The organism is Halomonas sp. BMC6 (assembly GCF_964204995.1).
In the GTDB taxonomy this organism is placed as follows: domain Bacteria; phylum Pseudomonadota; class Gammaproteobacteria; order Pseudomonadales; family Halomonadaceae; genus Vreelandella.
The window spans coordinates 3415079-3472749 of record NZ_CAXNSH010000001.1 but is presented as its reverse complement, the minus strand read 5'-3'; the positions used below and the strand labels follow the sequence as shown (position 1 = coordinate 3472749).

Genomic DNA, 57671 nt, shown 5'->3' with positions numbered 1-57671 from the left:
GCCGATGGCGAGCGAGCTGGCGGTTTGCTGCTTCAGCGATTGCCGGATGCCTCGCAGAACCAGGATGTCGATGCCTGGGAGCGTAGCGTACATCTGGCGGATACCATCAAGCCCGAGGAACTGTTGGGGTTGGAGCAGCGAGAAGTGCTCTATCGTCTCTACCATGAAGAGACCGTGCGGGTCTTCGAACCGAAAGCACTGCGTTTTGGCTGCACCTGCTCTCGGGAGCGTATGAGCCACGCCCTTTACACGCTGGGCAAAGAGGAACTCCGCGATATTCTGCGCGAACAAGGGGCTATTGATACGCAATGCCACTTTTGTCACACGAAATATCACTACACCGCCGCCGATATTGAAATTTTATTGGAAGACCCGGGCGCGCCGCCGCCGGTGATTCACTAATTGTGTAGTCGGCCCTTAGCACGCAGGCTGTTTGGCCCCTGGGCTGCATCCCCCATGTCGCCCCGCCTAGCGGCCGAATGGCAAACGAGTGTTTGAAAACATACTGCGCTGCAACACAAAATGTAGTGTCATTGTAGTAGTTTAACTACAAGATATTTGGTCAAAGCCCCCGTTTCCCGGGGGTTTTCTTTTTGCCATAATGCGCCGGACTTCAGCGCACCTAGCCGGCTGTGACCGCCATGCCAGCGGCTAGGATGATTTCTCAAGGCGTCGGCGACGCCCGGTAAACATAGAGACCCAGGAATCGACATGACCACGACTCAAGCCGCTCCCCAAGCCCACGTCAATCTCAGCAGCGCCGAACTGATCGAGCGCGCCGTGGCCCGTGGTGAAGGCCGCCTGTCCGCCAATGGTGCTCTGGTAGTAAACACCGGCCTGCGCACTGGGCGTTCGCCGAAAGATCGTTATATTGTCGATGAACCCACGACCCGCGACAGCATCGACTGGGGTAGCGTCAACCGCCCCTTCGACGCGGAAAAGTTTTCAGCCCTGTGGGCGCGCGTGGAAGAGCACCTGGGCGGCGTCGAGCATTTCGTCTCTGAACTGCATGTCGGCAGCGATGCCACTCACTACCTGCCGGTACGCGTGACCACGGAAACCGCCTGGCAGAACCTGTTTGGTCGCACCATGTTCGTCCGCCCGCAGGCCTACAACCAGGCGGCCAAAGAGGAGTGGACGATTCTTAACGCCGCTGGCTTCGAGTGTGACCCGAACCGCGACGGCACCAATTCCGATGGCTGCGTCATCATCAATTTCGCCGAGCGTAAAGTGCTGATCGCTGGTATGCGCTACGCAGGCGAAATGAAGAAAGCCATGTTCTCCGTTCAAAACTTCCTGCTGCCCGCTTCCGACGTGCTGCCGATGCACTGCTCGGCCAACGTGGGCGAAGATGGTGAGACCTGCTTGTTCTTCGGTCTCTCTGGCACCGGTAAAACCACGCTGTCTGCCGACCAGGCGCGCTTCTTGATTGGTGATGACGAACACGCCTGGGGCGACGGTATCGTCTTCAACATGGAAGGCGGCTGCTACGCCAAGTGCATCGACTTGTCTGAGAAGAACGAGCCGGTCATCTGGAACGCGATCAAGTTCGGCACCGTGCTGGAAAACGTCGTACTCGACGACCGCCGCGAGCCGGATTACGCCGACGACAGCCTGACTCAGAACTCCCGCGCGGCTTACCCGCTGGAGCACGTCGAAAAGCGGGTCGCGGAAAATCTGGCAGGCGAGCCGAACGCCATCGTCTTCCTGACCTGCGATATGTCCGGTGTGCTGCCGCCGGTTTCCGTGCTGTCCAAAGAAGCAGCGGCTTACCACTTCCTGTCAGGTTACACGGCCAAAGTCGGTTCCACCGAAATGGGCTCGTCCGAAGGCTTGGCGGCGACGTTCTCCACCTGCTTCGGGGCACCATTCTTCCCGCGCCCGGCCCGTGAGTACGCGGACCTGCTCATCAAGCGCGTCGAGAAAAAAGACGCTCAGGTTTACTTGGTCAATACTGGCTGGACCGGCGGTGCGTACGGTGAAGGCGGCTCGCGTTTCTCCATTCCAACCACCCGCGCGATCATTAGCGCCATCCAGTCGGGCATTCTTCGTGATGTGGACACCAAGCACATCGATGGCCTGAACTTGGATGTGCCAGTCGCCGTACCGGGTGTCGATTCCAGCCTGCTCGACCCTCGCGAGACCTGGGCAGACCGCGACGCCTATGACCGCCACTTGCAAGAGCTGGCCACGAAATTCGTCGATAACTTCAAGAAATTTGAGGGCGTTAACGAAGCGATCATTCAAGCGGGCCCGCAGTTGACGTAATTTTTTACGCCTCGCTGTAAGTTGTCGAACGTACGGACAACTAAGTAGTCAGAAAGGGACGGTGCCACGGCACTGTCCCTTTTTCATATCTGCTTGTTTCTCTTTGCTATTCGACCGTTGTCGATGGGAGTCACGCCAATGAAACGTCGCCACTTTTTAGGCTTGGCAGGGTTGACCGGTTTAGCCGGTGTGCTGCCAGGGGTCTCGTTCGGTTTTCCTCGTCTCGATCTCGAAGCCGCGCCTGGGTTGGAAAAACTGGAACTGAGTGAAGAGGCGTGGCGGGAGCGCCTCTCGGACGACGCCTTTTACGTACTGCGTGAAGAGGGCACCGAAGCGGCGTTCTCGAGCCCTTTGGATAAACAGTACGGTGAGGGCGAGTACCGTTGTGCAGGCTGTGATTTGCTGCTGTTCACCAGTGCTATGAAGTACGACTCGGGCACGGGTTGGCCGAGTTTCTTCGAACATGTCGAAGGTCACTTGCTGACCAAGCTGGATTTCAAACTGGTTTGGCCGCGCACCGAGTACCACTGCGCACGCTGCGGTGGGCACCAAGGCCACGTCTTCGAAGATGGTCCCGAGCCTACCGGCCTGCGCTGGTGCAACAACGGCGTAGCGCTGCGTTTCGTGCCCGCCTAGCGGTATGGGGTGTCGGCCACTCAGTCCATGCGACCCAAGCCATGCCACCCCAGGTGGTTTGTGGTACCTTGTCGGCACCTCGAATGCTGCATGAGTTAGTTGCACGTTATGGATGTCAAACAACGCATTACTGCACGCTTGGCTGAAGAGCTAAGCGTCCGGCCTGAACAGGTCGCCGCTACGGTAGAGCTTCTGGATGGGGGCGCTACCGTGCCTTTTATTGCCCGTTACCGTAAAGAAGTCACCGGCGCGCTGGATGATACGCAGCTTCGCCAGTTGGACGAACGCCTGCGCTACCTGCGCGAGCTGGAAGAGCGTCGTGAGGCGGTGCTAGCCGCCATCGATGAACAGGGCAAACTGGATTCGACCCTCAAAGCGACCATTCAAGCCGCCGATACCAAGCAGCGTTTGGAAGATTTATACCTCCCCTTCAAGAAAAAGCGCCGCACCAAAGCGCAAATTGCCCGTGAAGCGGGGCTGGAGCCGCTGGCGGATGCACTGCTGGCAAATCCAACGCTTGAGCCCGAAAGCGAAGCCGCCCACTACCTGCGGGAAGCCGAAGGGGATATCCCCGCCATTGACGATGCCAAAGCGGCGCTGGATGGTGCCAAGCAGATTCTGATGGAGCGCTTTGCAGAAGACCCCGAGCTGATTGGTCAACTGCGCGAGCGGCTATGGCAAGAGGGCGAACTTAGTGCCCGTGTGCTGGAGGGCAAACAGCAGGACGGCGCGAAGTTCTCCGACTACTTCGAGCACGATGAAAAGCTGGCGAAAGTGCCCTCGCACCGGGCGCTGGCCATGTTCCGTGGTCGCAACGAAGGTATCCTGAGCTTGGCGATCCGCTTGCCGAGTGAAGACGACGCGCCGATTCATCCCGCGCAAGTGGCGATTGCCAAGCAGGTGGGCATTAGCGATGAGGGGCGCGCGGCGGATAAGTGGCTGAGCGAAGTGGTGCGCTGGACCTGGCGTGTGAAACTTTACACTGCGCTGGAAACCGAGCTGCTGGGCCGCCTGCGTGAGCAGGCCGAACAGACTGCCATCGACGTGTTTGCCGCCAACCTCAAAGACCTGCTCCTGGCAGCGCCTGCCGGTCAGAAAGTGACTCTGGCACTCGACCCCGGCCTGCGTACCGGCTGTAAAGTAGCGGTGATCGATGCCACCGGCCAGTTCGTCGACCAAGCCACCATTTATCCCCATGCGCCGCAAAACCGTTGGGACGAGTCGCTCAACGTGCTCGCTAAGCTGGTCAAGCAGCATGGCGTTGAGTTGATCGCCGTGGGTAACGGCACCGCCAGCCGAGAAACCGACAAACTAGCGGGTGAGCTGGTAAAAGCGCTGGCGCCTGCCCACCGGCTGAGCAAGGTGATGGTGTCCGAGGCGGGCGCATCGGTGTACTCGGCATCTGAGTACGCTGCGCGCGAACTGCCGGATCTCGACGTGACCATTCGCGGTGCCGTCTCGATTGCCCGGCGTTTGCAAGACCCCTTGGCCGAGCTGGTGAAGATCGAACCCAAATCCATCGGCGTTGGCCAATATCAGCACGATGTTTCCCAAGTGCAGCTCTCGCGTAGCTTGGAAGCGGTCATCGAAGACTGTGTGAACGCCGTGGGCGTGGATCTCAACACCGCCTCCAGCGCGCTGCTGTCTCGTGTCGCAGGGCTAAGCGCCGCCATCGCCGAAAATATCGTGGCCCAGCGTAACGTGCAGGGGGCATTCAAGAGCCGTAAAGAGCTGCTGGAAGTGAGCCGTCTAGGCCCGAAAACCTTCGAGCAGTGCGCAGGCTTTCTACGCATTAGCAATGCCGAGAACCCGCTGGATGCCAGTGCCGTTCACCCGGAGGCCTATACGCTGGTGGAGCGTATCGCCAAGCAGAATAGCCGTGATGTGAAAGGCCTGATTGGCGACAGCGCCACTCTGAAAGCGCTCAAGCCCGCCGACTTCGCCGACGAGCGTTTTGGTGTGCCCACGGTGAGCGATATTCTCAAAGAGCTGGACAAACCCGGTCGCGACCCGCGCCCCGAATTCAAAGCTGCCGAATTCCGTGAGGGCGTCGAAACCCTCAAAGACCTCAAGCTGGGCATGGTGCTGGAAGGCACCGTCACCAACGTGACCCACTTCGGGGCGTTTGTGGATATTGGCGTTCATCAAGATGGCTTGGTGCATATCTCGGCGCTGTCCGACCGCTTCATCGATGACCCGCGCAGCGTCGTCAAAGCGGGCGATATCGTCACGGTCAAAGTGATGAGCGTGGACATTCCGCGGAAACGGGTAGGGCTATCCATGCGCCTGGATGACGAACCGGAACAGCCCGATGCGCCGGGCACCACGGCCTCGGCAGCGCCGCGTAAACCTGCTCGCAGCCAGCGCCAAGGTGGTCAGCGTCAGGGAGGTCAAGCCAATGAAGCCCCAGCCGCCATGGGCGCGCTGGGGGCTGCGTTACTCAAGGCCAAGCGGGGCAAATAGTCGCGTGTCTTGAATATTTAACCATTGCCGCCATATCCTGCTGTCTATTCTCGATTAGAAAGCAGGGTAATGGTTATGGCAATGCCAGCTGACGTCAACAAGGCCTGCTCGATGCAGGCCTTACTAACAAGGAGTGTTCACCTTGTCTGAACCACTCACTGTGCCACCTTCGCTCACCGCCCAGGTAGAGCGGCTGCTGCCGAGTGCACGGCTAGGGCGTTTAGGGCGCTTGCGTCGCGGGCTAGAGAAAGAGGGGCTGCGTGTCGATGCCAACGGCCATATTGCGCAAACGGCGCATCCCCATGCGCTCGGGTCGAAGCTGACTCACCCGCATATCACCACCGATTACTCCGAGGCGCTACTAGAGTACATCACCCCGGTGTACTCCGAGCCGAAAGAGGCGCTGGCCTTTTTATCCGACCTGCACACCTTTACCTATCACCACTTGGAAAACGAGTGGATTTGGCCGGGTAGCATGCCCTCAAGGCTGTCAGGTAACGATAGCGTTCCCATTGCGGATTACGGCAGCTCCAACGTGGGCACCATGAAGCATGTCTATCGCAAGGGACTGGATGTGCGCTACGGGCGTATCATGCAGGCCATCGCCGGCGTGCATTACAACGTATCGTTGCCGGAGGATATGTGGCACGCCCTGCGGGAAATGGAAAAAGCCACCAATATTCCCTTCAACGACTACCGCTCGACTCGTTATTTCGGAATGATTCGTCACTTCCGCCGCCATAGCTGGCTGTTGCTCTATTTGTTTGGTGCCTCTCCGGCCATCGACAAGAGCTTCCTGCCCCATGGCCAAGTGCCGGATAAGCTCCAGCCGCTGAGTGACGACACCTACTACGCGCCTTATGCCACGACGCTACGCATGTCGGATCTCGGCTACCAAAACAAGGTGCAGTCGCAGCTCAAAATTTGCTTCAACTCGCTGTCGAATTACGTCAATACGCTGCGTCACGCCATCTCCACGCCCTGGCCCGATTACGAGGCGCTGGGCGTTAGAAACGGCGATGAGTGGCAGCAGCTCAATGCCAATATCCTGCAAATCGAAAACGAGTACTACAGCGACATTCGGCCCAAGCGCGTCGCCAAGCACAACGAAACGCCAAGCCAAGCGCTGGAAGCTCGGGGCGTCGAGTACATCGAAGTGCGCTGCCTGGATCTCAACCCGTTCGACCCGCTGGGCGTGACCGAAACCCAGATGCGCTTTGTCGATACGTTCTTGATGTGGTGTTTGCTCAGCGACAGCCCTTGGATCTCCGACGAAGAGTGTGATCGTTTAGACGATAACCGCCGTTTGGTGGTGGAGCGGGGGCGCGACCCGGACCTGCGCCTAATGCGGGATGGTGAGTCGGTCACGCTGCCTGAGTGGAGTGAGCAAATCTTTGCGGAAATGAGGGAAGTGGCGCGATTGCTCGATGCGGTCGAAGAGGGTGCGCCTCATGCCGCTGCGCTCGACGACCTGGCACCGCGTCTCGAAGACCCATCGCTAACGCCGTCAGGAAAGATGCTGGCGCGTTTACAGGAAGGTAATGGCTCGCTTAGCGACACGCTGCTTGAGATGGCCCAGGCACAAGCGGATAAGCTGAAAACTACGCCAATGCTGCGCTCACGCGAAGCGCTGTTGGCGCAGTTGATCGATACCTCGCATCAGCAGCAGCGGGATATCGAAGAGGCCGATCAAGAGAGCTTTAGCGCGTTTCTTGAAAGCTATTTTGCCAAAGCGCGTGAGTCACGGGCGCTGTCTGCACTCCCCTCCGAGGACGCTCAATGATTACACCCGCCATTCGTCCGGCAGCGCTCGCCGGTGTTGCCTTTTGCGTAATGATGATGGCCGTCGCCTTGAGCCTCGAACACATCGTCGGTTTGGAACCTTGCCCGCTGTGTATCTTTCAGCGTGTTGCGGTCATTGCGGCAGGGTTGGTGTTGGCGGTAGCGGCCATTCATAACCCCAAAGGCGGTGTAGGCAAAGGCATCTACGGCGTATTAGGGCTTGCGGCCGTGGGCACTGGCGCGTTCATTGCCGGTCGCCACGTATGGCTACAAAGTCTGCCTGCCGATGAAGTGCCGAGCTGCGGCCCGGGGCTCGATTACATGATGGACATTCTGCCCATGCAGGAGGTCGTGGCGATGGTGCTGACAGGGTCAGGCGAGTGCGCCGAGATCGACTTCATGCTGTTAGGCCTCTCGTTGCCCGCCTGGACGCTGATTGGCTTTTTAGTGCTCGCGCTGGTGCCACTGCGTATTCTATGGCTGGCCATTAAGCGCTAGGATAGGCGTCAGGCGGTCGAGTTAGTCGCGGCTGCCTGACGTAATCGTTGACTATCGAAGGCACACTATCCAGTATCAAGGAAATCATCTCCGCCACGATTGACAGAGGTAGAAGGAAAGGCGAGTCTAGCCCTGTTCAAGGCGGCTATCTGCAAGGAGAAAGCCCCATGCTCGAAGATTGCAAAAATGCCCTGGAGCGCTGGGGGGGCGTGCACAGCCTGATCGACCGCTGGCTGGACCAACGCCGTGCGCTGCTGGTGAGCTTCATTGAGCTAAAAGATGCCTGCGACGTAGAGCTAGAGGCCGTCAGCAAGGCGCGCATCGATACCTTTAGCGAACTGCTGATGGATTACATCAGCGCCGGACACTTCGAGGTGTATCCGCAGCTAGCGGAAGAAGCCAAAGCGTTCGACGACGACAGCGCACTCCAGATCGCCGCTAAACTGCTCGAACGGCTAGAGATGTCCACGGCCATGGTGCTGGAGTTCGACGAGGATTTCGCCTCTCCGGTGCGCTGCCAGCAGAACCTGGCGCGGCTTCCCGCTTGGATCGACCGCCTCGCCAAAGGGCTGACCGAGCGCTTTGCATTGGAAGACCAGCTCATCGCCCGGCTACACGCTGCCCACAGCCCTCAGCAGGCCAAGTCTCCCGCTTGACACCTCCTCCTCAGGCAGCGCACGTCGCTGCCTGAATCACAACGGTTCACCGCCCAGCCTTTACTTGTTACGCCTCAACGCCCCGCCAATCACCAGCATGCAGGGAGTGAGCAGCAGGGTAAGGGCGGTGGCAAAGGTGAGGCCGCCAGCGATCGCGCTGGACATCTGTGTCCACCACTGGGCGGAAGGGGCGTTGAACCCAAGCGCCGGGGCGAAGAGGTTCACGTTCACCCCTAATACCATCGGCATCAAACCTAGCACCGTGGTAATGGCCGTGAGCAACACGGGCCGCAGGCGTAAGCAACCCGCTTCCAACGCCGCCTGCGCAGGTGGCATGCCATCGGCGCGTAGCTCGTTATAGGTATCGATCAGCACGATATTGTTGTTCACCACGATGCCTGCCAGCGCGATGACCCCCATACCCACCATGACGATGCCAAAAGCCTGCCCGGTAATGAGCAGCCCCATCAACACCCCGGCTGTAGAAAACACAATCGCCGAGAGCACCAGCGCTGCCTGGTAGTAGCTATTGAACTGCGTCACCAGAATCAGCGCCATCAAGCCAATTGCAATCAAGAAGGCACCGACCAGAAACTGCATCGACTCCTGCTGATCCTCCTGTTCACCGGCGACGTTGACCATCAAGCCGTCGGGCAATTGACCTTGGCCTGCGTCTAATAGCGCGCGCAGCCGCTCATCGGCTAAGAACCCTGGCGCTAAGTCAGCCTCTACCGTAATGGCACGGCGGCCATCGATACGGTTGAGCGTGCCCACTTTCGGCGCAGGGGTGATCTCTACAAAGTGTGAAATCGGTACCTGACCGCGCGGGGTATTAATCGTCAAACGCTCGAGCTGGTTCAGCGTGCGCCAGTTCTCCGGCAGTCGCACCCGAATATCCACCTCGTCGTTTACCGAGGGCGGGCGGTAAGACGCTACTTGCAGACCGGTCGTGAGTAGCTGCACGGCGCTACCAATCGTGGTGATGTCGGTTCCCATGCGGGCGGCGGCTTCACGATCCACGTTCACCTGCCACTCGACCCCCGGCAAGCTGCGGTTATCCTGAATATCGGTGAAACCGCCCAGTTGGCGCATCATGGCCGTCAGTTGGTCGACCCCCGCATCGGCAACCTCTGGGTCGGTCGCACTGACCTCCAGCACGATGGGTTTGCCACCGCCGGGGCCCATCTCCTGCTCTTGGAACTCCAAGGTAATACCCGGGATATCCTGCGTACGTTCGGCCATATCCGCCAGAATAGTGCGCGCGGGGCGGCGCTGGTGCCAGTCGATGAACTGAAACTGCAGCATGCCAATCACATCGCTGCCCATCTGTTGATCGGGCACGGCATAAGAGCGCGCATAGAGCGCTTCCACTTCGCTCAGTCCGCCCAGCCGCTGCTCCACGCGCTGCAAAATGGCATCGGTTTCCTCCGCCGAAAAATCACCGCGGGCGCGCACCAGTACCTGAGCGCTGTCCGGCTCGACGTTAGGGAAGAAATCCACGCCATGATTGAAGCGCGCATAGCCGGTGTAGAGCAGGGCAATCAGCAGTACCGCAAACAGCAATACCCAGGCAGGATGCTGAAGCAGGCGGCTCAAGATCCGACGATACCCACGCCCAAGCGCTGTACTTTCATCTATCGGCCCGGTGCCACTCGCCTGCGAGGTGCGGGTGAACAGGCGGCCAAGGGTGGGCAGAAATACCAGCGCCATGGCCAGCGAGGCCAGCAAACACAAAATCACCGTGGCGGGTAGGTACTTCATGAATTGGCCTACCACGCCGGGCCAGAACAGCAGCGGGATGAATACGGCGAGTGTCGTTGCCGTGGAAGCAATCACCGGCCAGCTCATGCGCGAGGCCGCGTTGAGCCATGCTTGATGCGGCGCTTGGCCTTCGTGCAGGTAGCGGTCCGCCAGCTCGCTGACCACGATGGCTCCATCCACCAGCATGCCCGCCACGAGAATCAGCGCAAACAGCACCACGATATTGAGCGTAAAACCAAACGCCCACACCAGCAGAATACCGGTGAGAAATGCCCCCGGAATCGTCAGCCCCACCAGCAGCGCCATCCGCCAGCCCATTACCGCTACCACCACGATCAGTACCAGCACCACGGCGGTCAACACGTTATTGAGCAGCTCAGACAGCATGCTCTGGACCGTGACGGACTCGTCCAAGATGGTCGTGACGCGCAGCTGCTCGGGCAGTAAGTCCTCTGCTTGGGCAAAGGTCGCGCGCACTGCCTCGATGGTGGCGATGATATTGGCCCCCGCACGTTTGGAAATTTCCAGCACCACGGCGGGCTGACCATCAATGCGGGCGAACCCTTCGGCCTCTTTGTAGGTAGGGTGAATCCAAGCCACGTCGCCAAAGGTGACGACTTGATCACCCTCGACCTTTACAGGCATGTTCATCACATCGTTCAGCGACTCGATAATGCCGGGCACTTTGAGTGCCAGCCGCCCCGCGCCGGTATCCAGGCTACCGGCTGCCACCAAACGGTTATTGCGGGAAACTTGGTTGAAGAGGGTATCGAAATCGACGCCGTAGCTCTCTAGCACCAGTGGGTCGACGACGATTTCTAAAAGGTCCTCACGCTCCCCGGCGATGTCCACTTCCAGCACGTCGGCGATGCCTTCGATTTCCTCTTTCAGTCGCCGAGCGATGGTCATACGCTCGCGGGTATCCAGGTCGCCGGAGAGGCCGATGCTCAGAACGGGAAACTCGGAGACATTCACCTCCATCACCCTGGGTTCTTCTGCTTCATCAGGCAGGCTGCTGCGGGCAATATCCACGCGCTCGCGTACATCGGCCAGCGCGGTGTCAGGGTCAAAACCGGGGTCGAACTCCAGCGTTACCGATCCATGCCCTTCGCTGGATTGCGCAGTAAATTTACGCAGCCCTTCGATACCCCGAAGCTCTTGCTCCATGGGGCGAACCAGCAGCCGCTCGCCATCTTCGGGGCTGACGCCCTCTAGAGCGAGCGAGACGTAGATGATCGGAATCGTCACGTCCGGGTTCGCCTCCTTGGGAATCATCTGCCATGCAGCAGTGCCCGCCAGCAGAAGCCCTACCAGCAGCAGCAGCGTAGTACGCGTATGGGTGAGGGCGGCATTAATCAGCTGTCGCATGTCCACCTTCCTGGGCAGGCACCGGCGTTACCGCGTCGCCGGGGTTCACCAAACCAGCCCCTAACGTAATGAGGGTGACCGGGTTGGGGAGTCCGCTGACGTAGGCGCGCTCGGTGTCGGCGCTCACCAGCTCGACGGCGGTTTGCACCACACGATCCTCGTCATCCAAGTGCTTGATGGCTAGCTGGCCCCGATCATCCAGGCTAAACAGCGCCGGGGAGAGCGTGTGGACCTGACGAGGCGGCAAAGTAATGGTGAACTCGGCGCTGCCGCCCGCCAGGCGCAGGCGCTCGGGGTTATCGAGCGCTACTTCGATATAGAAGGAGCGGGTAGCTTCTTCTGCCCGGCTGCTGATATAGCTGACTTCGCCGGTGAGCGAGCCGCCGTTGAGCAAGCGCGCCGTCACGGGCAAGCCAACGGCCAATTCGCCTACCTGCTGCTGAGACACCCAGGCGGTGCCGGTCAAGCGGCGGTCATCAATCAAGCGCGCCCACTCTTCGCCAGGCTGGAGCAGATCGCCAAGCTCCACCTGTACGCGGTCTAATACGCCCTCGAACGGGGCCGTGGGGCGAGTGTCTTGTAGTTGCTTCTCGAGCTGAGCTACTTGGGCCGCGCTGGCGCTGAGCGCACTCTGTAAGCGCAGCAGTTCCGGTTGTGAAATTAGCTCGCGACGGCGCAGGTTCTGGGCGCCAGCGTACTCGGCTTCGGCCAGCGCTAGCTCGTCTCTGGCCTGCTGTAAGCGCTCGGGCAGGGCATCGTTATCCAGCACGAGTAGCGTTTCGCCCTGGCGCACGCTTTCTCCTTGCTCAATCGGCTTCTCTGCTACATACCCCCCGACATTGGCACGCAGCACCGTTTCGCGCTCGGCGGTCAGCTGGCCCTGCAGCACCTGCTGGGGAATATAGGGCATGCTCTGCTGAGTGTTTACCTCGACGCGGGGGAGGGGCTCGGCTTCCTCTGCTGCACTTTCAGGAGGTGACGATTGAAACTGATGAAAATCGCCAACGGCCAGCCATACCACTAACGCCAGCACCAGAAGGCTTGCCAGCGCGTATGAGGGGGGAATTCGTCGCATGGGAAGTCACGGTTCCAAATAGGATGACAAAAGATAAAGAGCGCGGTAAGGAAGGTGCCGCAGCCCGTCACACCATAGCGTAACTGGCCGTTTTCAGCGAGTACCAAGCCCGCGGGCAAATGGGTAGTCGTCTCATGTCTGATTGAGTTTTTGAGCATCTGGGCATAACATCGTGGCGCTATTCTTTACCAGGCGAACCTCCATTAGGCGAACCATCAAGGAGCAATGATGAAAGATCCAGTACGTATTGCGATTACCGGCGGTGCCGGCCAGATCAGCTACTCTCTTATTTTCCGTATTGCCGCTGGCGACATGCTGGGGCCGGATCAGCCCGTCATTCTCCAGCTTCTCGAAATTCCTCAAGCGATGGACGCGCTGAACGGCGTCGTGATGGAAGTCAACGACTGTGCGTTCCCGCTGGTACAAGACATCGTTGCCACCGACGACCCGAACGTTGCCTTCAAAGATGCCGATTTCGCCCTGCTGGTAGGTGCGCGTCCGCGTGGCCCGGGTATGGAGCGTAAGGATCTGCTGGAAGCCAACGCCGCGATCTTCTCTGTACAAGGCAAAGCGCTGAACGACCACGCCAGCCGTGACGTCAAAGTGCTGGTCGTCGGTAACCCGGCCAACACCAACGCGCTGATTGCTTCTTGCAACGCGCCAGACCTGGACGCAGGCCAGTTCACTGCCATGACGCGTCTGGACCACAACCGCGCGCTGACGCAGCTGGCTCAGAAAACTGGCAAGCACGTTACTGACGTCGAAAACATGATCATCTGGGGCAACCACAGTGCCACCCAGTACCCGGATCTGGCCCAGTGCAAAGTCGACGGCAAAGCCGCTTTCGATCTGGTCGAGCGTGACTGGTACGAAAACGACTTCATCCCGACCGTTCAACAGCGCGGTGCCGCCATCATCAAAGCGCGCGGTGCGTCCTCTGCCGCTTCTGCTGCGTCTTCTGCCATCGACCACATGCGCGATTGGGCGCTGGGTTGCGACGGCATCGTCAGCATGGCGATTCCTTCCGACGGCAGCTACGGCATCGCCGAAGGCATCATCTACTCCTACCCGGTTCGTTGCCAGGGTGGCAAATACGAAATCGTACAAGGTTTCGAGCTGGATGCATTCAGCAAAGAGAAGATGCAAGCCACCGAGAAAGAACTGCGCGAAGAGCGTGCTGCCGTCGAGCACCTGCTCGGCTAAACGCGCCTGCTAAGCGCTTTTAACAAGCGGTTAGTCACGCAAAACCCCGCAAGATGTCTTGCGGGGTTTTTTGTTAGCCTCATTAATCAATTAATCCCGCAGGCTCATAATCCGCCAGTTTCGCTCTTCAGCCACTTGGCGTAGGGTGTCGTCGGGGTCGACGGCGACGGGGTGTTCGACTTTTTCCAACAGCGGGAGGTCGTTGTGGGAGTCGCTGTAGAACCAAGCGCCGTCCATCGTGAGGTCTTGGGCTTCCAGCCATGCTTGTAAACGAGTGACTTTGCCTTCTCGGTAGCTGGGCACGCCATCGACACGTCCGGTATAGCGGCCGTCGATCATTTCGGGTTCTACGGCGATTAAATCATCTACGCCCAGGCGCTCGGCGATGGGGCCGGTGATGAAACGGTTGGTGGCGGTAATGATCAGCAGCGTATCGCCTTTGGTACGGTGCCGAGCCAGCAGCTCTTCGGCTTTGGGTAGAATGTGCGGCTCGATCTTGCTGGCCATGAACTGCTGGTGCCACGCCGCTAGCTGTTCGGGGCTGTTATCGGCCAACGGCTTGAGCGCCATTTCCAAAAACGCCGCCATGTCCAGCGTGCCCGCATTGTAATCGGCCATGAAACGTTCGTTGGCTTCGCGGTACGCGACGGGGTCCACCGCCCCCTGTTCCAGCAAGAACTCACCCCAGGCATGGTCGCTGTCGATGGATAGCAGCGTATTGTCCAAATCGAAAATGGCCAGACTCACGGCGCTCCCCTTATTGGTTACGGTTGGTGGTGAATAGTGGACGTTGGTCGTGGGACATAAAGCGCCGGATTATCGCAGAGTCACCTAGGTTTAACCACTTAGCGCTATATTGTATTGATACGGTTGTCTCCCTTGTGGAAAAATGGGGACAACTGAAAATTTATGAAGGTGATGTCCGTGATCGACGCTGACGGCTTTCGCCCCAATGTTGGCATCATCATTGCCAATAGCCAGGGGCAGCTGCTTTGGGCGCGTCGTGTAGGGCAAAATGCGTGGCAGTTTCCCCAGGGAGGCATCAAAGCAAGCGAGACTCCACAACAAGCGCTTTTTCGTGAACTTCACGAAGAGATCGGCCTAACCGCCGACGATGTTGATATTGTCGCCTGCACCCGGGGCTGGCTGCGCTACCGTCTGCCACGACGCATGATTCGTACCCACTCACGGCCGGTCTGTATCGGCCAGAAGCAGAAGTGGTTTTTACTCAAAATTCGTTGCCAAGAAAACCGGATCTGTATGACGGCTACGCCCAAGCCGGAATTCGACGGTTGGCGATGGGTGAGCTACTGGTACCCGCTTGGGCAAGTAGTGCCGTTCAAACGCGAGGTTTATCGGCGCGCACTCAGGGAGCTTTCTCCGCGCGTGCAGCGCTTGGCACAAGATGACGAAGGATAACGCGCGTATCACTGCAGGGTAAGTGTAGTGGTAGCCAGCCGGACAATCCCTCAGCGAGGCAGATAATAGTGAATAGTAAAACGTCCATGCTTGAGGTGCTGCGACGCGTTATTCAAGAAGTGAATGGCGCACGAAACCTCGACGCCGCGCTGTCGACCATGGTTCGCCGCATACGCAAAGCCATGCAGACCGATGTGTGCTCCTTTTATCTCTACGATAAAGAGCTGGAGTCGCTCGTACTCATGGAAACCATCGGCTTGCGTACCCAAGCGGTTGGGCGTGTGGTACTTCCTTTGGGCGAGGGTTTGGTGGGCCTGGTTGCCAAGCGAAGCGAACCGCTCAACCTGGAAGATGCCCAATCGCACTCCCATTTCCGTTACTTCGAAGCCACCGGTGAAGAGCGCTACTCCAGCTTTCTAGGCGTGCCCATCATCCACCAGCGCCACATGCTCGGCGTGCTGGTGGTTCAGCAGGCGGAAAAGCGTCGCTACGACGATGAAGACGAAGCCTTTTTGGTGACCATGGCCGCCCAACTGGCGGGTGTGCTGGCACATGCGTTAGCCACGGGCAACCTGTCGCGCCCGGCGCTGCCCGGCGGGCAAGCCATGTTCAAAGGTGTCGCGGCGTCACCCGGTATGGCCATGGGCGAAGCCGTGGTGATCACACCGCCTGCCGACCTTAACAGCGTTCCTGACCTGATTCCCAGCGATCAAGAGTACGAAATTGCCCGCCTAAAAGAGGCCATCGGCAAAACCCGCGATGAAATTCGTGCGGCAGCGGAGCGCTTGGTCAACCGGATCTCTTCTCAAGAGCTGGCGCTGTTTGACGTATACCAGCAAATGCTGGGCGAAGCCGCGCTCTCCGAAGAGGTAGAGAAGCGTATTCGTGAAGGGCAGTGGGCGCCGGGGGCGCTCGCCGATGTCGTCCGCCGCCATGTGCAGTACCTTGAGCGCGTCGATGACGACTACCTGCGCGAGCGGGCGGCAGATATCCGCGACCTGGGCCGTCGCGTGCTGGCGCACCTGCAGGAGGATACGCCCTCCACGCCGGAAACCTACCCGGATAATGCCATCCTGGTCGGTGATGAAATCAGTGTGGCCATGCTGGGGGAAGTGCCTCGCGACAAGCTCAAAGGCCTCGTCTCAGTTCGCGGCTCTAGTACGTCTCACGTGGCGATCGTGGCCCGTGCCATGGGCATTCCCACCGTATTGGGCATGGTCGATTTGCCGCTGCCGCGTCTTAATGGCGCGCCCGTGGTGCTCGATGGGCATCGGGGGCGCTTGTTCGTTCGCCCCGCTGCCGAGCTGCAAACCCGCTACGCCAGCTTGATTGCCGAAGAGAAAGTGCTCAGCGAAGTACTGGAGCACGAGCAAGACCTCCCCAGCGAAACCCCCGACGGCCATGAGATGCCGCTGATGGTGAACACCGGTTTGGCAGTGGACGCCTCTGCTCTGCTCAAGAGCCGGATTGGGGGAGTAGGACTCTACCGCACCGAAGTGCCGTTCATGATCACCGAGCGCTTCCCCGGTGAGAAAGAGCAAATGCGTATGTACCGCGAGCAGTTGGAGGGCTTTGCGCCTCTGCCGGTCGTGATGCGTACGCTGGATATCGGTGGCGACAAAGACTTGCCCTACTTTCCCATCGAGGAAGCCAACCCGTTTCTGGGCTGGCGGGGCATGCGGGTGACCCTGGATCACCCCGAAGTACTGATGGTGCAGCTACGCGCCATGCTCAAAGCCTCGCACGATTTGGGCAATCTCTATGTCCTGTTCCCCATGATCACCAACGTCGAGGAAGTGGATGAAGCCATTCGTCTCCTCGACCGAGCTATCTTGGAGTTGGGCGAGGAGGGCATTAGCGTCGAGCGTCCCAAAGTGGGCGTGATGATCGAGGTCCCGGCCACCATCTACCAGATGGACGCGCTGGCCAAGCGTGTCGATTTCTTCTCGGTGGGGAGTAACGATTTAACGCAGTACCTGCTGGCGGTCGACCGTAACAACCCACGCGTCTCCAGCTTGTACGATGCGCTTCACCCGGCGCTGCTGGGGGCGCTGCAAGAACTCGCCCAAGATGCCAAACGGCTCGACAAACCCATATCGCTGTGTGGTGAACTAGCGGGTGACCCGGCGGGTGCACTGCTCTTGATGGCCATGGGCTTCACCAGCCTCTCCATGAACGCCCCCAGCCTGCCAAAAGTGCGTGCCGCAATTCGTCGGGTCTCCCTGACGGATGCGCAAATGCTGCTGAAAGAGATCATGCAGCTAGATACGCCTGCCCGAGTCCACGAGCATCTGAATAAACGACTGGATGAGTGGCAGCTGTCGCATCTGTTGCCTCCTCGGGATTAGGTCTCGGCTCGTTCGTTCAAGGCCGTCAATGTGGTATCGCCCAGAAAGCGGCCGAGCGGTCCAAAGCGCTGCTCGGTGAGAGTGGCATTGCCCAGGGCGTTCAGCGTCAGCCATGTGGTGGCGCGCGTACCATACTGCTCGCCCACGATGAACGCCGCCGACAGCTGGTGTTCGAGTGCGAGCCCAACGCCGGTATCCGGTAAGAGAGCTGGCTCGGCCAAGGCAGGATCGTGTAGTGCGCGACCGGTGTGACGCCGCCAGTGACGCGCCTCGTTCCCTGCAAGTGCCTGCCGCACGGCCTCGAGCTTGGGCCATGGCGTGTTCAAGCTAGCATTCGAAAGCCCATGAACCCCAGGGGCAACTTGCGACAGCGATACGCCCTCGTAACCTCGATGCAGGTGCCAGCAGTGGCGGGTCGTGGCGACCAGTAAATTGAAGCCTGCGTAGCGCTCGGCATGGTGACCAGCCAGCGCCTTGAGCCACTCTGCCGGACCGTCGGCGGTGAGCACGCCCGCAACTAATTCGCCCCGGCTGGGAGCGCTGTCGGGCGTCTTCAAGCGCGTGTCGCGGACGTTGGTGAGCGCTGCTATCACGCCACGCCGATTGGCTGCCAGCCACGTACCCCCCGCCTCCAAATCGCGGCCTCCGCATAGAGGGAGGTCCTGCCAAGCGCTTAGCGGAGCCGTGGCGCGCGCATGAAACTCATCGCGATTGCCTGCTAAGCGGAGCGGAGTCGCGCTACCGGGCGCCCAATGAAAGGTCATTAAACACATACATAGCCCTTGATCGGCAGTCGTCGTGCCGCCTGGTTGAAGTGGTGGGAGCGCGTGGCATGACAGGGGTGCGGTGTCGACGTACACTTAGCAGTGAAACGCGGGTCATCCACGTGAACCACCTACACGTAAGGGGCATGCTGCCTTCTGCCAACTAGGAAGTCGAGAATGATGCAACGCTATCAGCGAGAGCACTTCTGGAATGCCGTCATTTGGCCGGTGTTATGGCCCCTGCTTCTTGTTCAAGCCGCATTGGTGTTGCTGTGCGTGACGGTGGGGGCCGTGATTTGGCTGATGTCACCGGGTCAAGCGTCATGGACCACCACGCTGTGGCTCACGCTGACGCTGCTATTGGGTAGCTGCCTCAACGTGGGCGCGTTTTTAATGTTAATCAAAGCGCGCGCCAAGTTTAAAGACGCGCTGTTCGTGCAAGGTCTCAACGAGCTGGAGCGCCATATCGATACGCTTCAACAGGGGATGATGCCCCATGCCCCGCTGTTGTTGAACGAAGAGAGCCACGAGCGCCCGCTCAAACGGCTGACTCGCGCCAACGATCAATTGGCGAGCTTGGTGAGCGCGTTAGAGAAAAATGGCCATGTGGCTGGGGAAGCCACTGAGCAGCCCAAGTCCGATCAGGCCCTCTTGGAAGACTTACACCATCAGCAAAAGCAGCTAAAGCACCTCATGGCGGGAAGAGAGCGCGCCCGAGAGGAGTCGCGTCTGAAGTCTGGCTACCTGACACTCATGCAGCGTGAAGCCGACAGCCTGTTCGATCATCTGGGCACCATGCTGACCGACGAGGCGTCCGATGCCTGTCGACAGAACGTCACCCACGTTCGCGAGCGGCTGGCGGATATTCGCTCGCTGTTGGCGAATTTCGTGCAACAGAGCGTGAACGAGGCCAATACCTACGACCTACCCATTTCCGATGAGCAAAGTCCGCGGGTATTGGTGGTCGATGATGGCCCCGTAAACCTGATGCTGGCGCGGCAAATGCTGGAGTCGCAAGGGCTTCAGGTAGAGGGAGTCAGTAGCGGCGAGCAGGCACTGGAGCGTCAGCAGTCGGCTTTCTATGACTTGGTGTTCATGGATATCTTCATGCCCACCCTGGATGGGTTGGAAACCACCCGCCGCTGGCGACAGTACGAAGCGCAGCACTTCTTCAAGCGCAGCGTCATGATCGCCCTGACGGCCAACGCCGATAACGCGGGCAAAGACACCTGTGCGAACGCAGGGCTCGACGATATCCTCGCCAAACCTTATCAGCCCGATACCCTGCACGGCATGATCAAAAAATGGCTGCCTAACGCCCTGGAGAAGCCCAACGAATGACCTTTGCAGCCATTTTGGCCAGTTACTTATTGCTAGGTGCCGCGGCTGGCACCATGGCCGGTTTGTTCGGTGTGGGTGGGGGCATCATCATTGTGCCCGTCTTGGTCTTTGCTTTCGGCTTACAGGGCATTTCCCCCGAGATCACCATGCACCTAGCAGTGGGCACCTCGCTGGCCACCATTGTCGTGACGGGGGCGTCCTCTGCGCTAGGCCACTTTCGTAAAGGCAGCGTACATCGTGCGTGGTTTTTAGCGCTGCTACCCGGGTTGATGTTGGGGGCCATTGCGGGCGTTTTCATCGCCGGTAATTTGTCGGGCACCGTGCTAGGCACCTTATTCGGCGTGTTCGTGCTCCTGCTCGCCACCAAAATGCTCATGGGGCTGACGCCCAAACCGGGCACATTGGCCCCTGGCAAGGTCGCCATGACCGTGGCGGGAGGCGTGGTGGGAGCCATTTCTGCGCTATTTGGTATCGGCGGTGGTGCGATGACCGTGCCCTGGCTCTCACGCTGTGGTGCCACCATGACACAAGCGGTGGGAACCTCTGCCGCCTGTGGCTTACCAATAGCGGCGGTGGGGGCCGTCACGTTCGTCGTGGTGGGTTGGGGCAACCCCTTATTGCCGCCCTGGGCTACCGGGTTCGTGATGTGGCCTGCGTTCATTGGCATCGTCGTCACCAGTGTGCCCTTCGCCCGCCTCGGCGTGCGTTTGGCGCACGTGCTGCCCGCCCATGTGCTTCGTTACTGCTTTGCTGCGCTGCTCGCCGTGGTGGGGTTACGCTTCATACTGGCGTAACCCGCTGTGGCAAGTGGTGGCATTTCTTTTATTCGAATAGAGAAAGTGAATGATCAACTACCCAACGATAGATCCTGTCGCGATTTCCCTCGGCCCGTTGCAGGTGCATTGGTACGGCCTTATGTACGTCGTCGGCTTCGTGGCCGCTTGGTGGCTAGGGTGCAAACGCGCCCCACGGCTCGGGCTGACCAAAGACGATATCGGCGATCTGCTTTTCTACTGTGCCATTGGCGTGGTCGCCGGTGGGCGCTTAGGGTATGCCCTGTTCTACGGCTTAGAGCAGTGGCTGGCCGACCCGCTCTGGATCTTCCGCGTTTGGGACGGTGGCATGAGTTTCCACGGTGGCTTGATGGGCGTACTGCTGGCTGCCTGGCTCTTCGCACGTCGCAAACAGTTGGCATTCATCGCGCTGACCGATTTTATTGCGCCGCTCGTGCCCATTGGCCTGGGGGCAGGACGTATCGGTAACTTCATCAACCATGAGCTGCCGGGGCGCATCACCTCGCTACCCTGGGGTATGCCCTTTCCCGGCATGGGGCCAGAACCGCGACACCCCTCGGCCCTCTATGAAGCGTTGTTAGAGGGGGCGGTGCTATTCGCCATTCTTTGGTGGGTTTCCGCTAAGCCGCGCTCGCGTGGCTTCATCTCCGGCCTCTTCCTGCTGGGGTACGGTGTGTTCCGCTTCTTGGTCGAGTTCGTTCGTATGCCTGATGCCCATATCGGCTTCATCGCCTTCGGCTGGGTCACCATGGGCATGCTGCTTACGTTACCCATGATCGCATTGGGGTTGGTGTTCATGGCGTGGTCGCGTCATCAGCCTGTGGATGCGAAGTGGTAATTGGTAATTGGTGAGTGGTGAATGGTGGGGACGCGCTCTCGTTGGTAGCCAATCAGCGGCGAGCGGCCTAGAATACAGCCCCACATACGCTGTTAATCTGGAATTTCTGTGACTGCAACAACGCCCACGCCTGCCATGACATCAACGTTACCTGCGCTTGAACAGCCTTACCTAGATCTGATGCGTACCGTGCTGGAGCAGGGCGTTGACCGTGGCGACCGCACCGGTACGGGGACGCGTTCGGTGTTTGGGCATCAAATGCGCTTTGACCTTTCACGCGGATTCCCGCTGCTGACGACGAAAAAGCTGCATTTGCGCTCCATCATCCACGAGCTTTTGTGGTTTCTGAAAGGGGATACCAACATTGGGTACCTCAAAGAGAACGGCGTGCGTATTTGGGACGAGTGGGCCGACGAAAATGGCAATCTGGGGCCCGTGTATGGCTATCAGTGGCGTAGCTGGCCAAATCCCAACGGCGGCAGTGTCGATCAAATTACCAATGTGCTCGAACAGATTCGCACGAATCCGCAGTCGCGTCGGTTGATCGTATCCGCATGGAATCCCGGCCAAGTCGATGAAATGAAGCTGCCTCCGTGCCACTGTCTGTTTCAGTTCTACGTCGCCAACGGTCGGCTCTCTTGCCAGCTATACCAGCGCAGTGCCGATATCTTCTTGGGCGTGCCCTTCAATATCGCCAGTTACGCGCTGCTTCTTAGCATGGTGGCCCAGGTCACGGGACTAAAACCGGGTGAATTCGTGCACACGCTAGGGGATGCACATCTGTACAGCAATCATCTCGAACAGGCTCAAGAGCAGCTCAGCCGTACGCCCATGGCGCCACCTACGCTGGCGCTCAATCCCGATATCAAAAACCTCTTCGACTTCACTTTCGATGATATTCAGATCGAAGGCTATGAGTCACATCCGCATATCAAAGCAAAGGTAGCCGTATGAGTCAGCAAGCCACCGCTTATGAATCGCTGGTGCCCGTCGCGATGATCGTCGCCATGGCCAAGAATCGCGTCATCGGCGTCGATGGCAAGCTACCCTGGTACTTGCCCGAAGATTTGAAGTTTTTCAAACGCATGACACAGGCCAAGCCGCTGGTTATGGGGCGCAAAACCTATGCTTCCATCGGTAAGCCGCTGCCTAACCGACTCAATATCGTGGTCACTCGGGATACCCATTTTAGCGCCGAAGGCACGCGCGTATGCCACGAACTGCCCGCTGCGTTAGCGCTGGCCGATCAGCAGGCGACCATCGAGGCGGCGGAAGAAGTCATGGTCATGGGTGGCGGCGAGATTTATCGTCAAGCTTTACCGTTTGCACAACGTCTCTACATCACGGAAGTCGATATCGAGGTCGAGGGCGACGCCCACTTCCCCGAGTTTTCCATGGACGAGTGGCGAGAAGTCCAGCGTATACCCGGCCAGCCAGCGGAAGGGCAGCCGAACTACGACTTCGTTGTGTACGAGCGCGTCAGCGACTGATCAGGTCAAAGGAGGGGGTTATGGCCGCCAGCGTACTGCATCTATTAGAAACGTTAGAAACACGGCTCGAACAAAAAAATGCCGAACTCACTGCGCTGCGCGAGGAGAATCAGCAGTTAAAGCAACAACTCGCGGCACTGACGGCTCACGCTCCAGAAACGCCTGCCCCTATGCCCGCCGCTGAAACAGAGCGCTCGGCAGCGGATAGTCATGCTTCCCAATCACTGCCTGAGCCAGCGCCGAGCGTTACCAGCTCGGCAGAGCCAGATGCGCCTGACACGCCCACCACACCCCCTTCGCCGCAAGCGCTGTTGAAACAGTGGTATCAGCGCTACCCGAATGCTTTCTTTAAAGGGCATACCAAGCCCTTGAAGGTAGGCATTCACCAAGATTTGGCCGAACGCGAACCTTGGTCTGGCAAGTTGATTCGCCGCGCGCTGGCCAACTACGTCAATTTACCGCGCTATATCAAATCCATGCGCGAAGGGGCCGAACGTGTCGATTTAGACGGGCAGCCTGCGGGTCAAGTGGATAAAGAAGCTGCGCAACATGCCAGTGAGCGTCGACACGAGTCGCCCACGAAAAATGCGTCTGACCGCTCGGCCACCCCTGCAAAAAGCAGCGCTAATAAAACGAAGGCCAGGGCTGACAAGCTACATCGACGCGACCAACAGCCTGCTTCAAAACCAGTAACGTCCGAAAAAATCGAGCAGAAAAAGCCGCTTAGCATGGAAGAGAAACTAAAAGGCTTGCAGCAAAAATTCGAAGGCCGCTGAGACCCGAGGCCGTGCTGTGGGTTCCATAAAAAAACACAAATCGTAAAAAAACACTGTTTTTTTCTATTGCGTTCCCTGGAATCCCGGTATAGAGTTTGACCTGCGAGCATTGGACTATAACAAGGCTTTGTTGAGGACATGTCGTATATCGCCGGGAAAAACCGGTGGATGAGAAAAAGAGCATGGCCCGCAAGCCACTTACTGGCTTCTTTGAAGGCCAGTAATAACGATCGAAACAGTAAGCTAGTTAAGGAACCTACATCATGAAAAAGACACTTTTAGCGACTGCTATTGTTGGTGCCCTGGGCGCCTCCGCTGCCGCTCAAGCGGCGACCGTTTATGACCAAGACGGCACCAAACTGGACGTTTATGGCCGTATCGCCATGGGCGTTGCTGGTGGCGGCCCGGAGTATGACTCCAACGGCAACTTCCAAGACAACGGCGAAGAGTTCGTAGACGTTTTTTCTCGTCTGGGCTTCCGCATGAGCCAGGAAGTAACTTCCGACCTGACCGCTTTCGGTCGTCTGGAGTGGCGCTTCACTGGTGACGAGAACGACACCGACGGTGGCTTCAACGAAATTCGCCAGAGCTACATCGGTCTGCAGAGCAAGCAGTACGGTACGTTCCAAGCTGGTAACTTTGACAGCTTCTACAACCAGTTCGTATCTCTGCCGTTCGACGTGTACATCGACCGTGGTCTAGAGTTTGCTGGCCACCGCAAACAGTCACGTGGTGACTCCATCGGTTACTACACGCCTGACCTGCAAGGCTTCACTGCATTCCTGCAGCTGAAACACTACAGCGTACGTGGCGAGTCTGCCCCGAATGCTGAAGGTACCGTCATCGCACCGCAAGGTGGTGTTCGTTACCAGCAAGGTCCGTTCACTGTAGGTCTGGGCTTCGTTGAAGACGTACGTCGCGTTGACCCGAACAACTCCGGTAACGGCGGCGGCAACGGCGAACTGCTGGGCGGCTTGATCGGTTCTTACGACGTGAACGATCAGTTCTCTGTACGTCTGGGCTACGAAGGTCGTGAGCACAGCGATGAAGTTGGCGGTGGTTTCGACAAAGTTGGTCTGGGTGCTACTTACACCACTGGTCCCTGGGCCTTCACTGGTGACATCTACGACGTAGATCCGGATGGCCAAGGTGCTGACAGCCGTACTTCTTGGGCCCTGGGTTCTTACTACAAAGTTTCCAGCAACTTTGACGTATTCCTAGAGCTGCAGCAGCCTGATCAGCAGTCCATCAACGTAACACTGGATGGCACTAACTCTGAAATCAATGCTGACGGCGATGACCTGTACTACCTGACAGGTGCTCGTTACCACTTCTAAGCCTTGGTTAAACCAAGCTTAAAGTTGTAACTCCTGTAGTAGATAATGAACCGGCCCCTCATGGGGCCGGTTTTTTATGCTTAAAAACTAGAAAATTCATCTCGCTGGCGAGATGTCTGTGCCTGACAATCAAGCTGTACCATCACAAAAGTTGGCATAGCATTACAGCGTTGCTGATAAACGGTATGATAGTCAACGTTTATCGCTGCCAGCCGATGTTTGAAAACACCGCGTCCGGCTGTGTTCATTAACGAACTATGTGAGTTGATAGGGAAAGTATGAACGTAACCGTGTTTGGAACAGGCTATGTAGGGCTGGTGCAAGGTGCCGTTCTGGCGGATGTGGGTCACAACGTCGTGTGTGTCGATGTCGATGCTGAAAAAGTCGCGCGTTTAGAGCAGGGTGTCATTCCTATTTATGAGCCAGGGCTCGAAGCTCTCGTCAAAGAGAACTACGCAGCAGGCAGGCTGACGTTTACCACCCAGGCTGAAGAAGGCGTCAAGCACGGAGAGGTACAGTTCATCGCGGTTGGCACGCCATCAGACGAAGATGGCAGCGCCGATTTGAAATACGTTCTGAAGGTAGCCGAGACCATCGCGACGCATATTGAAAAACCGGTGGTCATCGTCAACAAGTCCACGGTGCCCGTCGGCACGGCGGATAAAGTGACTGCCGTGGTAGAAGAAGTGTTAGCCAAACGGCAAACAAATCTGTCGTTCGACGTGGTATCCAACCCCGAGTTTTTGAAAGAAGGAAGTGCGGTAGCCGATTGCAAGAAGCCTGACCGTATCATCATTGGCACTACGAACGATGCAACCATCGATATCATGCGTGAGCTCTACGCACCGTTTAACCGTAACCATGACAAAATCATCACCATGGACGTGCGTAGCGCCGAGCTAACGAAGTACGCGGCTAACTGCATGCTGGCTACGAAGATCAGCTTCATGAACGAGATGGCGAATCTTGCCGAGCGCTTGGACGCCGACATTGAAATGGTGCGCCAAGGTATTGGCAGCGACCCTCGTATTGGCTACCACTTTATATATCCTGGCGCGGGCTACGGAGGCTCCTGTTTTCCAAAAGACGTGCAGGCGCTGATACGCACGGCTGAAAGTATCGCCTTCGATGCTAAAGTGCTAAAAGCGGTCGAAGAGCGCAACCAGCTGCAAAAAAACACCCTATTCGAAAAAATTAACCGCCACTTCGACGGCGCGCTGGAAGGTAAAGTCGTGGCGTTGTGGGGGCTTGCCTTCAAGCCGAATACCGACGATATGCGAGAAGCCCCCAGCCGTGTAGTCATGGAATCTTTATGGCAGGCGGGCGCTAAAGTACAGGCGTACGATCCTGAAGCCATGGAAGAAGCGCAGCGGATTTATGGCCATCGTGATGATTTAACCCTGTGTGGAACGAAAGAAGGCGCGCTAAAAAATGCCGATATTCTAGTGATCGTGACCGACTGGCAATCTTTCAAAGCGCCAGATTTTGAGTTAATCAAAGCAACGCTATCTCAACCGGTGATTGTCGATGGTCGCAATTTGTTCGATCCAAAGCGTATGTTGAAACGAGGCATTACGTATTACGGTGTAGGACGATAAATAATAAAAGATAAATATTTAAAGTTAGGGAGAGGGGGTTAATTCAGCCAGGGACATAACCGCATGGCGGTAAATGGAGGGCTATAATGAAAGAAAGCAATGGAATGGAATCTAGCAAAATCCAAGAGCAAGTGCCGGAGGAGATGACGCTGGTAAGCTTAGTGACGTTATTGCTGAAACAGTGGAGGATCATGCTGGCCTGCATGGCATGCGTCATGCTGCTGACGCTGGCCGCTCTTTGGTTAAAACCGGTCAAATATGGTTTTGCCACCATGTATGCGGTGGCGTCTTATGAAACGTTGGAGGGCGAGCGAGAAGGGCTCGAAACGCCTGAAGAAGTCATCGCCAAATTAGAAAACGTCTTCATCGAGCAGCAACGTAGACAACTACTGGAAGATGAAAGCGTAGAAGGGATTCCATTCGATATCGACGTGACGAACCCCAGTAATACGTTGTTGCTGCGTATCCTCAGCGAATCGGAAGAGGTCCACCAGCCCATGATCGAACAGTTTCACGAAGGGCTGGTAAACGCCATCAAGCAAGATCAGCAGCAACTGGTAGAAGAATTAATGGCGGGGCTCGACGCCCAGCAGCAAGCGTACTCGCAAGCACTAGAGGTTGCTCGGGCCGCCAGCAGCGAAAGCGCACGCGAGCTGGAAGCCTCTTTCTTCGAGAAAACGCTGCAGCTCGAACGTCGTATCGAAAGTATCAATCCTGGTGACTCCACCCAACTCGCCGTGCAAAGTCTCGAACCGGTGGGAATCGGCAAACCCTTTATTCTGGCATTCGGTGTGCTCGTGGCACTGCTATTGGCACCTTTAGCCGCCGTCTTCAGCGTATTCGTCACGCAAGTGGCAGCTGCTTATCGGCGCGCCCAGTAATGAGAGGGCGTTAACGCACTCATTGCCGCCGGAGCCTGCGATGGATATGAAACTAAAACGGTGTATCGACTTGCTGTTGCTATGTTTTCTCATGGCATGGCCGTTGGTCGATACACTCAACGGTTACCTCTATTACCAAAGCGTAACGCTACCCAGCATCTCCGCGCCATACAAAACGCTGGGATTCATTGCGTTATTGGTCGTGCTGATGATCTATCACGTGGAGCAGTTTTTATATCTACTGCTTTGCGCAGCGCTAATGGCCCTGTGTTTGTTCTATCAGGTAATGAACTATGGGCACGCGATAGAAAGCGTCACTTGGGCGGTGCGGGGGTTGCTGACCTTAGCACTGCTGTTCTATCTGGTGGGCGAGGCCAAGCAGTCAGAGGGTTTTTGGAGCCTGCAAAAACTGGCAGGGCTGATGCTGTTTTACTTCATCGTCATGTCAGTGAACGTCTCGCTGGGCGTGTTAGGCGTTGGCGAATCGCAGTATGCCGGTGGGATCGGTGGAAAAGGTTTCATCATCGCAGGCAATGAAATGAGCTATTTGATGCTCGCGTCGGCCAGTATCGTGCTGTTTCGCTTGGCCGAAACGCGTGGCGCTGGAAGCCTGGCGTTGGTGTTTGGTCTATTCCTGCTGTTTTTCCTGATGAAAGCCACCAAAGTAGCCATGCTGGGAATCTGCATGGTGTTCGTATTCGCACTGATCCACAATGGCTACTTCAAAGTAAGGCGCATCCCCACCGTGTACTTGATCACGTTGGTGGGTGGCGCGGCAGTCATCGCCTTCGGCTACCAATTCATTCAAGCCGCCGGGCTGTTGGATCGAATGCTTTTTCTCTACAAGCTGCATGGCGGCTTTTGGGGAGCTTTGCTGAGCGGAAGACTCTCGTTTTTAGGTGAAGCCGTCGAGCTGGTCGTCGTACCCTTTGGGTTTTGGGATGTGCTGTTTGGTGTAGGCGTCGATCACCTGCTGGCAGTGCGAGGCTCTCTGGTAGAGATAGATCTGATCGATGTCTTCATCAGCTTTGGCGTCATGGGTGGCGTACTCTTTTACCTGCCTTGGCTGCTAGGGGGCGTCTGGGCTACACAGCTACTCAAGCGGCAGCCAAGGTACGGCATGAGCTTTTGGCTGCTCATCATCACGGTCATTGGGGTGAGTCTTGCGGCGGGACACGTCGTCAATTCAGGTATTGCCTCAAGCGCAACAGCGCTACTGATCGGCTACCTCTATCAACTCAAAACCCGTCTGCCGACCTTCAAGGAGGAAGCGTGAACATTCTGTTAGTAGGCTCTTTTGGAGGCCATTTCATACAGCTCAAACGGCTGTACGCCCAGCTTGCGCAAGAAGCCGAGCAACATAACGTGGCGTTTAGTTTTGCCAGTACGGAGCCCGGACTCGTCGTGGAGGATACCCCGGCGCATTGTTGCCCAAACATACACAGGGGTAGCGGCATCAAGGCGCTGTGCTCGGCGCTGTGGCAATCCGTCAGAGTGTTGAGAGCGGCCAAGCCAGATGTGGTGATTTCCACTGGAGCACTGCCAGGCCTGCTGCTCTGCTTTCTCGCCAAAGTGATGGGTAAGCAGGTCATTTGGGTCGACAGCATGGCCAATTATCAGCAGCTCTCTTTTTCAGGCAAAATAGCGCGCTTTTTTTGCGATGTTTGCCTGACCCAGTGGGAACATCTGGCGGCCAAGGACAAGCGCGTGCGCTACTGGGGGAAAGTCCTATGATCTTCATTACCGTCGGCACCCAGCTACCTTTCGACCGCTTGCTAAAGCACTTCGCAGAATGGCGCGACCAGCGCGGCTACTCAGGCAAAGTCGTTGCGCAAGTAGGCGAAGATAGCCGTTTTGTTCACCCTGACATGCAGCTTTTCAAAACGCTCTCTAGCGATGAGTACTATCATTGGTTTTGCCAAGCGCAGGGCATCGTCTCGCACGCTGGGATGGGTAGTATTCTGTCTTGCTTGGAGCATGGTAAGCGCGGTGTGTTCATGCCGCGTCAATACTCTCTTGGCGAGCATCGAAATGACCACCAGCTAGACACCGTCAAAGCATTTGCCGGTCAATATTCATCACTATATTTCTGTCTAGATTCTCAAGCTCTCTTTTCGGCACTTGATCAAGTGACGATGGAAAAACACGAGGCTGTTGTGAATGAAAAAAATGGTGATAATACGCTAGGAATGAATATTGCTAAGTATCTAAAGCTTAGAGGGCAGTAGTAATGAAGCAATTGCTTTTATGGACAAATATGTATCCGACAGAAAAAGCACCATATTACGGTACGTTCGTTCGATCGACCGAGCAAGCATGGAGAAAAGTGCTGGGGGAGCGTCACGTATCTCTGGTTGCGATGAGAGAGAAGCCTGTGGGAAAAATTGCAAAAATTTATTTTTACACGGAACTCATGACAAGATGTGTTTTGTCACTATTTTCTAAACCTCGTGGAACGGTTCTTGAAGTTCATTATCCTGTCTATTTTCTGCCCGTTTTGTTGTTATTGAAGCTTTTAGATAAAAAGTTTTACTTAGTGCTGCGTTTTCATGGCTCAGATCTAAAGAAGGTCAAGTCGTCATTTTTTTTTAGCTTTCTGTTCAAAATTTTGAAAAAAGAGGTGCAGATTTATGTGGTGCCGTCTGACTACTACGTAAAGAAAATAGTGGCAGAGCTTGCAGTCCCTGAGAAGCAGGTTGAGAAAGTGTTTCCTGACTGCGTTGGGGGTAGTGAGTTTCTAACTGTTACATCCTCAAGGCCATCAGACTTTTCAGATAACCAGTACCGTATTGGTTACGTTTCTCGTTTAGAAAAAGAAAAAAACTGCGAAGAACTGATCAGAGCCTTTTATAAGCTTGGGATAAAAAATGCATCATTAACAGTTGTAGGTGATGGCAGTGAGCGTGAATACTTAGAGAACTTGGTAAAGCAACTTGCTTTAGAGTCGCGAGTAACTTTTTTAGGTGCGCTGCCACGACATGATTTGCCAGAAGTAATGGCATCATTTGATATATTCGTATTTCCATCAGTGTCAGAGACCGAAAGCTTTGGCCTGGTAGGCCTGGAGGCGTTGTCATGCGGAACGCCTGTTATTGCAAATCGTGTGTTAGAAGGTGCTAAAGAGTACCTTGTTCATGGCGAAAATGGTTTTTTTTATGATAACAACGAGGATGGCTTGGCAGATGCTTTAAAGCAATACTATCTCATGTCAATTGAAGAAAGAGGTGAAATGGCCGTTAATGCATTGCGCGTTCGTGATAAATTTAGCTATGAAAACGTATTTATTAAAGGCGCTGAAATAATTCTGTCTAAATATAGTGCTTCAGCTGTGATGAGGTAACTAAAGTGGCAAAAAAAAGTCAGTCTATTTTTTCAGAACGTTTCCCGCCTCAGGTGGTGTTCCCCTTTTTTGATGTACTTGCGATTTTTGCGGGTGGCTGGTTAGCGCACTGGATGCGGTTTGGCTCATTTCACCTGCACGAGCGCTACGTGCTCGCGCTTATTTGCATCGGTTTACTGGTGCTGGTGATTAATAGCATGTCCGGTAGCTATCGTCGTTGGCGTATTACGCCCGTCGGGCAGATGTTAGGCAAACTGCTGCTGGTATGGGTGGCTGTCGGCATCACGGCTGCGTCACTCATCTACTTTGCTCACGCTGCCAACCGTTACTCTCGGCTCTGGATCGGTTTGACGCTCGCAGTTTCGTTTCTCGTCGCAGGCGGGGCGCGGTTACTGGTACAGCTTGCCTTACAGCACGTGCGTCTGAGAGGCGGTGCACGGCGCCCGGTCTTCCTGATAGGCCCGGCTACTAACGTATTGGGCGTAGCGGAGGGCATTCGTAGTGCCGCTTGGGAAGGGCATACCATTGCTGGCGTCGAGCGTATCAAAGAACAGGTCAACGAGGAGTGCATCGAGCGCATCGTCCGGCGCATCAGCCGTTCGAATGCCCGCGAAGTATGGATTTGTGTGCCCTTCGAGATGGGGCACGTCGTACGGTCGCTGTTTTTTGCGCTGCGTAACCACACCGCCGAAGTGCGTTTTATCCCAGCGTTCGAAGAAATGCATCTGCTCAACCACCGCATGAGCGAAGTAGCCGGGCATTACGCGATCGACCTGAGCGTGTCGCCCATGAGCGGTATGTCGCGCTTTGTCAAACGTGGTGAAGACATCATCATTGGCACCCTCATCTCGATCATGATTCTGCCGGTGTGTCTGGGCATTGCGCTGGCTATCAAGCTCACCTCACCAGGACCGATACTCTTCAAACAGCACCGTGAGGGCTCCAACGGGCGTCGCTTCAAGGTGTATAAATTTCGCTCGATGCGTGTTCACCATGAAGAGGCTGGCCAAGTGACCCAAGCCAAAAAGAACGATAGCCGCATCACGCCGATCGGAGCCTTTTTAAGGCGCACTTCACTGGATGAGTTGCCCCAGTTTTACAACGTGCTGCAAGGGCGCATGTCCATCGTCGGACCACGTCCACACGCACTGGCCCATAACGAGCAGTACAAAGAACTGGTGGAGTCTTACATGCGCCGTCATAAGGTGAAGCCAGGTATTACCGGCTGGGCTCAGGTCAACGGTCTGCGCGGAGAAACCGATACGCTGCAAAAGATGCAGCGGCGGGTCGAGTACGATTTGTGGTACATCGACAACTGGTCGCTTTGGCTGGATTTGAAAATCATCGTACTCACCGTCTTCAAAGGTTTCATCAACAAAAACGCTTATTAGACGGAGTTACAACGTCGTTGAAAATGAAACGAATCCGCGTTTGTGGTAGCGAATCAGCACGTGAGTGGGGAGTGGTAGGGGTGTGATAGTATGGCACTTTTCAGGCGCTTGCCTGACTAACGTGCTTCACTGTTGCCAGGACCCGCATTTCAATGACGTACCCTTCCCACGCTGCCACGAACAAAACCGCCGAGCTGCCCAGTCAGCTCTCGAGTATGGCGGTTTTTCTTCTGACTGCCGTCTGTCTCATCCTTCCTAGTGGCTACTCTATTGGTGCAGTCATTCTCTTTCTGGCTGGTTGCGGGCTACTTATCACCCGCCGCCTGCCAGCGCTGACCAAGCACGATTTTTGGGTCATCGCTGCGCTGGTGGCCTACGCGTTGGTCAGCATGCTGGAGGCCTGGTGGGATGGCCAAGGCAGCCGAGGGTTCGATAAGCCCAGCCGTTTCATCCTGGCCATTCCCGCCCTGCTATGGGTGCTGCGATACCCACCCAAGCTCGCCTATTTATGGAGTGGCATAGCGCTGGGTGGCATCAGCGCGGGAGCTTGGGGTGGCTGGCAAAAGCTCGTCGAAGGCGTTGGGCGCGCCCAGGGCCATACCCATGTTATCCAGTTTGGCAATCTCAGCATGCTGCTAGGCGTATTGTGCATGGCGGGCTTGGGATGGGCCGTCATTCAGCGCCATCGTGGTATCTGGGTAGCGCTGCTCCTAGCGGGGGCGGCAGGGGGTGTATTGGGCTCGCTCTTCTCAGGTAGTCGTGGGGGCTGGGTGGGGTTCCCTATTGTGCTACTGGTGCTCTACCGGGCCTATGGCACCCAGCTTTCGACCAAACTGAAGGCGGCAGCGTTAGCGGCTGTCGTGTTGGGTGGGGTAACGGTGTATGCCGTACCGCAAATCGGTGTGCAAGAGCGTGTTCATCAAGCCTTTAGCGATGTGGCACTGTACGTTTCCGGCGAAAACCGCTCGACCTCGGTAGGCTCACGGTTCGAAATGTGGCGCGGCGCTTCCCAGCTCATTCAAGAAAAACCCCTCACCGGCTGGGGGAGCAATGGTTACGCCCAAGCAATGGCCGACTTCGGCGAGGCGGGGGTCATCAGCGCCGAAGCCGCCCAGTATGGGCATGCTCATAACGAGTTCATCGATGCGTTCGCCAAGCGGGGGGTAGTGGGGCTGGTCGTGCTACTGGCGCTTTATCTCGTGCCTATGCGTCTCTTTGCACGCCACTTGCAGGCTAACCACCTAGCCACGCGAGCCGTAGCCACCGCCGGGGTGCTGCTTCCCGTGACGTTCATGGACTTTGGTTTGACTCAAGTGTTCTTGGAGCACAATAGCGGCGTGATGATGTATGCCTTCATGCTGGCGGTGCTTTGGGGAATTTACTCGGCCCAACCGGCGGATACCATTAACTAATCGTTTTATCGATAGATGAAAAATCGGCCATAGGGCCGATTTTTTTATGTAAGCCGTTGATTGCTTGACGGCTAAATAGAATTAATTATCTGTACAAGCCTTGTCAACGTAGAGCCTTAGCAGTTAATCCCTTACAATGCCGGGTGCTTTTTAATAGCGCAGGTTCATTACATTTCATCCGCACAGCGTAGGGCAAGGGAATGCGCCCGTTATAATCCCTGGGCGGTAGCGTGCCTTTTTATTGGAAATCACCATGTCAAACTCCACCATTTTCATTGCGCGGCCAGCTCGCATGCTGTTGGCCGCATTGAGCGTCGCCGTCGTTAGCGGCTGCGCCTCGTACCCCAGCGGCAACCAACAGCAGGTGCAGTACGTGCTCGGCAACGACTCCGCCAAGCCGCTGCAAGATGAAAACCTCAACGGCTTTCTTGCCCAAGCGCCTGCCGGTGCCGTACTCAACCTAGTGCAAAGTCCCTGGGGCGATAACGTCGAAATTGTGGCAGATGCGCCCTATTTGGCCGCCAGCGGTAGAGAGTGCCGTAAGCTGCGCGTCATCGAGCAGGGCAGCGGTGCCGCCCGTACAGCGCTTACCTGTGCAACGCCCAACGGCTGGGTAAATCAGCGCATGCTGCTGCCAGAAAGCCAGCAGGGCGCGATGTCACTCACCTCGCCAATGACGCATTCCCCAGGAACCACACAAGGGCGCTATTAATGAGCTTGCAACGCGTAATGAAACGGCTTTCTCTCACGCGCCCGGTAGCGGTGTTATCACTGGCCCTGTTGGGCACTACTGCCAGCAGCGTTAGCTTGGCGCAGAGCATAAGCCTACCCAATACCATTCTGCCGGAAGACCAAGCCAGCCAGCAGCGGGTAGAGCCTCCGGTGAACGACACTCCCCGCGCTGACTGGCGTAGCGGCACCTATGGCCCGGTGATGAATCAGCCCCAGCAAAACCCCGATGCGCTGCCCCCCTTTGGGGCCAACCTCTTTACCGGTGGCTTTCGTGGGGCGATGGGGGACGGCCTAAATGCCGATTACCAAGTCAAACCCGGCGACCAAATCACCGTGCGTGCTTGGGGGGCGTTCGAGTTCGACCGCGTGCTACCGGTGGATGCCCAGGGCAACATCTTCATCCCAGGCTCCGGCCCGCTGAATGTAGAAGGCCAAACCAGCCAGCAGGTGGATAGCCGCGTGCGTGGTGCCATCACCTCGGTATACCCCGAAAACGTACAGGTCTATACCAACGTGCAGGGCGTGCAGCCCGTGGCAGTGTTTGTCACTGGCTACGTGCAAAACCCTGGCCGCTTTGCAGGCACGCCAAATGATTCGGTGCTTTACTTCCTCGATCAAGCGGGGGGTATCGACCAAGACTTGGGCAGCTATCGCCAAATCCGCGTAGTACGTAACAATCAAACCGTGGCCAGGGTGGATCTCTACGACTTTCTAATCAATGGCAGCATTGCGCGTCCGCAGTTTCAGGATGGCGACACCATCGTAGTGGAAGAGCGCGGCCCGGCCATTGCCGTGGTGGGCGACGTTCATCGTGAACACCGCTACGAGCTAGTGGGCAATCAGCTAAGCGGTGCCGAGCTGGTGGAACTTGCCCGTTTAAGAAGCGGCGTGTCTCACGTACTGCTGCGCGGCGATCGTGCCGACGGCCCCATGGCGCAATACTTCCCGCTGAACGAGTTTTATAGCCAAACCATTCGCAGCGGCGATGAAGTGGCGTTCAGCGCCGACCAGCGCAGCGAAACCATCGTGGTTGAAATTGAAGGCAGCTACTACGGTCCATCCCGCTTTGCGTTACCCCGCGATGCCCGCTTGAGCGAACTGCTGGACGCCATCCCCGTGCCGGAAAACATGACCGCCGTGGAAAGCATTTCACTACAGCGTGAAAGCGTGAAGCAGCAGCAACAGCAATCCATGGAAGACAGCCTGCGCCGCCTGGAAACCACCTACCTCAGCGCCCAATCCAGTACCAACGAAGAAGCGCAAATTCGTGCCCAAGAAGCCGAGCTGATTCAAAACTTCGTGCAGCGCGCCCGCGAGCTAGAGCCCAGCGGCCGCTTGGTAGTGGCCTACAACGACCGCATTGCGGATATTCGCCTGCAAGATGGCGATGTGATCACCATTCCGGAAATCAGCGACTCCATCCTCATCAGTGGTGAAGTGCTGGTGCCTCAAGCGGCGGTATACCGCCCCGGCATGAGCGTGATCGACTACATCGAAAGCGCTGGAGGCTTCACCCAGCGCGCCGACGACGACCACATCCTACTGGTTCGCCAAAACGGCGCGGTGGAAAACGCCCGCAACACGCCGCTGCGCCCGGGGGATGAAATTCTCGTCATGCCCGAAGCCCCCACCCACAACCTGCAGCTGGCCGCCACGCTCACGCAAATCCTCTACCAAGTGGCCGTCGCTACCCGCGTTGCGGTGGATTTGTGATGGGTGATTAGTGATTGGTGAATAGTAGGTGGTGAGTGGTGTAAGCCGTGTCTCGTAGCGCGGCGTAACGACTGAGCGAGAGCAACGAGCGAAAGAGGCACCCGCGAAGGCGGCGCCAGCCGCCCTGATCAATGCAGCCTAATCATCAACAGTTCCTTCATTTACGTTCTTTTCACAAGAAACAGCCTCATGAATAACACACACAGCGCTCCGAAAGGGGCGCGCACTCCTTGGCAAGTCACTCGTAGTGTGTGGTACGCCATGTTTGTGCGCGAAGCTCTGTCGCGCACCATGGGCGATCGTATGGGCTGGTTCTGGATGGTGTTTGAACCAGTCGCGTTTGTGGGCATCATGATTGGTGTTCGCAGCTTTATTCGTGGCGACCGCTTGGTGGTCAATGCTGAGTTCATCCCTTGGCTCATCGCAGGCCTGCTGGGGTTTGCGTTAGTACGAGAAGGCATGATGCGTGGCATGGGCGCGGTAGATGCCAATAAATCCTTGTTTGCCTACCGTCAAGTTCAGCCAGTAGATCCAGTGCTAGTACGAAATTTTTTAGAAGGCGCGCTGCGTAGCTTTGTATTTCTGATTTTTATTGGCGGTGGCCTGATGCTCGGGTTGGATATGTATCCTGACAACGCCATACGCGTATTGGCGGCATGGCTTTCGCTATGGAGCCTAGGGTTAGGGTTGGGGTTAGTCACTTCGGTAGCAGCAACGCTCGTGCCAGAAATAGGCAAAGTCGTGCGCATGCTCTCGTTGCCGCTGCTTATCCTATCTGGTGTGATTATGCCGTTAAATAGCCTGCCACACTGGTTGCTGGAGTACTTAATGTTAAACCCTATCCCTCATGGGTTAGAGACATTACGCCTAGGTTTTTTTGAAAACTACAAAGTGGTTCATGGCACAAGCATGCTCTACTTCTGGCTATTTACTCTCACGCTAATTTCAGTTGGACTGGTAATGCACCTGCGCTTTGTTGACCGTTTAAAGGCAAAATAATCCATGTACGCTTCTTTAGTTCGTTTCGTAAAAGCATTTCCTCATTGGGCGGTTGCCTTTATTGCGATTGGTTTAGTGTCGTTTTACTGGTTTGTATGGGCAGAAGAGCGCTATGTCTCCCGAGCTACGGTCGTCTTAGAAAGCCCACAGGTAGCTACGCCCGATATTAGCTTCGCGTCGCTACTAGGCGGTGGGGGAAGCGGCAATACCCACGACTTGCTACTGCTACGCGAGCATTTACTCTCCGTCGATATGCTGCGGCTGCTGGATGAGCAATTAGGTATTCGGCAGCACTACAGTGAACACGGTGACTTTTTCGCAAAACTACGCGACCCGAACGTGCCCATTGAAGACCTGCACCAATATTACCTGCGCCGTGTAGAGGTAGAACTAGACGAGTACGCGGGGGTGTTGAATATTCGCGTTCAAGGCTATACGCCAGAATTTGCAAGAGACTTGGCGGCATTGCTGCTCGAGGCTGGCGAAAACCACATGAACGAGATGGGGCACCGTCTTGCAGATGAGCAGGTACGATTTTTAGAGCAGCAAATGGTTCGGCTGGAAGAGCGCTTTGAGCAAACTCGTGCCCGACTGCTCGAGTTCCAAAACGAGTACGGTTTAGTATCGCCGACAGCGACGGTTGAAAGCATCAACCAAGTCGTCGCTACTCTAGAGGGCGACCTCGCCCGCTTACAGGCTCAACGTAATGCCTTAGCCAGCTTCCAAAGCTCGCAATCAGCAGAATTACGCCAAGTTGAAAGAAGTATAGAAGCGCTACGTGACCAAATCGTTGAACAGCGCGACCGTCTAGCTCAAGCTACCGGTAACTCGCTCAACCGCGTCTCTGCCGAGTACGAAACCCTAGAACTGCAAGCCCAGTTCGCTCAGGAAACCTACTCCAGTGCCTTAGCGGCTCTTGAAAACACCCGCTTAGAAGCCGCCCGTCAGCTCAAGCAAGTTAGCGTACTGCAAAGCCCCTTACTACCGGAATACCCCACAGAGCCCAACCGACTTTACAACAGCAGCGTCTTCGCCATCATCACCATTTTCCTAGCGTTCATCCTCAGCATGATCATCATGATCGTCAAAGATCACCGCGATTAGGGTTGTTGGTGAGTGGTGAGTGGTGAGTGGTGAGTGGTGAGTTGTTAATGGTGAGTAGTGAGTGGTGTAGGGAGCCGCCACCCCGTAGCGCGGCGTAACGAAAGAGCGAGAGCAACGAGCGAAAGAGGCACCCGCGGATGGCGGCATCAGCCGCCCCGATAAAGCCACCACACGCCAAAACGCCTCATTGCTAAAAAAGCACGCTCAAAAAGCACGAAAAGGAAGTCAATGCTCAACATCACCCACTACGGCGGAGCCAAGGGCGTAACGGGAAGCTGCCACCAGCTCACCCTCGATAGCGAACATTCACTGCTGATCGACTGCGGGCTATTCCAAGGCGAAGACGCGACAGAAGACGCCTTCGAACAGCTACAAATCGAATTCGATATCAGCACCGTCAAAGCGCTGGTCCTCACCCACGTACACATCGACCATGTAGGCCGCTTACCGTACCTACTGGCCGCCGGGTTCAGAGGGCCGATTCTCTGCTCCATTCCCTCGGCCAAACTGCTGCCCCTGGTGATCGAAGATGCCCTAAAAATCGGCTTTACCCGCAACGCACAGCTCATCGAGCGTTTCCAGCAACAGCTAAAAAGCCAAATTGTCAGCGCGCCCTACGGCAAATGGCACACCGTGGTCGAAAAAACCGAAGAAGCCAATATCACCACGCGGGTAAAGCTCAAGCGGGCAGGGCACATTCTCGGTTCAAGCTACGTAGAAGTCGCCCACCAGTACCCCAATGGTGAAAAGGAACGGGTCATCTTCAGTGGCGATTTAGGCGCCCCCTACGCACCGCTACTCCCAGCGCCTAAATCCCCCTACGGCTGCGACCAGCTAGTGCTCGAAAGCACCTACGGCGACCGACAACACCCCGACCGCCGCCAGCGGCGCGCCACGCTGAAACAAGCCATCGAGCAAGCACTCACAAACGGCGGCACGGTGATGGTGCCCGCGTTCAGCATAGGCCGCACCCAAGAGCTACTCTACGAGCTGGAAGGCATCATTTATGAAGCCGAGCGCAATGCCAAACGCGGGTTACCTAAAAGCCAGTGGCAAGCGTTAGAAATCATTGTCGATTCACCACTCGCCGCCCGCTTTACCCAGGTATACCGCCAGCTAAAACCCTACTGGGATAACGAAGCCCAACGCCGCCTACGCAGCGGCCGCCACCCGCTCAACTTCGATAACCTCTACACCGTAGAAAGCCACGAAGCCCACGAGCAAACGGTAACGTATTTAGCCAACACAGGCCGCCCCGCCGTGGTGATCGCCGCCAGCGGCATGTGCGCAGGCGGGCGCATCATGAACTACCTAAAAGCCATGCTAGGGGATGAACGCCACCAAGTGCTGTTCGTCGGCTACCAAGGTGCAGGCACCCCAGGCCGCGCCATACAGCAGTACGGCCCCCAAGGCGGTTGGGTAGAAATAGACGGCCAGCGAATTAATATCAAAGCAGGCGTCACCTCCATCAGCGGCTACTCCGCCCACGCCGACCAAAAAGACCTGCTCAACTTCGTCAAACGCATGCGCCGCTGGCCCCACACCATTCATCTGGTACACGGCGAACAAACCGCCCGCAGCGCGCTCAAACGTGAGTTGGAAGCGATGTACGCCCGCAAAGGAAGGGGGGTGAGAGTGGTGAATAGTGAGTGGTGAATAGTGAGTGGTGAATGGTGAGTGGTGAATAGTGAGTGGTGAATGGTGAGTGGTGAATAGTGAGTGGTGAATGGTGAGTGGTGAATAGTGAGTGGTGAATAGTGAGTGGTGAGTGGTGGTAGTGAGGGGTATTGGGAGGTGGGATGAGGAAGCATCAGGAGTTGAGGGTGTGGCAGCAGAGCATGGATCTTGTCGAGCAAGTGTACACCCTCACCAAAACCTTCCCAGATGATGAGAAGTTCGGTTTAACAAGCCAAATGCGGCGCAGTGCAGTCTCCGTTCCTAGTAACATCGCCGAAGGTGCCGCTCGGGGCAGCACACAAGAGTTCATCCGTTTTCTCTACATATCCCAAGGCTCACTTAGCGAATTAGAGACGCAGTTGCTCATCGCACAGCGCCTTAACTACTTAACAGATATTTCGTTAGCACTAGCATCTATTAACCAAGCTTCTTCCCAGCTAGGCGGCTTAATCAAACATTTAAAGAATCGGTGAAATCAATGCCCCCCATGAACGCCCCATTCACCCCTTACCATTCACTATTCACCCCTCACCATTCACTATTCACCCCTCACCATTCACAAACAAATGATTGAAATAAAGAACCTCTACAAGCGCTACCACAACCATCACGGTAGCGACTGGGTGCTCAAGGATATCAACGTCACCATTCCCCAAGGGGTCAGCGTAGGCTTGATTGGTGCTAACGGTGCGGGTAAATCTACACTGTTGCGTCTGATCGCCGGTATGGACTCACCAGAGCGCGGTGAAGTGATCCGCCATAGCCGGGTTTCATGGCCAGTCGGGCTATCCGGTGGAATGCAAGGCAACATGACCGGGCGACAAAACGTCAAATTCGTTGCCCGTGTGCAAGGCAGTGGCCCGGAAGAAGTAAAGCGCGTTATTAAGTTTGTAGAAGAGTTTGCCGAAATAGGCCCCGCCTTTGATGAGCCCATTCGCACCTACTCATCGGGCATGAAATCGCGTATTTCATTTGGCCTTTCCCTCGCCTTTGATTTTGACGTCTATATTTCCGACGAAGCCACCGCCGTAGGCGACCGCGCATTTAAAGAAAAAGCCAAAAATCTGTTTCAATCAAAAATAGGTGTGTCATCGCTGATTATGGTGTCTCACTCAGAAGGTATTTTGAGAGACCTTTGCCAAGCAGGGCTCTACATCAAAAAAGGCCAAGCCTTCTGGTACGACGATATTAACGATGCCATCGCCGCTTATCACGTCGATAGTGATCAGAAAAAGCGCAGCGCCGACTTCCCTAAAGATCCCAAAGGCGCACGTCAGTATCTACAGTCCTGCCATGCGGATTTAAAAGCCGCCCAAGAACGCCTAGCGAATGCAAAAGAGCAGGGCGATACAAAAGAGATCGCCGACGCCAAGAAAGCCGTGCAAGAAGCAGGCAGCCGGGCCAAAGAAGCCCGCGCGCATCTTGAAACCCTTCGCTAAGTTTGCCGCTCATCACGCACAAAAGTAGGAAGCAATGCACAGCAAAACGTTTTTAATTACCGGTGGTGCAGGGTTTATTGGTTCAGCCGTCGTACGCGAACTCATCCACAGTACTCAACACCGTGTGATCAACGTCGATAAGCTCACCTATGCTGGCAATTTAGAATCGCTAGCCATGGTAAAAAGCAGTGAGCGCTACACCTTTGTGCAGGCCGATATTTGCGATGCACCCGCCATGCAGCGGCTGTTTGATGAGCACCAGCCCGATATCGTGATGCACCTAGCGGCCGAAAGCCACGTAGACCGTTCCATCGACGGCCCCGCCGAGTTTATCCAAACCAACGTGGTAGGCACCGCGGTACTGCTGGAAGCCGCCCGTGCTTATTGGAAAGCGCTTCAAGCAACGAACGCCACCAAAGCAAACGCCTTCCGCTTTCACCACATCTCCACTGATGAAGTATACGGTGACTTAGAAGGCACCGACGATCTCTTCACAGAGACAACACCCTACGCACCCAGCTCGCCTTACTCCGCCAGCAAGGCAAGCTCAGACCACCTAGTACGCGCTTGGCAGCGCACCTACGGGCTGCCCACGCTGGTCACCAACTGCTCGAACAACTACGGCCCTTACCATTTTCCGGAAAAGCTCATCCCGCTGATGATCTTGAATGCCCTCGCGGGCAAGCCCCTACCGGTATACGGCAACGGGCAACAAATCCGCGACTGGCTCTACGTAGAAGACCACGCCCACGCCCTCATCAAAGTGGCCATCGAAGGCCAAGTAGGCGAAACCTACAACATTGGTGGGCACAACGAAAAAGCCAACCTCACGGTCGTCGAAACCCTCTGCGACCTGCTGCAAGAGCTGGTGCCCAGTGAAAAAGCCTACCGAGACTTGATCACCTTCGTGACCGACCGCCCAGGCCACGACGTGCGCTACGCCATCGACGCCAGCAAGATCGAACGCGAACTCGGCTGGAAGCCCGCCGAAACCTTCGACACCGGCCTGCGCAAAACCGTCGAATGGTACCTCGCCAACGAAACCTGGTGGAAACGCGTCCAGGACGGCAGCTACCAAGGCCAACGCCTCGGCAGCCTGTAGAACCACTGCTTTTTTGCCACGGACACTCACGGAAAGCACGGATAAAACCAAAATACAGGCTTTTTTATCACCCGGTTTAACTTTATCCGTCTTTTCAGTGAGCTTCCGTGGTTAATACCAAGAGATGCACATGCTCAAGGAAGAAGCGCTAACATATCGAATCAGGGGAGCTGTCTTTGAAGTCAGCAGGCAGCTCGGCCCCGGTTTTCTGGAAAGTATCTATCAAAAGCATTGTTCATTGAGCTGCAATCTGCCGGTCTATATGTGGAGGCTGAAAAGCCTGTCAATATCTACTACAAACAGTGCCTGGTAGGGGAGCACCGGCTCGATCTGTTGGTAGAAGGTAAAATTATTCTAGAGTTGAAAGCGCAGAAAAACTTGCCTCCAGCCGCTGAACCGCAACTCATAAATTATCTTCGTGCCACTAACTTACCTGTAGGACTGCTCATTAATTTCACATTTCCAAAAACACTTATCAAACGTGTCGTTGTTTAATGTTTTTATCCGTGTTTTCCGTGAGTGTCCGTGGCAAAAAAGGATTCACCATGAACATTTTTATCACCGGCGGTAATGGCCAAGTAGGTTTTGAACTACAACGCCAGTTTGCCCCATGGGGCACTATCCTCGCCCCCACACGGCAGGCGCTCGATTTAACCAATGCTCAAGCCGTAGACGACTATCTTGCCCAGCACCAACCTGGATTGATTCTGAATGCCGCCGCCTACACCGCGGTAGACAAAGCCGAGAGCGAGCCGGAACAAGCCAAGCGGCTGAACGCTGAGCTACCCGCACAGCTAGCGGCATACGCGGCTAAGCACGGCATCGCGCTGGTGCACTACTCAACCGACTACGTTTACCCCGGCAGCGGTGAAACGCCGTGGCAAGAGGACAGCCCCACTGGCCCCTTAAGCATCTACGGGCAAACCAAGTTAGAAGGGGATGAAGCGGTGACGCAAAGCGGTGCCCACCACCTGATTTTTCGCACCAGTTGGGTATACGCTGCCCGTGGCAACAACTTTATGAAAACCATGCTGCGCCTGGGCCACAAGCGCGAAACGCTCAACATCGTCAACGACCAAATAGGCGCGCCCACGCCAGCACGCCTAATCGCCCAAATCACCGCGTTAGCCTTTACGCCTCACGCCTCACGTCTCACGCCTGGCCATTCACCCCTCACCCCTTACCTGTCATCAGGGGTTTACCACCTAGCCACGCAGGGCGAAACCAGCTGGCACGGCCTCGCCAGTGAAATTTTTAAACAGGCCGCCCAGCGGCAGGTAGAGCTTGCCATTACGCCTGAAAACACCCAAGGCATCGCCACCGCCCAGTACCCAACACCCGCCAAGCGCCCGTTAAACTCACGCTTAGCGCTGAGTAAATTAGAGGGGGCATTAGGCATCACCCTGCCTACTTGGCAAAGCCAGCTAGCGCTAACACTTCAAGAGCATCTGGAGCATTACTAAGCCACGGAAAGCACTGAAAAAACGGAAAAAATTCTGTTAATTTTCTCCTTTAATGTCATCCGTGCTATCAGTGAGTATCCGTGGCTAAAAATGAATAAAGAGACCCCAATGAGTCAAAGCACACCCAGAAAAGGCATCATCCTTGCCGGTGGCTCAGGCACACGCCTGCACCCCATTACTCGGGGCGTTTCAAAGCAACTGCTACCTATTTACGACAAACCGATGATCTACTACCCGATCTCGGTGCTCATGCTGGCTGGCATCCGAGAAATTCTCATTATTTCCACGCCCGAAGATTTGCCCCAATATCAAAACCTACTGGGTAGCGGGGAAGATTTCGGCCTGCACTTTGAATACGCCGAACAGCCCAACCCCGATGGCTTAGCCCAGGCATTCATCATTGGTGAGCACTTCATCGGAGAAAGCCCGGTATGCCTAGTGCTAGGCGACAACATCTTCCACGGCCAGCACTTCTCTGATCAGCTAAAGCGAGCCAGCGCACACACCAGCGGTGCCACCGTATTTGGCTATTTAGTCAAAGACCCTGAACGTTTTGGCGTGGTGGAGTTTGATGAATTAGGCAAAGCCATCTCAATAGAAGAGAAGCCCAAAAAGCCAAAGTCCGCCTACGCGGTCACCGGGCTCTACTTCTACGATAACGACGTGGTCGAGATCGCCAAACAGGTCAAGCCCTCTGAGCGTGGCGAGCTAGAAATTACCAGCGTGAATAACGCCTACCTACAGCGGGGCGATTTACGCGTAGAGCGCCTAGGCCGAGGCTTCGCTTGGTTAGACACCGGCACCCACGATAGCCTCTTGGAAGCCAGCCAATACGTACAAACCATAGAGCACCGCCAAGGCCTGAAAATTGCCTGCCTAGAAGAAATTGCCTGGCAGCAAGGCTGGATCACCAGCGAACAGCTAGCCCACTTGGCCAAACCCCTAGCCAAAACCCAATACGGCCAATACCTCCAGCGCTTGCTCAAGCAGAAATCACAGAAGCTAACGTGATGCCACGGAAGACACGGAAAACGAAACAGTAGAAGGCGATGTTCATCCGTGTTTTCAGTGAGTATCCGTGGCAAAAGGATACAAGATGAAATACGAAAAACTCGCCATTCCTGATGTGGTGCTGCTGACCCCGCAAGTGTTTGGGGATGAGCGCGGTTTCTTCATGGAAACCTTTCGTCAAAGCGAATTTGAAACACACTGCGGCCCCTATCAGTTCGTGCAAGACAACCACAGCAAATCCAAGCAGGGCATACTGCGTGGGCTGCACTACCAACACCAACAGCCCCAAGGCAAGCTTGTGCGCGTTACGCAAGGTGAAGTGTTCGATGTGGCCGTGGATATGCGCAAAAGCTCGGCCACTTTCGGCCAGTGGGTAGGCGCGCACTTAAGTGCAGAAAACAAACAAATGCTATGGGTACCACCGGGCTTTGCCCACGGTTTCTACGTCACCAGTGAAGAAGCAGAGTTCCAATACAAGTGCACCGACTACTACGCCCCAGGCGATGAAGTCTCGGTACGTTGGGATGACCCAGCCCTCGCCATCACATGGCCACTCGTGAACCAACAGCCGCCCATCCTCTCCGCTAAAGATGCGCAAGGCCTTAGCGTGAACGACGCCCCCTATTTTAAGTAAACCAAATGACTACTAAAGAAGTGAATGGAGCTGCCCAGACCATGTCGTTAGCCGTATATATCGGAACAGAACACTTTCGCGATGAGCTAAAGAAAGACGCCCAAGAATCACCCCTTCAAGGCGTTACCTTAAGCGACATAGCCACCGGGCAACCACTGAACGGCACCGAAGGGCAGCCCCAACTACTTCTTTCTACCATGACAGAAGTAGCGCTGGCCGCACTAGAACACTGGCTAAAAGCCGATGCTGAGCGTAGCTGTACGCTGGCATGGCCGCACCCCAGCGCCTGGTTAGCCGCCAGCCTGCAGCAAGGCAGCCGCCCTAAAGAAGCACTCTGGCAGTGGAGCCATCAAGCCGACCTAATTCAAAAGCTCTATAAGCGCAAGCGCCGCCAAGTAACGCTAGAAGGCTATGTTCCCAATGCCACTACCGTGGCTGAGCTACCCCTAGTGGCACAGCTCACGCTGAACGGCATTGCGCCCATTTACCGCTTAATGGCCCACCAGCTCACCCAAGAAGACAGCCTGCTGCAGCAAGCCTACTGCTATTTAAAAGCCAGCAGTGCCCATGCAGCGGCATGGCAACTGCCTGCAGTAGAAGCGGTAGAGCAAAGCCTTCACTACCTAGCGCAAGAGCACCAACAGCGCGATACCCAACACAGTGAGCTAAACCAAGCACAGCAAGAAAACGCCAAGCTCACAGAGCAGCTAACAAAGCTGCAGCAACAGCACAAAGAAGCACAGGCGCAGAACGAAGCGCACCAGAAACAGCTAAAAGAAACGACAGAACGCCTCTCAGAAAAAAGCGCCCAGCTGCTTGAAACCGAAAAAACAAAAGACACCCTGAGCGAACAGCTAACGCAAGCCCAAGAAGCCAGTGCGAAACAGAGCCGCGAACACGTCAAGCTGCAAGACCACACGCACAGCATTGAGCAAGAAAACGCCGCGCTGTTAGAACAGCTAATGACCGTGCAAGAAGCACTGGAAGAAAACATCTTAGCCAACCAAGCACAGCAAACCGCCTATCAAACACTAAGCAAGCAAGCCGAGCAAAAAGAGCGGGCACTCACTAAGTCGCACCAAGAAGCCTTAGAAAAAGCAGAGCAAGCAGCAGCCAGTGCCCAGCAAAAAGCACAGCACAAGCAAGAGCAACTGCTGCAAGAGCAGGCGCTAGTGATTGAGCAGCTCCACGAAACCCAAGAGCAGCTGGTGAAAAATACCGAAAACGCCCATCACTTTAAAAAACAGGCGGATAGCCGCCAAAAAACCATCAATGTGCTTAAGCAAGAACAGCAGTTGATGAAGCACCAATACGAAAGCATTACCCAGTGGCTGCGGGTAAGCGGGCACCGCAACGCGGCGGCGGCCTACCGCTACAGCCGCCCCTTTAAGCGAGCGCTGCCAAAACAGCTCGCCATGATCAAAGAAAGCGGCTTCTTCGATGCCCAGTGGTACTGTGAACAGTATCCCGATGTAAAAACCGCAGGGATTGAACCCGCCGAGCACTACATCAAATTTGGTGCCATTGAAGGGCGCAACCCCAGCGACAAATTTGATACTTACTTCTACCTGTGTGAATACCCGGATGTCGCCATTTCCGGCCAAAACCCACTGCTCCATTACCTGCGCTATGGCCAGCATGAAGAGCGTTTTCCCACTCAGCCGCGCCAACAGTTGCCTGCCCCTGTGCAGCACTAAGCGCAACGCCTCTTCTTTACCTGCCCACGCCTAAAAGCGAGCGACCATGAGCCACCACTTACTCTATATAGGGCCACTAAGGCCCGAAACGCTTCCTCTGCTAGAGCCTTTTCACTCAGCAGAGCAGGCGTTATTCGTTACCCCAACGGCTAACAGTGAACAGTGGGAAGAGGTGCGCGCTATCTTCCCCCAGGCTACGCAACAGGTTAACAAAGTAGCGGAAGCCAATGGCGAGCACCCGTACTACGAATTTAACCTGCCGGAATTCAACGCCAGCCAGCCAGCGTCTGGGCTTTATACCCTTTACCCAGGGTTAGAGCTCATTGAAAGTAGCCCCCAGCCGCTGGTAGGGGTAGAAGCCCTATTGAACGAGCAGCAGGCCCGCCCGCCAAGCGTGCTGGTGATTGAGCAGCCAGAACTGGTGTGGCCCCTGCTACAAGCCTTGGCATCACTGCCCAGCTATCAACAGCTTAGCCAGCTATGGCTAAGGGTAGGGGCCGTGCCGCTTTACCAAGGCATGCCCACGGCAGAAGAAATACTGAACTGGTGCCAAGAGCAAGGGTTTGAGCTGCACGTTACCCATGATGAGGACCCCGACCTGCCCTTGCTACAGTTAAGCCGCCACCCATTTTATGAACGCTGGCAAGAACAGGCGCGGCGCGCAGCCAAGTTGGCCAAACAGCTAAAAGTAGCGCAAGCCACCATCGAAACCAGCCAAGCAGAGCATCAAACCCTTTCCGCCCAGCACGAACAGCTAAAGCAGAGCTACGAAGCACTGCAAGCGCAACAGGCCGAGCAAACAGCGCAGCTAACAGTGTTGCAAGAAAAGCTCGCGCAGCAGCAAGCACTTCAAACAGCAGTAGAACAACTGCATAAAGATATAAATAAAAAGTTTGAAGAGCAGCATGGCTTTATTAAAGAGGCTGCTAATGCGTTAGGCCAGCATATAACACGCCGCACCGTAGACCAGTAATGAACACCGTTATAAGTAACTGATATTAGTGACTGAGAGTTTGAGAGCATGGATGTGACACAACGAATTGTTGCTAACGCTGCAAAATATTTCCGGGAAGGCAGTTATCAAGAAGCCTTAAACCTGTACCAACAGGCGGCTAAGCTTTATGATAGCCGCTTTTTTAGCGCTAATATTGCTTTGTGCCAACAGCGTATTAACCGAAAACAGCGAAATGAGCCAGTACTTCCAGGCTCGCCTGCCGAATCGAGACAGCTAAAAGAGACGCAGGGCTTATTAGAGCATTACTATCGCCGCTGCCAAGAACTGGAATACCAACTGTTAGAAACCGCCACGCCATAGGCAAGGAATAGGGAACACCGATGAAAGTTTTAACCGTGTTTGGTACACGCCCTGAAGCCATCAAGATGGCCCCGCTAGCATTACAGTTAGCGGAAGATGATCGTTTTGAAGCGAAAGTGTGTGTTACGGCCCAACACCGCGAAATGCTGGATCAGGTGCTGTCGCTATTTGAGCTAACCCCCGAATACGACCTCAACCTCATGAAGCCGGGGCAAGACCTCAATGATGTGACCTGCGGTATTTTGCAAGGGTTAAAGAGTGTTTTGGAAGAGTTCAAGCCGGATATTGTGTTAGTACACGGTGATACGGCCACTACCTTTGCCACAACGCTAGCGTGCTACTACCAGCAAATTCCCGTAGGCCATGTAGAAGCTGGCCTGCGCACGGGCAACCTGTACTCACCCTGGCCGGAAGAGGGCAACCGTAAGTTAACCGGTGCATTGGCCGCCGTGCATTTTGCCCCCACCAATACCTCCAAGCAAAACCTGCTAGAAGAAGGTATTGACCCCACCACCATTCACGTAACGGGCAATACGGTGATTGATGCGCTGCTGGAAGTGGTTGCAAAACTCAAGAACCAGCCGGAACTAGCTGCAGAACAAGCCAAACGTTTCCCCATGCTAGATGCCAGCAAAAAGCTGATTTTGGTCACCGGCCACCGCCGTGAAAGCTTTGGCGGCGGGTTCGAACGCATTTGCCAAGCCCTGGCGGAAACCGCAAAAGCGCATCCCGAAACGCAAATTCTCTACCCAGTACACCTGAACCCCAATGTGTGCGAACCGGTGAACCGGCTGCTGGCTGATGTGGGTAACGTGCACTTGGTAGAGCCGCAAGACTACCTGCCGTTTGTGTACTTAATGAACCAAGCGCACATCATCCTAACGGACTCTGGCGGTATTCAAGAAGAAGCGCCCTCATTGGGCAAGCCCGTGCTGGTCATGCGCGATACCACTGAGCGCCCCGAAGCCGTAGAAGCAGGTACCGTGAAATTAGTGGGTACCGATGTAGCCGCTATCACCAGCGCCCTCAACACGCTGCTAACCGATGAGCAGGCCTACGACGCCATGAGTTACGCCCACAACCCCTACGGCGACGGTAACGCTTGCCAACGTATTCGCGACGTCTTAGCCAAGTAATACGCGAACAAACTTTTAATGCCACGGAATAACACCGATGACACGGATAAATGAAAGAGTAGCTATTTGTATAAGTATCTATCCTTATAAGTACTTATCCGTGTTGTCAGTGATTTCTGTGGCGCACTAATTTTACTCTTTATAAGGGCATGAAAATGAAACTCGATACTATCTCCATGATCGGTTTGGGCTATATTGGTCTCCCTACCGCGGCAGTATTTGCGTCACGCAAGAAAAAAGTCATTGGTGTGGATGTTAACCAGCACGCCGTAGACACTATTAACAGCGGCCAGATCCACATTGTAGAGCCCGAGCTGGACATGGTCGTGCACGCCGCCGTCACTGAAGGTTTCTTACGTGCCACAACGAAGCCTGAACCCGCAGACGCCTTTATGGTGGCAGTACCCACCCCGTTCCATACCGATGAACACGGCCAGAATCACAAAGCCGATCTGAGCTACATCGAAGCTGCTGCCAAATCTATTGCCCCCGTACTACAGCCAGGCAACCTTGTGGTGCTGGAATCTACTAGCCCCATTGGTGCCACCGAGCAAATGGCAGCATGGTTAGCAGAAGCACGGCCGGACCTCACATTCCCGCAGACTCACGGCGAAGCTTCAGATATCCGCATTGCCCACTGCCCAGAGCGCGTACTGCCCGGCCATGTGATTCGTGAGCTCGTGGAAAACGACCGCGTGATTGGCGGCATGACCCCCAAGTGCGCCGAAGCCGCCTGCGCCCTGTATGGCATCGTGGTCGAAGGCGAGTGCGTGCCTACCACCGCCCGCACGGCGGAAATGGCAAAACTGACCGAAAACAGCTTCCGCGATGTGAACATTGCGTTTGCCAACGAGCTTTCCACTATTTGCCACGAGCTAGACATTAACGTGTGGGAACTGATTGCGTTGGCCAACCGCCACCCACGGGTGAATATTCTGACCCCCGGCGCAGGCGTAGGCGGCCACTGCATCGCCGTAGACCCCTGGTTTATTGTGGATGCCTGCCCAGAACAGGCCAAAATTGTACGCGCTGCGCGTGAAGTCAATGATGCCAAACCCCAGTGGGTGCTGGGCCGCGTAAAAGAAGCGCTTGATGTTTACCACCAACAACACCCCGATGCCCGCCGTAGCGACCTCACTGTGGCGTGCTTAGGCGTTGCTTTCAAACCCGATATCGACGACCTGCGCGAAAGCCCGGCCTTGGGCATTGCAGAACAAGTAGCCGCCCTGGGCTGCCGTTTACAGGTAGTAGAGCCAAACATTGAAGCCCTGCCTAAAACACTGCAACACCCCAATGTAGAACTAAAAACCCTGGAAGAAGCGCTGACACAAGCAGACGTTGTGTGTGTACTCGTGAAGCACAAACCGTTTATCAAAAACGTCGCAAAAGTGCGTGAAAAAGAGAGCGTCATCGACGCCGTAGGCTTACTGGGCTAAAGCCTATCGTAACAGTGAGGGGGTGATGAGCAGCACAATCATCCCACTCACCACTCACCACTCACCACTCACCACTCACCACTCACACTTCACCAACGGAAACCCATGGACGAGTTGCTTTCATACGCCTCTAAGCTTGCGGATACCCCAGCGCAGCCAATCAATGCGCCCATTCAAGGAAGAATTGCCTACATGGTTAGCCATGGGCAAAGTTACGCCAGCAACGGCTATGCGATTAGAACCCAAGGCATTGCCCACGCACTTAACCAGCACGGGTTTGAAACACTCTGCTTTGTGCGCCCCGGCAGGCCGTGGGAGCTAAACGCTGAAAGCAACGTAGCACCAGAAACCACCATTGAAGGCGTGCGCTACATTCATACACGCTGGAAAGGTGATGCCACCCCAAAAAACGGCAAGCCGCTGTTAGAAGAGAGCATCAATAAGTACATAGAGCTGTTTAAGGTATACCGCCCCAGCGCGGTATTGGCCGCCTCTAATCATGCAGTGGGCCTGCCTGCCTGGGTGGCCGCCAAGCGTTTAGGCCTACCGTTCTATAATGAGGTACGCGGTTTTTGGGAGCTTTCACGAGCCGCCCGCGAACCCGAGTATGAAAACAGCGCCGCCTTCCAAAAAGAAGCCGAGCTCGATGCCTTTGTAGCGCAGCAGGCGCAAAAGGTATTTACCCTTAACCAGCCTATGAAAGAAGAGCTGGTAAAGCGCGGTGTAAAGGCTAAAAACATTGCCATTGTGCCTAACGGCGTGACCGCGCTTCCCAACATCAAACCAGCCAACCCAGCTTTGAAAAAACGCCTAGGCATTGAAGAGGGCGACAAAGTAGTAGGCTACATTGGCAGCTTTAGCGCCTATGAAGGGCTAGAAGTGTTGCTGGAAGCCTGTGCCCAGTTGGTAGGCCAAGGGGAAAAAATCAAGCTGCTGTTGGTAGGTGACGAGCAGCCGATCACCAAAGTAGTAGGCGAGCATAGCGTAGCCAAAGAAGCAGGCAGCACACCATGGTTGATACAAGTAGGGCGAGTACCCCATGAACAGGTAGGTGATTACTACGCATTACTGGATGCAGTCGTGATTCCCCGCAAGCCGCTGGCCGTTTGTAACATTGTGCCGCCAATTAAAGCGGCAGAAGCGCTTTCTTACAGTAAGCGCCTAGTTCTCTCTGATGTGGCACCCTTGGCAGAGTATGCAAAGAAACACAAAGGGGTCGTGAGTTTTAACGCTGATAATGCCAGCAGTTTGGTTGAATCTCTTCAGGGGTCACTGAAGTTGCCTGTGCCGAAGCCGTCGACCGAACTGTTGTTCGCCAAGCATACCGAGCCGATGGTAAGGGCGCTGAAGGGGGAGGGGAGTGCAGCGGTGCAGAAGGCGGTGGTTGAGACGCAAGCCCAGCCGATTCAGTCAGAACCAAAGTCGAAAGCGGAACCAAAAGCATCTGCTAAGGCTGTTGCTGCACCTAAGGTCGAGAAAAATAGTGTTGAAGAGCTTCCAGAAGAAGTTAAGTGGGAGAGCCATTGCCTAGATGAGGGAGAGGTGCTTTCTCTTTCTGGTGAGGTGGTAGGCAAAGGTGTAAAGGGAAGGAAGTCAGTTATTTTGGTTGAAGCCAAAGGCGCATCAGGCGATGTGCTTGATCTTTCAACATATGGATATTTGTGGTCTGATGCCTTCGGTCATTGGTTTAAGTATCTTTATCCTAATGAGACAAAAGGAAGGTTTTTTGAGTTTAAAAACGATGAGGGGGAGGTAAAGGTATCTTTTGCTTTGCTGAAGTTTGGCTGTAGGGCAGGAGAGAAGGTTTTTATTGAAAATAAAAGGGTTGAAACTACTACAAGTAGCAGTATTGAAGATTCTCTACAACACTTTTTGATGGACTCTCCATCACTGCTGGATACAGAAAGCTTGTTGTATGCCGATATTACGCTGAATGTAATTGATGGATCTTCAATATGGCTATCATCGATGGCAAAAATTCTGGCATCGCAGCAGAAAACCATTCTTTTAATCAAGGAGGATGTGCGGAACTTTCAGATATTCGACTCTTTAAATGCTGTCGATAATTTAATTATTCTTCAGCCCTCTGACTTCATGGGTGAGGGCTCTGTTACTCTGGATGTGTCGCAATCCATCCAGTGTTTGCGCGTCTTAGATAACTATATTCCATCTATCAAGAATGTTGTGGTGCGGGGGTTGTCAGCTGCAGTAGAGTTACATAGCACGAGACAGTTCAAGTATCGGTCATTTGCCTACCTTACGGATTTTTACAGTTACGATAATAACGAGCTGACAATAACGGATGCTCAAGAGCAAGCCGTTAAGCAAATTGCTAGGCAGGTTCATGGTTTTTTTGTTCAAACATCTGAAATTGAGAAAAAGCTTAAAGAACTCTCTGGGTTTGAGATTAATACAACGCTTATCCCCCCTCCTTTGCCTGATATTGGCTTTAGGCGCCCCAAGCCTATTGAAGAAAGCGAAATAAATATTATCTATGCTGGAAAGATAACCCCGGCATGGGGGGTTGTGGAGCTGCTCGATTGGACCGAAAAGCTAAAATCCAAAGGTTATAATGTAAGGCTTACCGTGATTGCTAATAAAATATCGGCTCCAGGTGCTCAAGGAAGAGAGTTTAGAGGCTTAATAAATAAGAGGTTTAAAGAGTTGGGTGTTTACCATATACCAGGCCTGCCGAGAGAAGAAGTGCTGGAATACCTTGCCGCAGCAGACTTCGTATGGTGCTATCGGCCAAAGGAGCTAGAGGAGTCTGTACTTGAGCTTTCTACTAAGCTAGTCGAAGCCGTAGCTTGTGGTGCCCGTGCGATTAATTATCCTAGCAAGATACATGAGAACCTATTAGGGAAAGACTATCCGTTTTTCGTGTCATCTTTCGAAGATCTGGAGACGCTGATAGTTAACGCAAAAGCTCTAGACTCTTTTGACACCTCGATCGTTGCTGAGAAAGTTATCAAAGACCACTCAATGACAACTGCTGCTGGAAAAGTCAGTAAGGTCATTAATAGTGGGGACGAGTTCGGTGGTGAAAAGATAGTTTTTGCAGGTCATGATAGAAAATTCATTGACGCTTACTACAGCTACTTGAAGTCGAAAGGGGCGAAAGTCAGGTTCGATGAATGGGAGTGGGGAAGTCCGGGGAACGAAAAAAGAAGTAAGAAATTCTTGGTTTGGGCCGATAAGATTTTCTGTGAGTGGGGCCTGGCGAATTCAGTTTGGTACTCTGCCCACAATACGGACGCGAAGCCCCTTTTCGTTAGGATTCATCTCCAAGAAATTAACCCTAGGGCTAAAAAATTCGGGAATAAAATTGAGCAAGCCAATGTTTCCAAGTTTATTGTCGTAAGCGAGCGCGTGAGGCAAGAAGCTGAAAGAATGTTTGGTTGGGAGAGCGATAAATCTGTCCACATACCAAATTTTGTTTTTGATGACGAATTTACGATTTCGGAAAAAAGACTCGCCGGGAAAAATGAAAAGATAGTGCTTGGAATGGTTGGTATCGTACCGCAAAGGAAACGCTTCGATCGAGCTATTGACCTTCTTCTGGCGCTGAGAAAAAAAGGATATGATGCAGAGTTGGTTATCAAAGGGCCACGGCCTGAAGAATATGAATTTATGCATTCGGCAAGCCGCTCTCCAGAGTTGGATTACTACAATGCTTGCTACGATAAAATAAATGAGGAACCCCTCATAAAAGGTAGGGTAAGCTTTGTGCCCTGGGGGAACGATATGCCTCTATGGTATGAAAGCGTAGACTATATACTTTCACCTAGTGACTTTGAATCGTTTCACTATGCAGTAGCGGATGGAGTCCTTTCTGGCTGTTATCCTTTGATTTGGCCTTGGGAAGAAAGTGGAAGAATTTATTCTAGTGAGTGGTGTGTTGGCTGTTCCGAAGATGCCGTGCTTTTGATTGATGAATTTTATGGCTTAGACAGAGAGCTGGCGAAAAAGAAAATTGTCGAAAAGCGAGCTCTGGTTTCTGAGCGTTATGGTTTTGATGGCGTATCTAAGAAATTAAGCAATCTTCTGATTTTTTGTGCTCGGGCTGTAAAGATGAGAGGGCGGGTTTATGAACGCTGATGAGCTTTATAAAAAGCATGTGTTTAATTCTAAGAGGAGTCTGCGTGAAGACGAGGTGCGTGACATTTGCGGCGAGATATTAGAGTCGGACTTCAGTTTAGAAGTGGGCTCTTCAACTCTGACTGTGTACACTTATAAGCTTATCGAGACAAATCAAAAGGAAAACTGCCATTTTGCGTTGTATGATAAGCTATTAACTTCTCTTGAGGAAAGGCTTAAAATCCTGTCTGGCTGCGATCTAAATTTAAAGAATGTAAGAGAGGATGAGTTTCAGCTATTTATTTCTCTCGTCACATCTAGGTGGCACTGGTTAGTGTTTTCCGGTGAACCTTTGGATTCTATTTCTCAGGTGCTGGAGAGAGATGTTGGTGCTATTTTTGAGTTTGGGTTTTATAAAGAGTCATACTCGCTCAATATTTTCAAGACAGCACTCTTTTTAAGTGCCTTGAAATTTGTTTCGGGGGAGAGGCTTTGCCAGATTGAAATTGCGGAAAAGTGCATTGATATTTACAAGGCGATCGTTGCTAGGATGGGGGGGGGCTGCCTTCCCAGTTCGTCGCACTTTTCTGATTTGGCAACATCTAATAACTCGATTGAAGTGATTTTGTCGGGTGTGGAGTGGGTTGAAGGTAAACGCTTTAGAAAAGAAAGGTGGAATCCATCAAGAATTATGCATGCTTCATCTAGAGTTAGCCCTTCTAAGTACCCGGAATTTATGGATTCGGGGCTTAAAGTAATTAGTTCACATGACTTTCAAGTGTAAGGAAGATAATGATGTCATTTTTTCTTGACTGCACATTCCGCGACGGCGGCTATTACAATGCCTGGGACTTTTCTCCCGAGCTGATCCACCAATACCTTGAGGCCATGCAGGCCGCAGGGGTGGATGTGGTGGAGTTGGGCTTCCGTACCCTGAAAAACCAGGGCTTTCAGGGGCCCTGCGCCTTCACTACCGATGAGTTTATCCGCAGCTTGACCATTCCTGATGGCCTGACCGTGGGGGTGATGGTCAATGGCAACGAGCTGGTGGGGGAGGTGCCCCAGCAGGAGGCGCTGGAGCGTCTGTTCCCCAACGCGGCTGCGGACTCGCCGGTGGATCTGGTGCGTATCGCCTGCCACGTGCATGAGTTCGAGAAGGCGTTGCCGGCGGTCACCTGGCTCAAGGAGCGTGGCTATCAGGTCGGTTTCAACCTGATGCAGGTGGCGGATCGCACCGAAGAAGAAGTGAAGGAGCTCGCCCGCTTGGCCAAGGCCTACCCGATGGATGCGCTCTACTTCGCCGACAGCATGGGTAGCATGAACCCGGATCAGGCGGCGCAGATCATCCAGTGGTTCCGCAGCGAGTGGAAAGGCCCCATGGGCATCCATACCCATGACAACCTGGGCCTGGCGCTCTCCAACACCTTGCGGGCGCTGGATGAGGGCGTAACCTGGGTGGACTCCACCGTCACCGGCATGGGCCGCGGGCCGGGCAATGCCCGCACCGAGGAGCTGGCCATCGAGATCGCCGAGCGGCGTGGCAAGGCGGTCAACCTGGTGCCCTTGATGACGCTGCTGCGTGAGCACTTCAAGCCCATGCAGGCCCACTACGGCTGGGGCACCAACCCCTACTACTACCTGGCCGGCAAGTACGGCATCCACCCCACCTATATCCAGGAGATGCTCAGCGACTCCCGCTACAGCGAGGAAGACGTGCTGGCGGTGATCGAGCACCTGCGGGTGGAGGGCGGCAAGAAGTTCAGCCTCAACACCCTGGATGCGGCGCGCCACTTCTATCGCGGCGAGCCCAAGGGGCAGTGGTCACCCAGGGAGCGCTTTGCCGGGCGCGAGGTGCTGCTGCTGGGTACCGGGCCGGGGGTGGCCCGCCACCGTGGGGCGCTAGAGCGCTATATCCGTGATCATAAACCGCTGGTATTGGCCCTCAACACTCAGAGCGCCATCGCGGCAGAACTGATCGACCTACGGGTGGCCTGTCACCCCGTGCGCCTGCTGGCGGACTGTGAGGCCCATACCCGACTGCCCCAGCCGCTGATCACCCCCTATTCCATGCTGCCGGCGGATGTGCGTGACTCCCTGGGCGGCAAGGAGGTACTGGACTTCGGCTTGAACGTCCAGGCGGATGGCTTTGCGTTTGCCGAGACGCACTGTACGGCACCCACCTCGCTGGTGGTGGCCTATGCCCTGGCGGTGGCCACCAGCGGCCAGGCGTCTCGCCTGCTGATGGCCGGCTTCGACGGCTATGGTGCCGATGACCCGCGCAGCCGTGAGATGCATCAGCTGCTGGAGCACTACCAGGCCGCCGACGGGGCGCTGCCGATCACGGCGATTACCCCCACCCGCTACGGGCTGCACAGTGAATCGGTCTACGCGCTCTGAAGCGCTCGCACGTTCATTGTCATTGGGCGTTTCCTTTCAACATCACGAACAAGAGGCCGCTATGCGTAGTGTGGTCATGATCCCCGCCCGCTATGGCTCCAGTCGCTACCCGGGCAAGCCACTGGTGTCCCTGCTGGGCAAGCCGATGATCCTGTGGGTCGCCGAGCTCTCGGCCCGCGCCGTCGGCGCCGAGAACGTCTATGTCGCCACCGAAGACCGGCGCATCGCCGAGGTCGTCGAGGCCGCCGGTTTCCAGGCGGTGATGACCACCGACGATGCCCTGACCGGCACTGACCGCCT

General features: G+C 55.3%; 49 protein-coding genes and 1 pseudogene (2 of these 50 running past the window's edge). 46 read left to right on the top strand and 4 right to left on the bottom strand.

Going from position 1 to position 57671, the window contains the following annotated elements; all coding sequences use genetic code 11:
* The 7 genes from hslO to rsd form a co-directional block, all read left to right on the top strand.
* Window positions 1-402, top strand: partial view of an Hsp33 family molecular chaperone HslO gene (gene hslO / locus AB6K10_RS16805; RefSeq protein WP_253015678.1) — the final stretch only. Its footprint begins 474 nt before the window's first position; the window shows 402 of its 876 coding nt (coding positions 475-876); its start codon lies beyond the left edge, outside the window; it ends in the stop codon at window positions 400-402.
* Window positions 403-711: 309 nt separating this feature from the next.
* Window positions 712-2268 carry a phosphoenolpyruvate carboxykinase gene (locus AB6K10_RS16800; RefSeq protein ID WP_253015680.1) on the top strand — a complete coding sequence of 519 codons (1557 nt, stop codon included), beginning with the start codon at window positions 712-714 and terminating at the stop codon, window positions 2266-2268.
* Between the two features lie 138 nt (window positions 2269-2406).
* Complete coding sequence (msrB, locus tag AB6K10_RS16795) at window positions 2407-2904, top strand: peptide-methionine (R)-S-oxide reductase MsrB (protein ID WP_159342701.1); 498 nt, start codon at window positions 2407-2409, stop codon at window positions 2902-2904.
* Between the two features lie 108 nt (window positions 2905-3012).
* On the top strand, window positions 3013-5367 hold the full coding sequence (locus AB6K10_RS16790; protein WP_339119392.1) for a Tex family protein: 2355 nt from the start codon (window positions 3013-3015) through the stop codon (window positions 5365-5367).
* Between the two features lie 142 nt (window positions 5368-5509).
* Window positions 5510-7150 (top strand): glutamate--cysteine ligase, encoded by a 1641-nt coding sequence (gene gshA / locus AB6K10_RS16785; RefSeq protein WP_339119391.1) that lies wholly within the window; start codon window positions 5510-5512, stop codon window positions 7148-7150.
* Entirely contained in the window at window positions 7147-7647 is a 501-nt protein-coding gene (locus AB6K10_RS16780; protein ID WP_339119390.1) for a disulfide bond formation protein B, read from the top strand. The genes gshA and AB6K10_RS16780 overlap by 4 nt, the downstream gene beginning before the upstream one ends.
* 167 nt (window positions 7648-7814) lie before the next feature.
* The gene (rsd, locus tag AB6K10_RS16775; protein ID WP_159342697.1) at window positions 7815-8303 is read left to right on the top strand and encodes a sigma D regulator; all 489 of its coding nucleotides are present in this window, start codon (window positions 7815-7817) and stop codon (window positions 8301-8303) included.
* 60 nt (window positions 8304-8363) lie between these two features.
* On the opposite strand, the gene AB6K10_RS16770 is transcribed toward rsd, so the two are convergent.
* Together AB6K10_RS16770 and AB6K10_RS16765 are read right to left on the bottom strand one after the other, a co-directional pair.
* Window positions 8364-11432: an efflux RND transporter permease subunit gene (locus AB6K10_RS16770; protein ID WP_339119389.1), complete on the bottom strand. Its 3069-nt coding sequence runs from the start codon at window positions 11430-11432 to the stop codon at window positions 8364-8366.
* Entirely contained in the window at window positions 11416-12507 is a 1092-nt protein-coding gene (locus tag AB6K10_RS16765; RefSeq protein ID WP_339119388.1) for an efflux RND transporter periplasmic adaptor subunit, read from the bottom strand. The genes AB6K10_RS16770 and AB6K10_RS16765 overlap by 17 nt, the downstream gene beginning before the upstream one ends.
* 228 nt (window positions 12508-12735) lie before the next feature.
* Between AB6K10_RS16765 and AB6K10_RS16760 the strand changes: the two genes are divergently transcribed.
* The gene (locus AB6K10_RS16760; RefSeq protein ID WP_016913321.1) at window positions 12736-13710 is read left to right on the top strand and encodes a malate dehydrogenase; all 975 of its coding nucleotides are present in this window, start codon (window positions 12736-12738) and stop codon (window positions 13708-13710) included.
* A gap of 90 nt (window positions 13711-13800) precedes the next feature.
* Here AB6K10_RS16760 and AB6K10_RS16755 read toward each other — a convergent pair whose 3' ends face one another.
* The gene (locus tag AB6K10_RS16755) at window positions 13801-14457 is read right to left on the bottom strand and encodes an HAD family hydrolase (protein ID WP_253015692.1); all 657 of its coding nucleotides are present in this window, start codon (window positions 14455-14457) and stop codon (window positions 13801-13803) included.
* A gap of 177 nt (window positions 14458-14634) precedes the next feature.
* Here AB6K10_RS16755 and AB6K10_RS16750 point away from each other — a divergent pair, with 177 nt between their 5' ends.
* Both AB6K10_RS16750 and ptsP read left to right on the top strand, forming a co-directional pair.
* Complete coding sequence (locus AB6K10_RS16750; RefSeq protein WP_139527002.1) at window positions 14635-15129, top strand: RNA pyrophosphohydrolase; 495 nt, start codon at window positions 14635-14637, stop codon at window positions 15127-15129.
* Window positions 15130-15215: 86 nt separating this feature from the next.
* On the top strand, window positions 15216-17477 hold the full coding sequence (gene ptsP, locus AB6K10_RS16745) for a phosphoenolpyruvate--protein phosphotransferase (protein WP_339119627.1): 2262 nt from the start codon (window positions 15216-15218) through the stop codon (window positions 17475-17477).
* Here the strand turns inward: ptsP and AB6K10_RS16740 are convergent.
* Window positions 17474-18250, bottom strand: a complete 777-nt coding sequence (locus AB6K10_RS16740; RefSeq protein ID WP_339119387.1) for an NRDE family protein — start codon at window positions 18248-18250, stop codon at window positions 17474-17476. The two genes, ptsP and AB6K10_RS16740, sit on opposite strands and share 4 nt — an antisense overlap.
* Before the next feature lie 168 nt (window positions 18251-18418).
* On the opposite strand from AB6K10_RS16740, the gene AB6K10_RS16735 reads away from it, so the two are divergent.
* The 36 genes and pseudogenes from AB6K10_RS16735 to AB6K10_RS16560 form a co-directional block, all read left to right on the top strand.
* Window positions 18419-19582, top strand: a complete 1164-nt coding sequence (locus AB6K10_RS16735; protein ID WP_339119386.1) for a response regulator — start codon at window positions 18419-18421, stop codon at window positions 19580-19582.
* Window positions 19579-20376, top strand: a complete 798-nt coding sequence (locus AB6K10_RS16730) for a sulfite exporter TauE/SafE family protein (protein WP_159342692.1) — start codon at window positions 19579-19581, stop codon at window positions 20374-20376. Before AB6K10_RS16735 ends, AB6K10_RS16730 begins: the two co-directional genes overlap by 4 nt.
* Before the next feature lie 49 nt (window positions 20377-20425).
* Entirely contained in the window at window positions 20426-21214 is a 789-nt protein-coding gene (gene lgt / locus AB6K10_RS16725; RefSeq protein ID WP_339119385.1) for a prolipoprotein diacylglyceryl transferase, read from the top strand.
* 135 nt (window positions 21215-21349) lie between these two features.
* The gene (locus AB6K10_RS16720; protein WP_174788545.1) at window positions 21350-22168 is read left to right on the top strand and encodes a thymidylate synthase; all 819 of its coding nucleotides are present in this window, start codon (window positions 21350-21352) and stop codon (window positions 22166-22168) included.
* Window positions 22165-22704: a dihydrofolate reductase gene (locus AB6K10_RS16715; RefSeq protein WP_339119384.1), complete on the top strand. Its 540-nt coding sequence runs from the start codon at window positions 22165-22167 to the stop codon at window positions 22702-22704. The genes AB6K10_RS16720 and AB6K10_RS16715 overlap by 4 nt, the downstream gene beginning before the upstream one ends.
* Before the next feature lie 20 nt (window positions 22705-22724).
* Entirely contained in the window at window positions 22725-23480 is a 756-nt protein-coding gene (locus AB6K10_RS16710; RefSeq protein ID WP_339119383.1) for a ProQ/FINO family protein, read from the top strand.
* Between the two features lie 263 nt (window positions 23481-23743).
* Window positions 23744-24817 (top strand): porin, encoded by a 1074-nt coding sequence (locus tag AB6K10_RS16705; protein ID WP_159342687.1) that lies wholly within the window; start codon window positions 23744-23746, stop codon window positions 24815-24817.
* Between the two features lie 278 nt (window positions 24818-25095).
* Window positions 25096-26415 carry a UDP-glucose/GDP-mannose dehydrogenase family protein gene (locus tag AB6K10_RS16700; RefSeq protein WP_339119382.1) on the top strand — a complete coding sequence of 440 codons (1320 nt, stop codon included), beginning with the start codon at window positions 25096-25098 and terminating at the stop codon, window positions 26413-26415.
* Window positions 26416-26501: 86 nt separating this feature from the next.
* A complete protein-coding gene (locus AB6K10_RS16695) occupies window positions 26502-27296 on the top strand; it encodes a lipopolysaccharide biosynthesis protein (protein WP_339119381.1) in 795 nt (264 codons plus the stop codon).
* A 40-nt stretch (window positions 27297-27336) separates the two neighbouring features.
* The gene (locus tag AB6K10_RS16690; RefSeq protein WP_339119380.1) at window positions 27337-28572 is read left to right on the top strand and encodes a hypothetical protein; all 1236 of its coding nucleotides are present in this window, start codon (window positions 27337-27339) and stop codon (window positions 28570-28572) included.
* Window positions 28569-29030 (top strand): oligosaccharide biosynthesis protein Alg14, encoded by a 462-nt coding sequence (locus AB6K10_RS16685; RefSeq protein ID WP_253015712.1) that lies wholly within the window; start codon window positions 28569-28571, stop codon window positions 29028-29030. Before AB6K10_RS16690 ends, AB6K10_RS16685 begins: the two co-directional genes overlap by 4 nt.
* Window positions 29027-29524: a glycosyltransferase gene (locus AB6K10_RS16680; RefSeq protein WP_339119379.1), complete on the top strand. Its 498-nt coding sequence runs from the start codon at window positions 29027-29029 to the stop codon at window positions 29522-29524. The genes AB6K10_RS16685 and AB6K10_RS16680 overlap by 4 nt, the downstream gene beginning before the upstream one ends.
* A gap of 2 nt (window positions 29525-29526) precedes the next feature.
* The gene (locus AB6K10_RS16675; protein WP_339119378.1) at window positions 29527-30636 is read left to right on the top strand and encodes a glycosyltransferase; all 1110 of its coding nucleotides are present in this window, start codon (window positions 29527-29529) and stop codon (window positions 30634-30636) included.
* Between the two features lie 5 nt (window positions 30637-30641).
* Window positions 30642-32027, top strand: coding sequence for an undecaprenyl-phosphate glucose phosphotransferase (locus tag AB6K10_RS16670; RefSeq protein ID WP_339119377.1), 1386 nt, complete (start codon window positions 30642-30644; stop codon window positions 32025-32027).
* Between the two features lie 152 nt (window positions 32028-32179).
* Window positions 32180-33439 (top strand): O-antigen ligase family protein, encoded by a 1260-nt coding sequence (locus AB6K10_RS16665; protein ID WP_339119376.1) that lies wholly within the window; start codon window positions 32180-32182, stop codon window positions 33437-33439.
* Window positions 33440-33692: 253 nt separating this feature from the next.
* Window positions 33693-34151: a DVU3141 family protein gene (locus tag AB6K10_RS16660; RefSeq protein WP_339119375.1), complete on the top strand. Its 459-nt coding sequence runs from the start codon at window positions 33693-33695 to the stop codon at window positions 34149-34151.
* Window positions 34151-35884, top strand: coding sequence for a polysaccharide biosynthesis/export family protein (locus AB6K10_RS16655; RefSeq protein ID WP_339119374.1), 1734 nt, complete (start codon window positions 34151-34153; stop codon window positions 35882-35884). Before AB6K10_RS16660 ends, AB6K10_RS16655 begins: the two co-directional genes overlap by 1 nt.
* 189 nt (window positions 35885-36073) lie before the next feature.
* The gene (locus AB6K10_RS16650; protein WP_339119373.1) at window positions 36074-36883 is read left to right on the top strand and encodes an ABC transporter permease; all 810 of its coding nucleotides are present in this window, start codon (window positions 36074-36076) and stop codon (window positions 36881-36883) included.
* A 3-nt stretch (window positions 36884-36886) separates the two neighbouring features.
* The gene (locus AB6K10_RS16645) at window positions 36887-37987 is read left to right on the top strand and encodes a chain-length determining protein (RefSeq protein WP_339119372.1); all 1101 of its coding nucleotides are present in this window, start codon (window positions 36887-36889) and stop codon (window positions 37985-37987) included.
* A 228-nt stretch (window positions 37988-38215) separates the two neighbouring features.
* A complete protein-coding gene (locus AB6K10_RS16640) occupies window positions 38216-39643 on the top strand; it encodes an MBL fold metallo-hydrolase (RefSeq protein WP_339119371.1) in 1428 nt (475 codons plus the stop codon).
* 143 nt (window positions 39644-39786) lie between these two features.
* A complete protein-coding gene (locus AB6K10_RS16635) occupies window positions 39787-40137 on the top strand; it encodes a four helix bundle protein (protein ID WP_339119370.1) in 351 nt (116 codons plus the stop codon).
* A gap of 93 nt (window positions 40138-40230) precedes the next feature.
* Window positions 40231-41103: an ABC transporter ATP-binding protein gene (locus tag AB6K10_RS16630; protein WP_339119369.1), complete on the top strand. Its 873-nt coding sequence runs from the start codon at window positions 40231-40233 to the stop codon at window positions 41101-41103.
* Window positions 41104-41137: 34 nt separating this feature from the next.
* Window positions 41138-42205: a dTDP-glucose 4,6-dehydratase gene (gene rfbB / locus AB6K10_RS16625; RefSeq protein ID WP_339119368.1), complete on the top strand. Its 1068-nt coding sequence runs from the start codon at window positions 41138-41140 to the stop codon at window positions 42203-42205.
* A gap of 124 nt (window positions 42206-42329) precedes the next feature.
* A pseudogene (locus AB6K10_RS16620) lies at window positions 42330-42700 on the top strand (GxxExxY protein).
* Between the two features lie 50 nt (window positions 42701-42750).
* Window positions 42751-43668 (top strand): dTDP-4-dehydrorhamnose reductase, encoded by a 918-nt coding sequence (gene rfbD / locus AB6K10_RS16615; protein ID WP_339119367.1) that lies wholly within the window; start codon window positions 42751-42753, stop codon window positions 43666-43668.
* Between the two features lie 108 nt (window positions 43669-43776).
* Window positions 43777-44679, top strand: a complete 903-nt coding sequence (gene rfbA / locus AB6K10_RS16610) for a glucose-1-phosphate thymidylyltransferase RfbA (protein WP_339119366.1) — start codon at window positions 43777-43779, stop codon at window positions 44677-44679.
* An 85-nt stretch (window positions 44680-44764) separates the two neighbouring features.
* Window positions 44765-45313: a dTDP-4-dehydrorhamnose 3,5-epimerase gene (gene rfbC, locus AB6K10_RS16605; RefSeq protein WP_339119365.1), complete on the top strand. Its 549-nt coding sequence runs from the start codon at window positions 44765-44767 to the stop codon at window positions 45311-45313.
* A 41-nt stretch (window positions 45314-45354) separates the two neighbouring features.
* The gene (locus tag AB6K10_RS16600) at window positions 45355-47010 is read left to right on the top strand and encodes a hypothetical protein (RefSeq protein ID WP_339119364.1); all 1656 of its coding nucleotides are present in this window, start codon (window positions 45355-45357) and stop codon (window positions 47008-47010) included.
* Window positions 47011-47056: 46 nt separating this feature from the next.
* The gene (locus AB6K10_RS16595) at window positions 47057-47983 is read left to right on the top strand and encodes a hypothetical protein (protein ID WP_339119363.1); all 927 of its coding nucleotides are present in this window, start codon (window positions 47057-47059) and stop codon (window positions 47981-47983) included.
* Window positions 47984-48031: 48 nt separating this feature from the next.
* Entirely contained in the window at window positions 48032-48325 is a 294-nt protein-coding gene (locus AB6K10_RS16590; RefSeq protein WP_339119362.1) for a hypothetical protein, read from the top strand.
* A gap of 20 nt (window positions 48326-48345) precedes the next feature.
* Complete coding sequence (wecB, locus tag AB6K10_RS16585) at window positions 48346-49461, top strand: non-hydrolyzing UDP-N-acetylglucosamine 2-epimerase (RefSeq protein ID WP_339119361.1); 1116 nt, start codon at window positions 48346-48348, stop codon at window positions 49459-49461.
* Window positions 49462-49616: 155 nt separating this feature from the next.
* On the top strand, window positions 49617-50897 hold the full coding sequence (wecC, locus tag AB6K10_RS16580; RefSeq protein WP_339119360.1) for a UDP-N-acetyl-D-mannosamine dehydrogenase: 1281 nt from the start codon (window positions 49617-49619) through the stop codon (window positions 50895-50897).
* Window positions 50898-51002: 105 nt separating this feature from the next.
* Window positions 51003-54995, top strand: a complete 3993-nt coding sequence (locus AB6K10_RS16575) for a glycosyltransferase (RefSeq protein WP_339119359.1) — start codon at window positions 51003-51005, stop codon at window positions 54993-54995.
* Window positions 54985-55758, top strand: a complete 774-nt coding sequence (locus AB6K10_RS16570) for a hypothetical protein (protein WP_339119358.1) — start codon at window positions 54985-54987, stop codon at window positions 55756-55758. The genes AB6K10_RS16575 and AB6K10_RS16570 overlap by 11 nt, the downstream gene beginning before the upstream one ends.
* Window positions 55759-55769: 11 nt before the next feature.
* Complete coding sequence (locus tag AB6K10_RS16565; protein WP_368473625.1) at window positions 55770-57371, top strand: aldolase catalytic domain-containing protein; 1602 nt, start codon at window positions 55770-55772, stop codon at window positions 57369-57371.
* 61 nt (window positions 57372-57432) lie between these two features.
* On the top strand, window positions 57433-57671 hold the beginning of the coding sequence (locus AB6K10_RS16560; RefSeq protein WP_339119356.1) for a 3-deoxy-manno-octulosonate cytidylyltransferase. It continues 508 nt past the right edge of the window; only the first 239 of its 747 coding nucleotides appear in the window; it begins with the start codon at window positions 57433-57435; its stop codon lies off the right edge, out of view.

Coding starts and splice junctions, on each gene's coding strand:
- AB6K10_RS16800 (WP_253015680.1), top strand. CDS start 712: ATGACCACGACTCAAGCCGCTCCCCAAGCCCACGTCAATCTCAGCAGC.
- msrB (WP_159342701.1), top strand. CDS start 2,407: ATGAAACGTCGCCACTTTTTAGGCTTGGCAGGGTTGACCGGTTTAGCC.
- AB6K10_RS16790 (WP_339119392.1), top strand. CDS start 3,013: ATGGATGTCAAACAACGCATTACTGCACGCTTGGCTGAAGAGCTAAGC.
- AB6K10_RS16780 (WP_339119390.1), top strand. CDS start 7,147: ATGATTACACCCGCCATTCGTCCGGCAGCGCTCGCCGGTGTTGCCTTT.
- rsd (WP_159342697.1), top strand. CDS start 7,815: ATGCTCGAAGATTGCAAAAATGCCCTGGAGCGCTGGGGGGGCGTGCAC.
- AB6K10_RS16770 (WP_339119389.1), bottom strand. CDS start 11,432: ATGCGACAGCTGATTAATGCCGCCCTCACCCATACGCGTACTACGCTG.
- AB6K10_RS16765 (WP_339119388.1), bottom strand. CDS start 12,507: ATGCGACGAATTCCCCCCTCATACGCGCTGGCAAGCCTTCTGGTGCTG.
- AB6K10_RS16760 (WP_016913321.1), top strand. CDS start 12,736: ATGAAAGATCCAGTACGTATTGCGATTACCGGCGGTGCCGGCCAGATC.
- ptsP (WP_339119627.1), top strand. CDS start 15,216: ATGCTTGAGGTGCTGCGACGCGTTATTCAAGAAGTGAATGGCGCACGA.
- AB6K10_RS16740 (WP_339119387.1), bottom strand. CDS start 18,250: ATGTGTTTAATGACCTTTCATTGGGCGCCCGGTAGCGCGACTCCGCTC.
- AB6K10_RS16735 (WP_339119386.1), top strand. CDS start 18,419: ATGATGCAACGCTATCAGCGAGAGCACTTCTGGAATGCCGTCATTTGG.
- AB6K10_RS16730 (WP_159342692.1), top strand. CDS start 19,579: ATGACCTTTGCAGCCATTTTGGCCAGTTACTTATTGCTAGGTGCCGCG.
- lgt (WP_339119385.1), top strand. CDS start 20,426: ATGATCAACTACCCAACGATAGATCCTGTCGCGATTTCCCTCGGCCCG.
- AB6K10_RS16720 (WP_174788545.1), top strand. CDS start 21,350: ATGACATCAACGTTACCTGCGCTTGAACAGCCTTACCTAGATCTGATG.
- AB6K10_RS16715 (WP_339119384.1), top strand. CDS start 22,165: ATGAGTCAGCAAGCCACCGCTTATGAATCGCTGGTGCCCGTCGCGATG.
- AB6K10_RS16710 (WP_339119383.1), top strand. CDS start 22,725: ATGGCCGCCAGCGTACTGCATCTATTAGAAACGTTAGAAACACGGCTC.
- AB6K10_RS16705 (WP_159342687.1), top strand. CDS start 23,744: ATGAAAAAGACACTTTTAGCGACTGCTATTGTTGGTGCCCTGGGCGCC.
- AB6K10_RS16700 (WP_339119382.1), top strand. CDS start 25,096: ATGAACGTAACCGTGTTTGGAACAGGCTATGTAGGGCTGGTGCAAGGT.
- AB6K10_RS16695 (WP_339119381.1), top strand. CDS start 26,502: ATGAAAGAAAGCAATGGAATGGAATCTAGCAAAATCCAAGAGCAAGTG.
- AB6K10_RS16690 (WP_339119380.1), top strand. CDS start 27,337: ATGGATATGAAACTAAAACGGTGTATCGACTTGCTGTTGCTATGTTTT.
- AB6K10_RS16680 (WP_339119379.1), top strand. CDS start 29,027: ATGATCTTCATTACCGTCGGCACCCAGCTACCTTTCGACCGCTTGCTA.
- AB6K10_RS16675 (WP_339119378.1), top strand. CDS start 29,527: ATGAAGCAATTGCTTTTATGGACAAATATGTATCCGACAGAAAAAGCA.
- AB6K10_RS16665 (WP_339119376.1), top strand. CDS start 32,180: ATGACGTACCCTTCCCACGCTGCCACGAACAAAACCGCCGAGCTGCCC.
- AB6K10_RS16660 (WP_339119375.1), top strand. CDS start 33,693: ATGTCAAACTCCACCATTTTCATTGCGCGGCCAGCTCGCATGCTGTTG.
- AB6K10_RS16655 (WP_339119374.1), top strand. CDS start 34,151: ATGAGCTTGCAACGCGTAATGAAACGGCTTTCTCTCACGCGCCCGGTA.
- AB6K10_RS16650 (WP_339119373.1), top strand. CDS start 36,074: ATGAATAACACACACAGCGCTCCGAAAGGGGCGCGCACTCCTTGGCAA.
- AB6K10_RS16645 (WP_339119372.1), top strand. CDS start 36,887: ATGTACGCTTCTTTAGTTCGTTTCGTAAAAGCATTTCCTCATTGGGCG.
- AB6K10_RS16640 (WP_339119371.1), top strand. CDS start 38,216: ATGCTCAACATCACCCACTACGGCGGAGCCAAGGGCGTAACGGGAAGC.
- AB6K10_RS16635 (WP_339119370.1), top strand. CDS start 39,787: ATGAGGAAGCATCAGGAGTTGAGGGTGTGGCAGCAGAGCATGGATCTT.
- AB6K10_RS16630 (WP_339119369.1), top strand. CDS start 40,231: ATGATTGAAATAAAGAACCTCTACAAGCGCTACCACAACCATCACGGT.
- rfbB (WP_339119368.1), top strand. CDS start 41,138: ATGCACAGCAAAACGTTTTTAATTACCGGTGGTGCAGGGTTTATTGGT.
- rfbD (WP_339119367.1), top strand. CDS start 42,751: ATGAACATTTTTATCACCGGCGGTAATGGCCAAGTAGGTTTTGAACTA.
- rfbA (WP_339119366.1), top strand. CDS start 43,777: ATGAGTCAAAGCACACCCAGAAAAGGCATCATCCTTGCCGGTGGCTCA.
- rfbC (WP_339119365.1), top strand. CDS start 44,765: ATGAAATACGAAAAACTCGCCATTCCTGATGTGGTGCTGCTGACCCCG.
- AB6K10_RS16600 (WP_339119364.1), top strand. CDS start 45,355: ATGTCGTTAGCCGTATATATCGGAACAGAACACTTTCGCGATGAGCTA.
- AB6K10_RS16595 (WP_339119363.1), top strand. CDS start 47,057: ATGAGCCACCACTTACTCTATATAGGGCCACTAAGGCCCGAAACGCTT.
- AB6K10_RS16590 (WP_339119362.1), top strand. CDS start 48,032: ATGGATGTGACACAACGAATTGTTGCTAACGCTGCAAAATATTTCCGG.
- wecB (WP_339119361.1), top strand. CDS start 48,346: ATGAAAGTTTTAACCGTGTTTGGTACACGCCCTGAAGCCATCAAGATG.
- wecC (WP_339119360.1), top strand. CDS start 49,617: ATGAAACTCGATACTATCTCCATGATCGGTTTGGGCTATATTGGTCTC.
- AB6K10_RS16575 (WP_339119359.1), top strand. CDS start 51,003: ATGGACGAGTTGCTTTCATACGCCTCTAAGCTTGCGGATACCCCAGCG.
- AB6K10_RS16570 (WP_339119358.1), top strand. CDS start 54,985: ATGAACGCTGATGAGCTTTATAAAAAGCATGTGTTTAATTCTAAGAGG.
- AB6K10_RS16565 (WP_368473625.1), top strand. CDS start 55,770: ATGTCATTTTTTCTTGACTGCACATTCCGCGACGGCGGCTATTACAAT.